This window comes from Serinicoccus marinus DSM 15273 (genome assembly GCF_008386315.1).
In the GTDB taxonomy this organism is placed as follows: Bacteria; Actinomycetota; Actinomycetes; order Actinomycetales; family Dermatophilaceae; genus Ornithinicoccus; species Ornithinicoccus marinus.
Genome location: NZ_CP043808.1, coordinates 962,378 through 1,019,391 on the forward strand (window position 1 = coordinate 962,378; position 57,014 = coordinate 1,019,391).

A 57,014-nucleotide genomic window follows, 5' to 3' on the forward strand; every position below is an offset into this window, starting at 1 on the left:
CCAACCCCGTGGACGTCATCACCTACGTCGCGCAGAAGGTCACCGACCTGCCCCCGGCCCGGCTGTTCGGCTCCGGCACCGTCCTCGACTCCGCCCGGCTGCGCGGGCTGGTGGCTCAGGCCTGCGACGTGGCGGTGCAGAGCGTGCATGCCTACATCGTCGGCGAGCACGGGGACTCCGAGGTCCCGCTGTGGAGCAGCGCGACGGTCGGCGCCGTGCCGATCACCGAGCTCACCACCGCCGAGCAGCGCGAGCAGATGGCCCACGACGTGGTGCACGCCGCGTACGAGATCATCGCCGGCAAGGGGGCGACCAACTACGCCATCGGCGCCTCGGCCAGCCGGATCATCGGGTCCGTGCTGCGGGACGAGCGGCAGGTGCTGCCGGTCTCCACCCTGCTCTCCGGGACGCTGGGGCTGGAGGACGTCTGCCTGTCGATCCCGACCGTCGTGGGCGCCGGGGGCGCCGAGCGCCCGCTGGCGCCCACCCTCTCCCGGGAGGAGCAGGCCGGGCTGGAGGCCGGAGCCGAGTCACTCCGTCGTGCGGCCCGGAGCCTCGGGTTCTGAGCCCACGCGGACGCGGGGGACCGGCCCGGTGGAGTCCCACTCCTCCTCCGGCCAGCTGTGCGGGACCACGCCGGTGGGCCGGCCCGGCATACCCTTGCTGCGGTCGGTCGGGATGCTGGCGGTGGACACCGCCTCCGAGGTGGGGGCGCCGTCACGTCGCAACCCGTGGCCGTCCAGGGGGACGGTGACCTCCTCGTCGGCCACCTGCACCTGCTCGCCGCGGACCTCGAGTATGACGGGGTCGCCCACCTCGACGATGAGCCGGACCTGCTCCTGCTCGACGGTGACGCGCAGGCGGGAGCCGTGCCACCGCATACGCCACGTGAGCCCGGGCCACGAGGCCGGGAGCCGCGGGTCGAGCGACAGGACGCCACCGTGGTCGCGCATGCCCCCGAAGCCGGCGGCCAGCGCGCTCCACACGCCGCCCGTCGAGGCGACGTGGACCCCGTCGCTCGCGTTGCCGTGGCGGTCGTCCAGGTCGACGAAGAGGGCGGCGTAGAAGTAGCGCAGCGCGAGGTCGTGGTAGCCCACCTCGGCCGCGACGATCGACTGCACGACCGCGGAGAGGGTGGAGTCGCCCGTGGTGATGGGGTCGTAGTAGGCGAAGTCGGTGAGCTTCTCCTCCGCGGTGAACGCGTCGCCGGCGAGGTAGAGGGCGAGGACGACGTCCGCCTGCTTGAGCACCTGGTAGCGGTAGATGACCAGCGGGTGGTAGTTGAGGAGCAGCGGCCGCTTGTCCGCGGGGGTCGCGTCGAGGTCCCAGACCTCGCGCTCGAGGAAGTGGCTGTCCTGCGGGTGGACGCCGGTCTCCTCGTCGAACGGGATGTGCATGCCATCGGCCGCCCGTTGCCACGACTCGACCTCGTAGTCGCCCAGGTCGAGGCGCGCCACGGCGCGGGCGAACTGGCACGGGTCGGCGACCTGGAGCCGGCGCACCGCCTCCACCGCGGCCCGCAGGTTGAGCTGGGCCATGACGTTGGTGAAGAGGTTGTCGTTGACGATCGTCGTGTACTCGTCCGGACCGGTCACGGCGTGGATGTGGAACTGCCGGCTGCCGTTGGTCTGCCAGAAGCCGAGATCGGCCCACAGCCGCGCCGTCTCGACGAGGATGTCGACACCCTGGTCGAGGAGGAACTGGTCGTCGCCGGTGGCGCGGGCATACTTCATCAGCGCGTAGGCCACGTCGGCGTTGATGTGGTACTGCGCCGTGCCCGCGGCGAAGTAGGCCGAGGCCTCCTCGCCGTTGATGGTGCGCCAGGGGAACAGGGCGCCGTACTGCGCCATCTCGGCGGCCCTGCGGCGCGCCGCCTCGAGCATCCCGTGCCGGAACCGCAGCGCGTTGCGGGCGGCCTGCGGGTGGGTGTAGACGAGGAAGGGCAGGACGTAGCACTCGGTGTCCCAGAAGTAGTGGCCGCCGTAGCCGGAGCCGGTGAGCCCCTTGGCCGCGATGCCGTGCGAGCCGGCCCGGAGCGAGGCCTGCCCGAGCTGGTAGAGGTTCCACCGGACGGCCTGCTGCAGCTCGGGCTGCTCCGGCAGCTCGACGTCCGACTCCTCCCAGAAGCGTGCCCAGACCCCGGCCTGCTCCTGCTGCAGCGCCGGCACCCCACGCTGGGTGGCGCGGTCCAGCGTGCGCGAGCACCGGTCGGCGAGCTCGCGGGGCGGGACGCCGCGGGAGGTATGCACCGCGACGAGCTTCTCCAGCCGCACCGGGCGGCCCTCGGCAGCCTCGACCCGGATGACGTGCTTGGCCAGGTCGCCGGTGACCGAGGTCTGCTCGGTCCAGGTGTTGTCGGTCTCGACGAAGTGGTGCGCCATCGTCGCCAGGGTCATGCCGGAGTTGTGGCAGCGGTAGCCCAGCAGCAGCCGGGCCCCGCTGGTGTCGGCGAGCACCGGGTCGAGCACCCGGTGCTCGAAGGACTCGGCCGTGCGCGGGTCGACGCCCTCGCCCATGGCGGCGCTGGTGACGTGGTACTCGTCCGAGCCGTCCTGGCGGTTGAGGATCTGGCTGGAGATGTCGAGGGCGGCGTGACCGTCGAGCATCTCGACCTCGAAGGTCATGACGGCCAGGTGCCGCTCGACCACGCTGGCCATCCGGGAGGAGGTGATCTTGACCCGTTTGCCGGCGCTGGTGCGCCACACGACCGAGCGGCGCAGCAGCCCGGCCCGGAAGTCGAGGGTCCGCTCGTAGTGCTCCAGGTCCGCGGTCGAGACGAGCAGCGGCTCGTCGTCGACGTAGAGCTTGATGGTCTTCGGGTCCGGGACGTTGACGATGGTCTGCCCGACGCGGGCGAGCCCGAAGGCCTCCTCGGCGTGCCGGATCGGCCAGGTCTCGTGGAAGCCGTTGACGAAGGTGCCGTGGGCGTAGGTGTCGCGACCCTCCTCGACGTTGCCGCGGAGCCCGAGGTAGCCGTTGGAGACGGCGAAGAGCGTCTCGGTCACGCCGATGTCAGCGCCCTCGTAGGCGGTCTCCGCCAGCTCCCACGGTCGGGCGGGGAAGCGGGTCCGGTCGAGCGGGTCGACCGGGGCCGGGGGGCGGTGGTGGGACATGGCAGCCATCGGCAGGGGGTCCTCTCGGCGGGGGAGCGAGCGGTCAGATCAGGTCGGCGAGGTCGGGCACGACCTCGTCGGCGCCGGCCTCCAGCAGCGTGGCGTGGCCGGCGCCGCGATCAACCCCCACGACGCGGTGAAACCCGCCGGCCGCGCCCGCCCGCACGCCGGAGACGGCGTCCTCGACCACGACGCACCCGGCCGGCTCGTGACCGAGCTGGCGGGCGGCATACCAGAACGTGTCAGGCGCGGGCTTGCCCGGCAGCTGCTCGCGCGCGGCCACCGACCCGTCGACGACGACCGGGAAGCGGTCGGCGATGCCCGCGGTGGCGAGGACGGACGGGGCGTTCTTGGAGGAGGAGACGACGGCCATCGCGATCTCCCGGCGAGCCAGCTCGTCGAGGAGCTGCAGCGAGCCGGGGTAGGGAGCGATCCCCTCCTCGGCCAGCACCTCGTTGAAGATCTCGTTCTTGCGGTTGCCGAGCCCGCACACGGTCATGAGCTCCGGCGGGTCGCTCGGCTCACCCTGGGGCAGGTCGATGCCCCGGGCGTCGAGGAAGTCCTGGACCCCCTCGTAGCGCGGCTTGCCGTCGATGTAGGCGAAGTAGTCCTGGTCGGTGTAGGGCTCCTGCGGGACGGGCTGGCGCTCCAGGAGCCGGGTGAACATCACCTCCCACGCGCGCATGTGCACGTCGGCCGTCGGCGTCAGTACGCCGTCCAGGTCGAAGAGGACTGCGGTCACGGGGTCCCAGTTCACGGCAGACACCCTAGTGCGGTGGTGTGTCGCAGGTGAGGATTACGGTCGAGGTATGCCGGAGACGACGGAGCAGACGATGACGCTGGAGCAGGCCGCGGGGGCGGCGCTGCGGCGGCTGGTGGGGCGGGAGGACGCGGACTTCCGCGACGGGCAGCTGGAGGCCGTGCGCGCGCTGGTGCAGGAACGGGCGCGGGTGCTGGTGGTGCAGCGGACCGGGTGGGGCAAGTCGGCGGTCTACTTCGTCGCCACCGCGCTGCGGCGGCAGCAGGGTGCCGGGCCGACGGTCATCGTGTCGCCGCTGCTGGCGCTCATGCGCGACCAGATCGCGGCCGCCGCGCGGGCAGGGGTGCGGGCCGTGACGATGAACTCGGCCAACGCCACCGAGTGGGACGACGTGCGGGCCGCGCTCGCCGCGGACGAGGTCGACGTGCTGCTCGTGAGCCCGGAGCGGCTCAACAACCCGCGCTTCCGGGACGAGCAGCTGCCCGACCTGGCGGCGCGGTGCGGGCTGCTGGTCGTGGACGAGGCGCACTGCATCAGCGACTGGGGGCACGACTTCCGCCCGGACTACCGGCGGATCCGGACCCTGCTCGACGCGCTGCCGGAGGGGACGCCGGTGCTGGCGACGACGGCGACGGCCAACGAGCGGGTGGTCGAGGACGTCGTCGAGCAGCTGGGGGCCGGAGGAGCCACGGTGCAGACGATCCGGGGGCCGCTCGCCCGGGCCTCGCTGCGGCTCGGCGTGCTGCCCCGGCTGACCCCGGATCAGCGGCTCGGCTGGCTGCTCGCGCACCTCGGCACGCTGCCGGGCAGCGGGATCATCTACTGCCTGACGGTGTCGGCCGCCGAGGACGTCGCGGAGGCGCTGCGCGCTGCGGGGCAGGAGGTCGCGGCCTACACCGGGCGGACCGACACCGAGGACCGTGAGCGGCTGGAGGCGGCCCTGCGGGACAACCAGGTGAAGGCGCTGGTGGCGACGAGCGCGCTCGGGATGGGCTTCGACAAGCCCGACCTGGGCTTCGTCGTGCACCTCGGGGCGCCGAGCTCGCCGGTGGCCTACTACCAGCAGGTGGGGCGCGCCGGCCGCGCGACGGAGCGGGCCGACGTGCTGCTGCTCCCGGGGTCGGAGGACCGCGACATCTGGAACTACTTCGCCACGGTCTCCATGCCGCGGCAGGACCAGGCGGACGCGGTACTGGCGGCGCTCGTGGACAGCGACCGGCCGCTGTCCACGCCATCGCTCGAGACGATCGTCGACGTGCGGCGCACCCGGCTGGAGCTGCTGCTCAAGGTGCTCGACGTCGACGGCGCGGTCGAGAAGGTGCGCGGCGGGTGGACCGCGACGGGCCGGCCGTGGGTCTACGACAAGGAGCGCTACACGCGGGTCGCCGACGCGCGGGTGCGGGAGGCCGAGCTCATGGTGGCCTACCAGCAGACCGAGGGCTGCCGGATGGCCTTCCTGCAGGAGTGTCTGGACGATGCGACGGCGGAACCGTGCGGGCGGTGCGACCGCTGCGCGGGGGCGTGGTTCCCCAGCGAGATCCCGCAGGAGGCGGTCGGGTCGGCGCGCGAGCGGCTCGGCGCGGTCGGTGTGCCGGTCGAGCCGCGGGCGCAGTGGCCGACCGGTATGCCCCGACTCGGGGTCGAGGTGAAGGGCAAGATCCCGCCGGAGGAGCAGGCCGCGGAGGGCCGGGCTCTCGCCCGGCTGTCCGACCTGGGCTGGGGGCAGCGGCTCCGTGAGGTCCTGGAGTCCGGCGACCCGGTGCCCGAGCAGGTCACCCGGGCGGTGGTGCAGGTGCTCGCCGGGTGGGGCTGGTCGGAGCGCCCGGTGGGGGTGGTCGCGATGCCCTCGCGGAGTCGGCCCGCGGTGGTCGGCTCGCTCGCGGAGCAGATCAGCCAGATCGGACGGCTGCCGCTGCTGGGGACCCTCGAGCTGGCGCACGGCGGGCCCGTGGGGGAGGCGGGTGGCAACAGCGCCTTCCGGCTGGCCAACGTCTGGGGCCGTGTGGTCGTGGGAGCGGAGCTGGCCGAGGCGGTCCGGCAGGCGCGCGGGCCGGTGCTGCTCGTCGACGACGTCGTCGACTCCCGGTGGACGATGACCGTCGCGGCACGGGCGCTGCGGCAGGCGGGCGCCGAGGCGGTCCTGCCGCTCGCGTTGGCGATCGACGGCTAATAGAGGAAGAACGGGAAGATGCTGCGGTCGTGCGCGTGCACGATGGCGAGAAAGACCACCGCGTCGAAGAGCAGGTGGATCAGGACCACGTAGGTGAGCGACTTGGTGCGGGTGAAGATGTAGCCCTGCAGCAGCGCGAACGGGATGGTGAGGAGCGGTCCCCAGGAGCGGTAGCCGAGCTCCCACAGGAAGGACACGAAGATCGTGGCCTGCAGGACGTTGGCGGTCCACAGCGGGAAGTGACGCCGGAGCAGGGCGAAGCAGATGCAGATGAAGAACAGCTCGTCCCACAGGCCCACGGCGTTGACGCCGACGAAGAACCGGCCGAACTCGCTGGCGGTCTGGATGGGCGGCCAGTTCTGGTAGCTGCCGGAATGGATGAAGTAGGCCGGCAGGATGAGGTAGCCGAGCACGGGGACGGCCACGACGTAGCCCCACTGCAGCCGGGTCCAGCGGCGACCGGTGATCCACGGGAAGGTGATGGCGCTGCGGCGGTAGACGAAGCGGTCGACGAGCACCGGGGCGAGGACCGCCGCGGTGAGGACAGCGCCGAGCAGGAAGAACATGTCCCAGCTGATGTCGGCCTCGACCGACGTGGTGGACACGATGCCGATGCCTAGCGCGATGAGGAGCAGGTCGCGGAAGAGCTCGCGGTGCAGAAGGAAGGCGGCGACCAGGCTGGCGACGAGGAGGGCATACCCGGGTAGCGGCAGGTGCACGCCGAAGAGGAGGAAGGCCGACACCGAGACCCCCGCGGCGGGCAGCAGCGTGCGCAGGGTCGTCGTGGGCTCGGCTGCGGGGAGGGTGTCGGCGGAGGGCACGGCACCATTGTGCGGGGTGGCTCAGCCCCACTCCTCCTCGCGGCCGACCGTCACCGCCAGGTCGATCTCGTTGCCCTCCGGGTGGGCGAGCGTCCACCAGAACGGCGCGGCGTCGCGGACCACGGTGCCGCCGGCGGCGACCGCCGCCTCGACCCGCGCCGCCGCCACGTCGTGCGGCAGGAAGACGTCGATGTGGTGCCGGTTGCGCTGCGCGCGCCGCTGCTCGTCCAGCTCGTCGATCGGCTGGAAGAACAGGACGGGGCCCAGGCCCCGCGGGTCGACGATGTCGGTGATGTCGGGCCTGGGGTCGGGGTCGTAGCCGAGGGCCGCCTGCCAGAAGGCTCGGACGCCCGGTATGTCCGCGGCGTCCAGACCGACCTGGACGAACCGGGCGAGGTCGGGGTCAGCGGTGAGCCCGAGGGAGCGGGCCAGGCGCTGCATCTGGGCGGCGAGGGCGGGATAGCCGTCGTCCATCTCCCAGCGGTCCTTGGCGGTGTGCACCGTCACCACTGCGCGGCCATCAGCGACATCGCCCCGGTCGTCCTGGCCGTGCTGGATGTCAGCCCGTCGGGCGGGCAGCGGGCGGACGTCGATGCCCAGCGGGAGCCCTGCTGCATCGGCGAGGTCGGCCACCCCGGTCGCGAGCTCCAGCAGCTGGCCGTGGGACGTGACCGGGTAGGCCGCGACGGCGGCGAAGACGAGCCGCCAGTCCTCGGTGCCGGTCTCCGACCAGAGGTCCTCGCCCTCGGGGAGCGGGAGGACATCCACCTCGTTGCCCTCCGGGTCGGAGACGGTGGCGTAGTAGCCGTGGCGCTCGACCCGGGCCCCGTCGGACTCAAGCCGGTCCACGGTGGCGACCGCGACGGCCCGCGCGGCGACCGAGTCGAGGTGGAAGCGGCTGCGCAGCGGACGCGGCGCATCCATGTCCTGGAACCAGATGGGAAGGTGGCGCCGCGCCGGGTCGACCACGTCCTCGTCACCCTGACGGACGTGGCCCAGCGCCGTCTCCCAGAACGTGATCGCCGCGACCGGGGTCTGGGTGTCCAGCGCGAGCTGGACCTCCTGCACGGCATCCGGCTGGGCCGTCAGGCCGAGATCGCGCGCCGCTGCGGAGATGGCCCGCGCCGCCTCGACCGTCTCCGGTGTGAACCCCTCACCGGTGGCGGCCAGACGCACCCGGAGGCCGGTCGAGCGCAGGTCGAGGTCAGGGAGGACGGTGCCGCGCTCGACGCAGGCGGCAACGACCGTACGCAGCATCGCTGCGCCCTCGGCGTGCGACCGGGCTGCGAACCAGGCGTGCGCGCCGCGGCCCAGCCCGCGCCAGTCCTCCGTCCCCGACGCCGACTGGAACTGCCGGATGGTCAGTCGCTCTGCTCCACGGGCCATGACAGGCATCCTGGCATGGTGCCGGACGGCGCGACCCATCTCACCGGCGTCGTCGTGCGTATCGAGGTCAGCCGCTGACCGCGACCCGCTCGGGCGGGCGGGCTGTCGCCCCCCAGGCCTCCGCCAGCATGCGATAACTGCGCCGCCGCAGCTCTGGGTCGAAGGTGTAGGTAGTGACGATCAGCTCGTCGAGCTCGTGCGCGGCGGCGAACGTCTCGAGCTTCTCCACGACCGTCTCGGGGGTGCCGACCATCTTGACGGACTGGTGGGCGTTGGCCAGCGGCAGCAGCTCGGTCGGCACGACGGCGGCGAGGCTCTCGACCGGTGGGTCGAGCGGCGCCGGTTGGCCGGAGCGGATGCGGATCGCCATGAGCTGGGCGGTGGTGAAGAGGTGGTCGGCTTCCTCCTGGGTGGGCGCCACGAGCACGTTGACGCCGGCCATGGTGGTGGGGCGGTCGACCTGTGCGGTGGCCGCATCGGCGCGGAACCGGTCGCGGTAGAGGCTGAGCGCCTCCTGCAGCTGGTCCGGCGCGAAGTGCGAGGCGAAGGAGAAGGGCAGCCCGAGCGCCGCGGCGACCTGCGCACCACCGGTGGACGAGCCGAGCATCCACAGCGGCACCCCGGTGCCCTCGCCCGGCAGCGCACGAACCCGACGACCGGACTGTGGCTCGCCGAGGTAGCCCTGCAGGTCCGCCACCTCGGAGGCGAAGTCGGGCAGATGCCCGCTGGAGCGCGACAGGGCCGCGGCCGTCATGGGGTCTGTGCCCGGTGCCCGGCCGAGACCGAGGTCGAAGCGGTCGCCGTGGATGGTGGCCAGGGTGCCGTAGTACTCCGCCACCATGAGGGGAGAGTGGTTGGGGAGCATCACGCCGCCGGAGCCCAGCCGGATGCGGTCGGTCGCGTGCGCCACGTGACCGAGGAGCAGCGCGGTCGCCGAGGACATGAAGGCCTCGGAGCCGTGGTGCTCCGCCATCCAGAAGCGGTGGTAGCCGAGCTGGTCGACCTCCCGCGCGAGGGCCACGGACTCCTCGATGGCGGTGGCGGGCGTCATGCCCTGGGAGCGGGGGACCAGGTCGAGGACGGAGAGCGGGACGCGCGTGGATGTCATGTCTGGGCCAACGCGTGTCCCCTGCCGTGTATGCCGGAAGAGGCCCTGACGTCTGTCTCCGGGCGACCGGCCGCGCCGGTCGTGGCCCAGCCGTGAGAGGCCCAGCAACTCGACGCGGCGACCGCACAAGCCGAGCATCGGCCCGCGGTACCCTGCCACGCCGCGCCCCCGCCGAGCAAGGCCATGCGGTCGACGTCGGTGCGCCCACCCGGGCCCAGTGGTCCAGATGATGGCTGTCGCACCACTGAGGAAGCGCGGAGCACCCCGGGAACGAGCAGCCGCCGTCCCGCACGGCCAGGGCCGTCCACTGCGCGGGACTGGCGAAGCGTGCGGTCAGACCCAGGGCGAGCGGTGCCCCGTCTGCGGAGAGCCAGACCGGGGTCATGTCCGCGCTGCACGACAGCTCGGCGGCCTGCTTGGGCGGCACGTAGTCACCTTCCATGGTGCTCGCCGGCCCGGACGGGATGCCCCGGTCGGGGTCGAAGGGGATCGTCAGCAGCACGGTGGCGCGGGCGGTCGACGGCGGCGCACCCGGGTTGCCGGTGCCGCGACGGATCACCGTCATCAGCGCGTCGTAGCGGCGCTGGCCGGGCAGCCGGGTGTCCGGCTCGACTGCTCCAGCGCCAGAGCTGGACGTCCCCGCGGCGTCCACGGACAGCCCCAGGGTGTCCTGGTCCCCGGCAGCTCCGCGCTGCTGACCCTCACCACCGGGCGCCGGCGCGGCCAGCGCCGAGGTGAGCACGCCGGAGATGACCGCTGCATCACCGTCCGGCGCGTCGATGGTGAAGCGGGTCAGCCCGGGGCCGACGCGGCGCCGGGCGACCGTCCGCAGCTCGATCGCCTTCCGCTCTCGCTCACCGGGCTTGGCCTCCTGCAGCAGGTCTTCGACCAGCCGGTGGCAGACCTTGGCGAGGTCATGGTCCGACAGGTCCGGCCGAGCCGCCGCGGCGGAGGCGATCCGGGCATACGACTCGCGCTGGTCGGGTCGAGCGAGGACTCCAGCCGCGTCATCGTCCGCGCGACCAGGGCGGCGCGGTGCACCGGCACGCTGCCGTCGGCGACGGCGTCCCCGATGACCGTGGTCACGGGCGACTGCGAGGCCCTCACGATCGCACTGATCTGCGCGGCGTCCTGCGTGCTGAGCCAGGGGCATCGGACCCGCAGCCAGTCCACCAGCGACATCGCCACGTCCTGATGGAGCCCGCGCACCGCCGCTTCCCGCGCGAGCGTGAAGCCGACCGCCCCCAGCTGCGTCTGCAGCGCGCCCACCGCCTCGATCGCATCGGTGAGGTCGCCGTCGAGCACGGTGGCGGAGTGCTGCGCCAGCGCGCCCACGAAGCTCAACCCGCGACTCGCGGTGTCCAGGCCCTCGGCCATGCGCTCGCGCACAGGTCGCGCCGCCTGCTCCTCCGCCCGCATCTCGTCCAGCGCTGCGTCGACGTCGGCCATGAAGGCGTTGTACTCAGCCGAGCTCATCGCGTTGATCTCGGCGAGTGGGTCATAGGGGTCGAGTGGCGGCTGGGCATGCGTCCGGTGCGTGGGCGGCTCGTCTGCCTCCCACTCCTGCACCCCCGGGTTCAACGCCATACCTCACTCAAGCACCCGCCACCGACAGACCCGGTGACCTGCGACGATCCGGTGACAGACGTCACTGCCCGAGAGCTCTGGGGGCTGGCAGAGTGGGCGCCATGAGTCGGACGGACAGGCCCACGGACGCGTGGTCGCGCTGGGGCTGGCTCTTCGGCGGGATCTGGCTGGTGTTCTTCGCCTTCCCGCTCGGGCACATCTGGACGACCGCGGGGAACCTCTTGTGGCGCCTGCTCGCGACGGGGGTCGTGGCCGCGTTCATGGTCACCTACGTCCTGACCGTGCGCCGCGCGGTGCGGCGCATCGGGATGGGCGAGTATGCCGCGGCCGCGCGCGGCGGGATGATCGGTCTCGGCGTGATGATCGCCGTCGCCGTCGCGCTCGGCTGGCTGATCGGCCCGAACGCCCTCACCGCGATGCCGTTCATCATCGGCGTCCCGGTGTTCTTCCTGCCGTGGCGCGGGGTGTGGACCGTGTCGCTGGGCCTCTTCGGCGTCGGGATGGTCACGAGCGCGCTGCTCTGGGGCGTGTGGCCGACGGTGATGTACTGGGGGATCTCGGCGCTCGTGCTCACCATCAGCGTGCTCAGCCGCTACCTGGAGGAGCACCAGGAGTCGGCGCAGGAGACCCAGCAGCAGCTCGCCCTCACCGAGGAGCGCGAGCGCGTGGCGCGCGACGTCCACGACGTGCTCGGGCACTCGCTCACGGTGGTCACGGTCAAGACCGAGCTGGCGCGGCGTCTCGTCGACGCTGACCCGGAGCGGGCGAAGCAGGAGATGGGGGAGGTGCAGGACCTCGCGCGGCAGGCGCTGGCGGAGATCCGCGCCACGGTCGGCGGTCTGCGGGTCGCACGGTTGGCTGACGAGGTCGAGGCGGCGGACGTGGCGTTGCGGGGCGCCGGGATCGGCGCCGAGCTGCCTGACGACGTGCTCCTCGTCGACCCGCGGCACCGCATCACGCTGGCGTGGGTGCTGCGGGAGGCGGTGACCAACGTGGTCCGGCACAGCGGGGCGACGAGGTGCGAGGTCGAGCTCGGCGAGCACTGGTTGCGGGTGACCGACGACGGCAGGGGAGTGCGGGACAGCCAGGAGGGGAACGGCATACGAGGCCTGCGTGAGCGCGTGGAGCAGGCCGGCGGCGCGCTGTCGCTGCGCCCGGGGCCGGGCGGATCCGGCACGACCTTGGAGGTGAAGCTGTGATCAAGGTGCTGCTCGCCGACGACCAGGCGCTGGTGCGCGGCGCGCTGGCGGCGCTGCTCGACCTGGAGCGGGACATCGAGGTGGTGGCGCAGGTCGGGCGCGGTGACGCAGTCCTCGACGCGGTGAGGAAGGCGCAGCCGCAGGTATGCCTGCTCGACATCGAGATGCCCGGTCTGGACGGGATCGAGGTGCTCAAGCAGCTGCGTGAGGCAGGGGTGGGTGCGCGCTGCCTCATGGTGACGACCTTCGGCCGGCCGGGCTATCTGCGGCGCGCGATGGACGCGGGGGCGAGCGGGTTCGTCGTCAAGGACACGCCGGCACCGGAGCTGGCCGAGGCGGTCCGACGGGTGGATGCCGGGCTGCGCGTGGTCGACCCGGCGCTCGCGACCGAGTCGCTTATCGGTGGGCCGAACCCCCTGACCGACCGGGAGCGCGAGGTGCTGCGACAGGCGCTCGACGGGTCGCCGGTGCAGTCGATCGCCGGGCAGCTCTTACTGTCACCCGGGACGGTGCGCAACTATCTCTCGTCCGCCATCGGCAAGACGGGGACCGCCACCAGGGTGGAGGCGGCGAGGTATGCCGAGGAGCGTGGCTGGCTCTGATCGCTGGAGCGACCGCTGACCATCGATGATCATTGAGTGATCGGCCCTTCGAGCGAGAAGTCGAGTTCCCCACGATCAGGGGCATCCGCGACATCTGGCCAGTCGGCTTTGAGCACGAGAGCGTGCACATCGACCGCGAGGGAGAGTTCATCGAAGTCCGCTGCCACCGGGTGGACAAGCGACCACTCCGTCGTCGATCGAGACTTCTCCGTTGATATCTCTTCAACTTCGTTATCTCCGATAGTGACCCGGGTCACCTCGACCTCTTGGACGTCGTAGTAGGCCGTCTCGCCTTCTGCAATCGTGTTCCTCACCGACGAGACGTCAACCTGGCCCTCCGCGAGGAGCCAGACCTGCCCGTCAGGAGCCCAGCCGGTCTCGCGTGCGTAAGGTGACAATCTGGCTTCGGGTGCACCCCACCCTGATCGTGCCTCCGCGACAAATCCGCTACTCGAGTCGTCGCCGACGGAGTCACTCAGGCTCGCCACGGTGACAGACGGCAACTCTTCATACAGGGCATCGGCCGCTGTGCCAGACTGGCGGTTGCCCTGCGCGTCGATCATCTGAGTCAGACCGGCAAATTCCATGGCGAATGAGTAGGATTCGGGCTCCTCGGACACTGCGACGGCATAGGTGCCGGTCTGGCTGCCGAGGTCAAAGGTCTCCTGTTGGCCGATCACCTGAAACGACACCTCGTCCGGGTCCTCGGACCAGGACGATTGCTCCCCAGTAATGGAGGCGATGACAAAGGCACCGCCATCTGGCGCGTCCAGTGGCGACCCTTCCTGAGTGATGCGCCCAACGTTGCCAAGGGCCACGTCGAAGCGGCTGTTGGGAGATCGCAAGTCGTCGACACTCTCAAGTTGAAGGTCAACCGCATCGGTGGTTGCGATCTCAATCACGTCACCTGCGGTCGCCTTCGGGGCGTCCGGCTCCTTGACGTCGGCTGCAAGGTCCGCTTCCTCCCCGTCGGGCCGGAACGGGATCAAGTTGGGACTCGGCTGGCTGGACCTGAAGGGACTCTCGAGGTCGGTGGGTGCCAGATGCACAGTCCACTGCTCGGAGTTGCCATCGAAGTACGAGGTCAGTTCAGCCGAATCCCACGACGTTTCTGCCGAACCCAGGGCCCGGTAAGGGCCACACAGGACTTCTGGCGAGAGCTGAGAGTCGCGATCGTCAGGGTCTCGGGCCTGGAAGTAGCAGGCCGCTTCTTCCGGCACGTTGACTTCGGTGTCGGATTGGCCGATCGACGCCTGCCACGCAGAATCGATGTCAGCGAGGGAGCCTTCGAGCTCGGACACCTCCCGTCCGCCGAGGGTGTAGCTGGGGCCTGCCGCGCAGGCGCTGACCAGGAGCCCGCCCATCAGCAGGAGTGACAACCTGCCACCTGTTCTCTGCACTGCTTCCCCCTGGCTAGTTCGAGTAGAGCCGGTTCTCTGACGTGAGGACCTCGAGCGGGGTGGCGGGCCCGTCGATCACGGCGCTGCTCGGGATCTCTGTCCACTCACCACCGTCGACGCTGTACTCGCCGCCGTACTCCACGGAGATGTAGGGCGCGACCTCCGCGGCTTCCGTGTACTCGTGCGTGATGTCACCGTCGGGGTAGGGGCCTCCGAGGCTCTCGGTCGGACCGATGCTGGCGCCGTCACCGGTGACATACGTGACGCCGATGAGGGTGGGGCGGATGCGCAGTTCGCGACCCACCAAGGTCGTGGTGTCGACTTCCTGCGGCTCGAATCCTTGGCTGGGCCACTCCAGTTGGAAGTACACAGGTAAGTTTACGAGGGTACGACCTTCTGGGGGTTGTATAACGCTGCTCGGCAGCGCAAAGTCAGTGGAGTGAAACTGGTCAACGATCATCGCTTCTGTCAAGATCTCCGCTGGTTCTCCGGATCTTGCAGGCAGATGGTCTGTGAAACACGTGAAGCCAATAAGTTCCCAATCTCCCGCCCGCCGGCCTCGGATACCTCACGCCGATATATTCGCGAACGAGGTCCACTTGATTCAGGAACGGTTCGCTCGCAGTATTCATCCGAGAATATGCAGTGAGCTGTCTCTGGATCCTGCGGGGTGTTGGGATAGCAGTCTCGGACAGCTAAATACTCGTACCAAGGATCTGGCTTCTCTGGCGATGATCCCGGTGGCCAGACTTGTGCCTGTTGATAGGTGCGCTCGGCGGATATGCCTGTGTAGTCTCCTCCGCCGATTCCGACACATTTTATCAGGTCCCCGATGTGGCAGGGGCCTGTTGGGTTAGGCCCGGGCATGGATTCGTCTGCTCCGATGGCACTTGAAGAGCCGACGAGCACTATTGTCAAAGCAAAGACGCTTACGGCAAGAAGATTTCTTCGATGCTCCACCGGTTATCCCCCCAAATAAGCGTGATGACGAGGTCAACCACTTGACCATCCTCGAGTTGCTCGACGGACGCTCTCACCTCTGCACTCTCCCCCGTTGCCAGACCTTCTGTGTTAATGAGGCGGAAATATTGCTGTTCCCCATCCCGTGTCTGATACGTCGCGCAGCACCTCACATGTGCTGCAGTCTTCGGTCGTCAGCGAGTCGAGGTCTGCTGGCTCGGCCTCCTTCAAGTGAACTGCCGTGAGCATGTCGAAGTACTCGGCCACCGCGGCTTCCGCGCCGTCGCTGGTCATGTCCCCCGCTTCCGCCTCAGGTTCTTCGCTCGTCGCCTCCTCCGACGTCTCGGCCGGCTCGGAGGTCACCTCGGTGTCCTCCGACGGCTCCTCCGTCGGCGTCGTGAGCGCATCCTCCGACGTCGGGGGAGCGGCGGGCTCGGTCGAGCTGTCGCAGCCGGCGAGCATGACCAGGCCGGCCACGGCTGCGACGACGGTGGTGCGGGTCACGGCATACCCCTCCTCGATCCTGCGGCCGCAGGTCCCCCGCGGCCGTTCCGTCCAGCCCAGTGTGCCCCACGACAGGGCCGCTGCACGCTCGTCCACAGTAAAGACTCCGCCGGGATCTGAACACCCCGAGACGCGGACAGCCACCGAACGACACCCCGTCACCACCCCCGATCCCCGCCGTTCCGGGCCTCGCGAGCACCCGACACGCAGCCCGACGCGCACCCCTTGCATCTAGTAGCGGGGTCGCCTACGATCACCATATCTAGTAGTTACAGGGGTGTGGTTCGTCCACATCTTGTTCACAACCGGACCGGCTGTTCCCACATCCCGTCCACAGACCGTCCCCAGATCCACCCACAGAGCGCCTGCTCCGGCAGGTGCTCGCGCCGCGCTGCCGCGACCGAGAAGGAGAGTGACATGCACTGCCCGTTCTGCCGTCACACCGACTCCAAGGTCGTCGACAGCCGCGTCCAGGAGGAGGGGACGGTCATCCGTCGCCGCCGCCAGTGCCCCGAGTGTGGGCGCCGCTTCGGCACGGTGGAGTCCGCCACGCTCTCGGTCATCAAGCGCTCCGGCGCGACCGAGCCGTTCAGCCGCGACAAGGTGATCTCGGGGGCCCGCAAGGCCTGCCAGGGTCGCCCGGTCACGGACGCCCAGCTCCAGCTGCTCGCGCAGCAGGTCGAGGAGTCGATCCGCTCGCTCGGGCAGGCGGAGGTCGACGCGCACGAGGTCGGCCTGGCCATCCTCGAGCCGCTCAAGGCGCTGGACGAGGTCGCCTACCTCCGCTTCGCCTCGGTCTACCAGGCCTTCGACAACCTCGACGACTTCGAGTCGGCGATCGTGCTGCTGCGCACCGAGCGCGACGCCGCCTCCGACACCGAACCCACCCCGACCACCTGAGCACGACAGGTATGTCGGTGCCCTCTGGTGCACTGGCATACACGGACGACACGCACGCACATCCCCACAAGGAGAGCTAGTCATGACCGAGACCACCGGGTCGAAGACGCGCACGCGCCGCAACGGCAAGGGCCTGACGATCGAGCGCATCTTCACAACACCTGGCGTGCACCCCTACGACCAGGTCACCTGGGAGAGCCGGGACGTCGTCCAGACCAACTGGAAGACCGGCGACACGATCTTCGAGCAGCGCGGCGTGGAGTTCCCGGACTTCTGGTCGGCCAACGCCTCCACCATCGTCACGACGAAGTACTTCCGCGGCGCCGTCGGCACCGACGCCCGCGAGACCGGTCTCAAGCAGCTCGTCGACCGCGTCGTGCTCACCTACACCAAGGCGGGCAAGGAGCACGGCTACTTCGCAACCGACGAGGACGCCGAGATCTTCGAGCACGAGTTGACGTATGCCCTCGTGCACCAGATCTTCTCCTTCAACTCTCCCGTGTGGTTCAACGTCGGCACCCAGAGCCCGCAGCAGGTCAGCGCCTGCTTCATCCTCTCGGTGGACGACTCGATGGACTCGATCCTCAACTGGTACAAGGAGGAGGGCTTCATCTTCAAGGGCGGCTCGGGCGCCGGCCTCAACCTCTCCCGCATCCGCTCCTCCAAGGAGCTGCTGTCCTCCGGCGGCACCGCCTCCGGCCCGGTCTCTTTCATGCGCGGCGCCGACGCCTCCGCGGGCACCATCAAGTCCGGTGGCGCCACCCGCCGCGCGGCCAAGATGGTCGTCCTCGACGTCGACCACCCCGACATCGAGGAGTTCATCGACACCAAGGCGCGCGAGGAGGACAAGATCCGGGCGCTGCGCGACGCCGGCTTCGACATGGACCTCGGCGGCGACGACATCGTGTCGGTGCAGTACCAGAACGCCAACAACTCGGTGCGCGTCTCCGACGAGTTCATGCGTGCCGTGGAGGAGAAGACCGACTTCGGCCTCACCTCCCGCAAGGACGGCTCGGTCGTCACCACCGTCGACGCCAAGCACCTCTTCACCAAGATGGCTCAGGCCGCGTGGGAGTGCGCCGACCCGGGCATCCAGTACGACGGCACCATCAACGACTGGCACACCAACCCCGAAACCGGCCGCATCACCGCGTCCAACCCCTGCTCGGAATACATGTCGCTGGACAACTCCAGCTGCAACCTCGCCTCGCTCAACCTCATGAAGTTCCTGCGCGAGGACGACACCTTCGACGTGGAGACCTACCAGAAGGTCGCCGAGCTGGTCATCACCGCGATGGACATCTCGATCTGCTTCGCGGACTTCCCGACCGACCCGATCGGCGAGACCACCCGCAACTACCGCCAGCTCGGCATCGGCTACGCCAACCTCGGCGCGCTGCTCATGGCGACCGGTCACGGCTACGACTCCGAGGGCGGCCGCGCGCTCGCCGCGTCGCTCACCTCGCTGCTCACCGGCGCCGCCTACAAGCGCTCGGCGGAGCTCGCCGGCGTGGTCGGCCCCTACAACGGGTATGCCCGCAACGCCGACGCGCACAAGCGCGTCATGCGCAAGCACCAGGCGGCGAACGACGAGATCCGCACGCTCCACACCATGGACTCCTCGGTCCACAAGGCCGCGACCAAGGCCTGGGACGCCGTCGTCAAGACGGGGGAGAAGAACGGCTACCGCAACGCGCAGGCGTCCGTGCTCGCTCCGACCGGCACCATCGGCTTCATGATGGACTGCGACACCACCGGCATCGAGCCCGACTTCTCGCTGGTGAAGTTCAAGAAGCTCGTCGGTGGCGGATCGATGCAGATCGTCAACCAGACCATCCCGCGGGCGCTCAACCGCCTCGGGTATGCCGACGAGACCATCGAGGCGATCGTCGAGTTCATCGCCGAGAACGGCCACGTCATCGACGCTCCGGGTCTGAAGCCTGAGCACTACGAGGTCTTCGACTGCGCGATGGGCGCCCGGGCGATCCGCCCCATGGGCCACGTGCGGATGATGGCCGCGGTGCAGCCGTTCCTGTCCGGTGCCATCTCCAAGACGGTCAACCTGCCGGAGTCGGCGACCGTCGAGGACATCGCCGAGGTCTACCTCCAGGGTTGGAAGATGGGCCTCAAGGCGCTCGCCGTCTACCGCGACAACTGCAAGGTCGGCCAGCCGCTGTCCGACGGCAAGGCTGACAAGGAGAAGAAGGCCGACGAGGTCGAGGCTCCCGTCGAGAAGGTCGTCGAGTACCGCCCGGTCCGCAAGCGGCTCCCCAAGCGCCGGTCCAGCCAGACCACGAGCTTCGCCGTGGGCGGCGCGGAGGGCTACCTCACCGCCGGCACCTATGAGAGCGGTGACCTGGGCGAGCTGTTCCTGAAGTTCGGCAAGCAGGGTTCGACCCTGGCCGGTGTCATGGACGCCTTCTCCATCGCCGTGTCGATCGGGCTGCAGTACGGCGTGCCGCTGGAGACCTTCGTCGAGAAGTTCACCAACCTGCGCTTCGAGCCGGCCGGTATGACGGACGACCCGGACGTGCGCATGGCGCAGTCGATCATGGACTACGTCTTCCGCCGCCTGGCGCTGGACTACCTGGACTTCGAGAGCCGGTCGTTCATGGGCATCCACACCGCGGAGGAGCGGGCCCGCCAGCTCGAGACCGGGTCGTATGCCCCGCTCGAGCCGTCGAACGACGACGACGACTACGAGGACGAGCTGGAGAACTACAGCCAGACCGCCGCCACCACGCCAGCCAAGAAGGCCGACAAGGTGGAGAAGGTCGCAGACCAGTCCGGTGCCGGCGCCGCCGACGCCCGCAAGGTCGACGCGGAGATCCACTCCTCGGCCGAGCTGCTCGAGCAGTTCCAGGGCAAGGTCGCTGACGCGCCGATCTGCATGACCTGCGGGACGAAGATGCGTCCGGCTGGGTCGTGTTATGTCTGCGAAGGCTGCGGCAGCACCAGCGGCTGCAGCTGAGAACTCAAGAGAGTCGGGCCCGGCGTTGCACCGCCGGGCCCGACGAGCAGTGGGTGTCCACTGGCTCCCTGTCGAACAGGAGCCTCCATCATGGCGCACCCCTGCTCGATCGCCAAGTGATCGAGCGGCCAAGGAGGTGATGATCATGGCCAAGAACACTGGACGCGGTTACCGTCGCGGTCCCGTGCGCTCCCGAAGCGAGTTCCGCCACCCCAACGGAACTTGGGTGAAGAGAGACAGCAACACGGGGCGGATCCTCAACGTGAGCGATAAGCCTCACAAGGGAGTGCGCGACGAGTAATGGTTGGCGCTGTCTCGCGCTCTCAGGCGAGACAGCGCCGCCAGCGGCACGGGAGGTCGGAGGCGGTTGTTGCATGGGCTCACTCCGAAAATCGCAGGTAGACGACTCGCGCCTCAGGGCGATCTGGGCGCCGTGCATTCTGTCGACACACTCGACGTTTTCATGGGCTCGCCCCGCAGCGCGGTCTGACAAGCTAAAGCCATGCACGAGGGGATCTATGAGCGTCTGGTGACGCGTCTCCTTGCAGACGAGCTTCATGACGAGGCTTTGGTTGCGGCCCGGATGCAGCCAGTTGAGGACGCGGAGCAGCCGGACGTTCTTGCTCGCCACGTGGCCGACGTCATACGCGATGTGCTGCGTGGTGTACGTGAGGACGCGCGGGTCGATCTGGTCAATCGTGTTGTCGATCAGCTAGCGAGCGAGCGGACGGTGCATCCACCGGTTCGCAACCTCGTGAGCGTGCGGGCTACTAGCTACGGGCCGGAGCTTCCCCGCCCCGCAACACCTCTCAGCAACGCCGCCCTCCTGACCAATGTCAAGGGGGAGCCAAGCCTCGGTGCCGAAATCCGGGCCGAGCTTGCATCTGCCGACCAGGTGGATCTGTTGTGCGCCTTCGTGAAGTGGCACGGACTCCGGGTGATTGAGGACGACCTACGAGCGCTCAGAGATCGCGGCGCTCAGCTGCGAGTCATCACCACGACATACATGGGCGCGACCGAACGCCGTGCCGTGGACCGCCTCGTCCAGGACTTCGGTGCGGAAGTCCGCACCCACTTCGACGAAGCCAAGACACGGCTGCACGCGAAGGCCTGGATGTTCCACCGGAAGACCGGCTTCGACACGGCATACGTCGGCTCGTCGAACCTCTCGCGTAGTGCTCTCCTGGATGGGCTGGAGTGGAACGTGCGACTGTCCCGGGTCGCGACACCTCACCTCCTCGAAAAGTTCTCGGGCACGTTCGAGACCTACTGGAACGACCCGAGCTTCGTGCCCTACGACCCGAACGACGTCGCAGACCGAGACCGCCTCGATGATGCGCTGGCAGTTGCCAGTGGCAAGGTCCGCCCCGACACAGGGTGGACGCTGTCCGGCCTCGACGTACGGCCCTACGCATATCAACAGCACATCCTTGATGCGCTCGAGGCGGAGCGACAGCTGCACGGGAGACACCGCAACCTCGTTGTTGCGGCGACGGGGACAGGGAAAACGATCATCGCGGCGCTGGACTACCGCCGACTCGCCGACCCGTCCACAAAGCGCTACCCGACCCTTCTCTTCGTGGCTCACCGCAAGGAGATCCTGGAGCAGTCACGACGCGCCTACCAAGAGGTGCTGGCGGATGCTTCCTTCGGTGAGCTCTATGTCGACGGCGCGCGTCCTGAGCGATGGCAGCACGTCTTCGCGAGCGTTCAGTCGCTGAACTCCTACGGCGTGGGAAACCTCGATCCGCGCCACTTCGACGTCGTCGTCATCGATGAGTTCCACCACGCCGCAGCGAAGAGCTACCAGGACATCCTCAGCCATCTGCAGCCACGTGAGCTCCTGGCGCTGACCGCCACTCCCGAGCGGACCGACGGCTTCGACGTCCGTGCCTACTTCGACGGCCGCACTGCCGCCGAGCTGCGCCTCTGGGAGGCGCTTCAGGCCGGCATCCTCTGCCCGTTCCACTACTTCATGGCGTCGGATGGCACCGACCTCAGTGACGTCAGCTGGGTGAGGGGCCGCTACGACGAAGAACAGCTCAATCAGCTCTACACCGGTAACGAAGCGCGGGCCCGCATCATCCTGCGAGAGCTGGGCGACAAGGTTCTCGACGTGCACGGTATGCGGGCGCTCGGCTTCTGCGTGGGTGTCCAGCACGCCGCCTACATGGCCAAGGTCTTTACCGAGGCAGGAATCCCCGCTCGGTCAGTGAGTGGCACGACGCCAGGAGCAGAGCGTGAGGCCGCCCTGAGTGATCTGCGAGCTGGCCGACTCAGCATCCTCTTCGCCGCCGACCTCTTCAACGAGGGCGTCGATCTGCCTGATGTCGACACCCTGCTGTTCCTGCGCCCCACCGAGAGCGCCACGGTCTTCCTCCAGCAGCTGGGCCGCGGGCTTCGGCAGCGTCCGGACAAGCCCGTCCTCACGGTCCTGGACTTTGTCGGCAACCAACGCAAGGAGTTCCGGTTCGACGCCAAACTCGCGGCGCTGACCGGGCGGCCCCGACGGCGCCTGACCCAGGACCTGGAAGACGGCTTCCCTTATCTGCCCAGTGGGTGCCAGATCGTCCTCGATCGCCGCGCGCAAGAGACCGTACTCGCCAGTCTGAAGGCTCAGCTCAGCGCTCGGTGGGCACATCTGGTCAACCAACTCCGGGCTAGCGGGCAGGACACCTCGCTGCAGACTTTTATCGATGACTCTGGCTACTCGCTCTCCGACATCCTGCGGCGTGGACAGAAATCGTGGACCGAGCTGCGGCGAGACGCCGGGCACCTGCGGGGCTCGCCCAGTCAGGTGGAGGTCGCGCTCGCGAAGCGAGTTCGAGCGCTCGCCCATGTGGACGACCCCGTGCGTCGCCGCGGGTATGAAGCTCTGCTCGCCAACCCGGATCGAACGGGTCTGACGCCGACGGAGGAGAGTCTTGCAGAGATGCTCTTCTTCACCTTGTGGCCGGACGGGGGAGGACACAGTTCCGTGCGCGCGGGACTCAGTGAGCTGGCCCAGGTCCCGGACCTCGTCGAAGAGATGCAGGCCGTCATCGCGGTCGCCTTCGACGAAGCGGAGCGGCCGGTGGCACCCACTCCTGGCCCGCTGGCGCAGATGCCCCTCCGGGTGCACGCCCGATATCAGCGAGAGGAAGTGCTTGCGGCTCTCGGCTACGCCTCGTTGAATCGCAGGCCCAACTCGTTTCGTGAAGGTGTGCTCTTCGTCCCGGAGCTCAATGTCGACGCGTTCTTCATCACCTTGCGCAAGACGGAGAAGCGCTTTTCGCCGACCACGATGTACCGCGACTACCCGATCAGCCAGCAGCTCTTTCATTGGGAGAGCCAGTCGACTACGACCGAGCGGTCCAAGACCGGACAGCGCTACCTCAACGGCACGAGTACCGTCCTGCTTTTCGTCCGGGAGGAGCAGAAGGACGACTTCGGAACGAGCCCCTACCTGTACCTCGGGCCTTCGACCTACGTCTCCCATCGGGGTGAGCGCCCCATCGCTGTGACGTGGAAGCTTGCGCAACCGATGCCGGCTGACCTCTTCGCGGCCGCGACCGTGGCAGCGGGGTAGGGGGGGGTCGAGCCTTGCTCAGCTCAGTGACGCGACCAGTGCTGATAGACCTGCTCACGCTCGTCCACGGCTCCGGTCCGTACATGTCACCCACTTCGCGCGTCTGTGCGTTGACAACCAGCGCAGCGAGGTCGGGCTCACCGCGGCGCTCGCACTCCACCTTGGTGAGGTCGAGGAGACGGCCCATTCCCGTCGGCATGTGCGGTAGAGCGGCTTCATTCTTGAGCGCGCCGTAGGTGATGGTGGTGCGGCCCGTGGCGACGCGGATCAGCGCTGGGCGCATGGACACGACGCTGTCGATGTCGAGTTGGGAGACACGAAGCGTCTTGCCCTTGCTCTCTATGCGTTCACCGAGTTCGAGGTGGGCTGTCCCTGATCGGTGTTCAGAGGACATAGTGCGCAATCAGCGAGTCGAGACGGCGGACGTCGATGCCCTTGCGCAGGCTCACCTTGACGTGACCAGCGCGAGTCCACAGCTCCATCTCGGCGTTGTTGTCGATCATGCCGGCATTCTCAGAAGACCACATGTGGATGGAGGAGTAGGGGAGCGAGTACACCTCGACCTTCTTGCCGGTGATGCCTTGAGCGTCGCGGACCATCAGTCTCTTGGTTGTGAAGATGGCTGAGTCTCGGAACGTCTTGTAGGCCGCCAGCCACCGCCCCTCTTCGCCAGGGGTCAGCAACTTTTGAACGTCGCTGGGGATGGGGCACTCCGAGATCAGCGTCCACGTGAGGATGGGTGCAGTTTCCATCATGTCCTTTCTGGGTGGTCGAGCAAAGCACTCATCTTCTCAAAGGGGAGCAGGCGTGCACGTCACGCCGTGCACTGCCAGCGCTGACGGCGTCAATCTCTATGCCAGGCCTCCGACGCCTAGTCCGTCAGCATGGACACAAAGCTGTCGACGATAGGGGCCTGCACGGCCATCAAGGTCTCGAGGTTCGTGGCCAGAAGCACAAGGAAGATGAGGTAGAGGAGTAGGACAAAAGGCGATCTGGTGTGCTTCCTGGTTCGGCGCCGTGAAGCAGTCGTCGACTGCTCCCGCCAAGCCGGCCGCGGCGCCCCGCCGTGGTGGAGAGCCTGCGTTACCGCCGCATCCTTCGTGCGTCGATGAGGCCTGCGGTTGGGCGGTAGGTGGGGGGACTCACGCTCAACACCCTGTGGCGCGGTGAGCAGGGCTGGCACGCGTGCCATGGTCTGAACCAACTCAGGATTGAGACTGGGCACCGGCCCGAGCGCAGGAATGAGGTGATCTAGCCCGACGACGAGGCCCTGTGCGTCAGGATGAGGTGAGACACCACCGAGGACTCACGATTATGACCAACCAAGCAGAGTCACATCTTTCGGCCGCCGTAGACAGCGATCGCGTGAGGCAGGAGGCAGGGTGGCGCGTTTTCCGTGTCTGGAGCACGTCGGGTCGATGGAAACCGCGGATACCGTCGAGAAAGCGATGGAGCATCAGCGCAGGCGTGACGGTGCCCGACTCCCCCGCTGCCGCCACGACCCCGAGATGATCCCCGCACCGCTGCCGGTGGCGACCTTGACGAGGATGAGGTCGTCCACGTCGGGCAGGTAGGCGCCCCGTCCACCGAGGGCCATGATGTCGACGCCGTTGTCGACGATGGCGAGGTCCGGCTCATTGGTGAGCGTCGATCACCCAGGGCAGACCCGGTCCGAGGAGCGTGCCATCTGACGTGAGCAGGCTCAGCTGCTCCACGTGTGCCTGCGCCAGGAGCATCCGATCGAACGGGTCGTGGCGGGCCAGCTCGGCAAACTCGGTCAGGGCACCGGCATGCCGGGATGTCAGGGGGATCTCGCTGAGACCGCTGGCGGTGAGTGCTGTCGGCAGATCACCGGGGAGCGAGAGCTTGCCGAGCATCGTCTTGATGGTGATCTCGAGGACAGAGACCGCCGAGAACCTCACGACGCCTGCCCCGGTGATGCTCTTACGTGCTTCCGGTCCCAGACGTGAGTCACCCGTCAGGGTCCAGAGCAACGCATTGGTATGAGAAGGAGGCCGCTCACTCGTCCGCACCGGCGAACAGGGCGTCGATCTGCGGATCAGGCGCGTCCAGCGCATCAGTGTCGACGTCAGCGCCGGCCCAGCCTGGGACGCCGATGACGACCGGCGGAGAGGAGTGGACGACCAGGTCGACGACGGGCCGACCGGAGCGCGCGATGGTCACCTTTTCACCGGCGAGCGTGGCCTCGATGAGGCGGGACAGCTGCGACTTTGCCTCATGCACGTTGACCTGGATCATGTAGTCGACGATATCTCCGCTTGGCTAAGTCTGGCTAGGTTGACGACGGTGGTGACGGTGACGCTCTGGTGACATGCCCCGCCAAGCCACCTACGCGTCCTCTGGCCAGAGCACTATTCGCGCGAGTCCAGCCGCCCGACGGCGGCTCTGCTCGCTGGGCGGGTCGCGGAACAGTCAGGACCCGGACGCGTCCGACAGCGCGCGCCAGGCCGGCGACACCAGGCCAAGGCATGACGCGGGTCGAACCCGCCCGGCGTGGTCCGCAGGCCGCAGCGGGTCATACGGTCCGCGACCCGGATCTGGTGGTCGTAGTCCGCCTCACGGGACTCTGCGCTTCTCAGCACAGCGAAGAGCTTTGTGCGGGAAATCGCGACAAAGTACCCTCCCAATGTAAGAATCTCGTGAACGCCACGTAACGTCGAGGAAGGTCTAGCTGGTCAGAGGTTGGACGGTCAGCTCGTACTCCAGGTACCCCCCCAGCGTGGCGGCGTGATACCAACCGAACTTGTGACCTACGCGAAGACTCGCGATATTCGCATTGTTGACATGAATGGGTTCGATTGCAAGACATAAGTTTGAGACATGGGAGAGGCATGACCTTCAGGTATGGAAGCAAGTGGAACAACCGGCTCCAGTGCCCCATCGACGAGATTGGCGAGGCCGCTGCTCGCGAGCGCGGCTTCGCGGGCTGGACATCTGTGACACGAATGTCCGACACGGGCAGAAACCCAACGTATACGATGCTCGTTGGTCCCGATGCCAGCCATGTTCGGGTTCATCGCTACGACGACGCTGGATCGGTCATCGGCTCCTACGACTGGGCGAGGTTCCAGGGCGACCAGAATTGTTTCTTGACAATCACAAGGTCTGGGTTTACGGAGACGATTTCTCGGAACCGCAGAGCTTCGAGGACTCGGTGGCGCACAAGGCCTGGGTTTTCTTTCAGGACGGCACAGCGACCTGCCGCGAGACGATCAAGGGCATGCCCGAGGTGAAGATCACGCGGTATCGCGATCTGGATATGTCGGGCCACTGGCGTGACCGACCCGCATGGGGCGACTGGGACCGTTTCGGCGAACACCCCGAGCCTGCTGACGACGTGAGCTACCGCTACGGCCGCGATTGGAACATACGGCTGCTGCAGCCCATCGCGGAGATCGATCAGCAGGAGGCAGAGCGTTGTTTCGAGACGTCGCCTCAGCTCTCCGTCAGCCGCCTTCGCGCTGACCGTGCGGTCCCGGACTACACGCTGGTCATGGGTGCTGGCGGTGACCATGTACGCGTCCGTGTCTACGACGACAACGGTTCCATCGTGGAGTCCTTCGACTGGGGCCAAGTCAGCGAGAGTGACAAGCTGTTCTTGATGAACTACAAGGTGTGGGTCTACGCGGAGGATTCCTCGGGGCCTCGGACCTTCTCCCAGAGTGCCGCCCACAAGGCATGGGTGTTCCGGCAGGACGGCACAGCGACTTGCCGCGAGACGATCAAAGGCATGCCGGAGGTGAAGATCACCCATTATCGCGACCTCGACACGTCGGGTCATTGGCGGGAGCGGCCCGTATGGGGGGACTGGGACCGCTTCGGCGAGCACCCTGAGCCTGACCCGCCGACAGGGCTGCCGGGTCCGGGCTGAGGCCTGCCCGGAGGTCTGGCTACGCGAGCTCACTCCTCGCTGACCACGCCCGTGAAGGCGCTCACCCATGGCCCGGTCCCGCCCGTCCACTCTCGCCGCGCGCGCTGCAGCACGAGCATGGCCTCGTCCCATCCGATGAGCGGTTTGATCAGGGTGTAGGCGCGCTCGGTCGTGACAGGGGAGCGGACCCAGTCCTGGGGCAACGGGTCGACCTCGATCTGCACCGGGCGGCCCCTGTGCGTCAGGATGGGGTGAGACACCACCGCTGATCTGCTACTGACCTCGCACGGGGCGAGAAACGGACATTTTGAGATGACGATGACGGTTGCTGACGTCGGCGCCGATGATGGGGCCATGGCTCCTCGTGCTGACCGTCCCAAGCGGCGCTCGTTCACCGCCGAGTTCAAGGCGGCGATCCTGGCCGAGTACGACGCCGCGGACCGGGAGGAGCGAGGCGCGATCCTGCGCCGGGAGGGTCTGTACCCTCCCACATCGCCGAGTGGCGCAAGGCCGCTGCGGAGGGTGCACAGGCCGGGCTGGGCAGCAGACCGCGGGACCGGCGCGAGCGGGAGATGCAGGCGCTACGGGTCCGGGCGGAGAAGGCCGAGGCCGAGCTGGCCAGGACCAAGGCGGCGCTGGACCTGATGGGAAAAGCACACGCGCTCTTGGAGACGCTCTCCGAGAGCGCGGACAGACCGCCGCGGTCGCCGCGGTGATCAACCCAGCCGTGGACGAGGTGGCCGAGCACGTCGGCACCGCCAGGGCGTGCGCGCTGCTGGGCCGCTCCCGCGCCGGCCACTACCGGGCCAAGAACCCGCCACCGCCACGTGCACGGGCACCGCGGCCTGTGCCAGCGAACAAGCTGACACCGGCCGAGCGGGCCCACGTGCTGTCGGTGCTGACCAGCGAACGGTTCGCGGACAAGTCGGTCGCGCAGGTCTGGGCCACGCTGCTGGACGAGGGCACCTACCTGTGCTCGCAGTCCACCATGCATCGCATCCTGCGGGAGAACGCGATGGCCGGCGAACGACGCCGCCAGGCCACCCACCCGGCCCGCACCAGACCGGAGCTGGTGGCCACCGGCCCGGGGCAGGTGTGGTCCTGGGACATCACGAAGCTGCGCGGCCCGGAGCGGGGTGTGTACTACGACCTGTACGTCGTGCTCGACATCTTCTCCCGGTTCGTCGTGGCCTGGACGATCGCCGCCCGCGAGGACGCCGACATCGCCAAGAACCTGCTCGAGCAGGCGATGGGCATCCACGGGGTCCCGGACGCACTCCACGCCGACCGGGGCACCTCGATGACCTCCAAACCGGTCGCCCAGCTGCTGGTGGACCTGGGCGTGGCCCGGTCCCACTCCCGACCGCACGTCTCGAACGACAACCCCTACAGCGAGGCGGCGTTCAAGACCCTCAAGTACGCCCCGATCTTCCCCGAGCATTTCGGGTCGCTGGCCGACGCCGGCGCGTTCGCGGAGCAGTTCTTCGCCTACTACAACCACGAGCACCGCCACTCCGGGATCGGGCTGCACACCCCCGCCAGCGTCCACTACGGCACCGCCACCCAGGTCCGCGCCCAACGCCAGGCCACCCTGGACGCGGCCTACGCCGCCCACCCCGAACGCTTCGGCCACCGCCGACCCCAAGCGCCGAACCTGCCCACCGCGGCGTGGATCAACCAACCCTCACAGGAGGCCCTCATACAGACCGCCTGACGGAAACTGTCTCACCCGCCTTGACACCTTCCGGGCGCCGACCGAGGAAACCGCTTCGGGGCAGGTGCCTCACCCGCAGGTGGATCATCGTCACGCGGCCACGCTAGCGCCGCACCTCCAGTCGCCGGTCACGCAGGGAATGCCCTGGCCCGACGACGTGCGCATCGACATCCGCTGGGCCGGCATCTGCCACAGCGACATCCACATGAAGCGTGGCGAGTGGGGCGAGGCGCTCTTCCCGTTGACCCCCGGCCACGAGATCCTCGGCACCGTCCTCGAGGTCGGCTCCGACGTCAGCGACCACCAGGTCGGCGATGTCGTCGGTGTCGGCTGCCTGGTCGACTCGTGCGGCGAGTGCGCCGCCTGCCAGGACGGCGAGGAGCAGTACTGCGCCAAGGGCGCCGTCCCGACCTACGGCGCGGAGGACTACCACGGCGAGATCACCAAGGGTGGCTACAGCGGTGAGGTCGTCGTCCGCGACGACTTCGTCGTGAGGATCCCCGAGACGTATGCCGAGTCCGACCACGCGGGTGTGACGCCGCTGCTGTGCGCCGGCATCACGACATACCACCCGCTCAAGGAGGCCGGTGTCGGGCCGGGCACCCGCGTCGGCGTCATCGGGCTCGGCGGCCTCGGGCACGTGGGCGTCAAGATCGCCAGCGCCATGGGCGCCGACGTCACCGTCTTCAGCCGCACCGACGCCAAGAAGGAGGACGGCCTCGCCTTCGGCGCGAAGGACTACCGCGCGACCGAGGACGGCAGCGTCTTCGAGGAGCTGGCCGGGTCCTTCGACCTCATCCTCAACACCGTCGGCTCCGGCATCCCGCTCGACTCCTATCTCGGGCTGCTCGACCGCGGCGGCGTGCTCGCCAACGTCGGTGCGCCCGAGGACTCTCTCAAGGTCAGCGCCTTCTCGCTCATCGGCAATCGGCGGGCCATCCGCGGCAGCATGATCGGCGGCCTGCCCGAGACCCAGGAGATGCTCGACTTCTGCGGCGAGCACGGCATCACCGCCACGGTCGAGGTCATCGACGCCGGTCAGGTCGACGACTACTACGACAAGGTCGTCGACGGCCAGGTGCGCTATCGCGCCGTCATCGACACCGAGACGCTGGCGGGCTGAGCCCGGCGGAGTCTTCCTGACCATCCCTGCCTGCCAGGACCGACGTCGGGGTAGCCAGACCTCCATCGGCGTACTTCCCGATGAGGCTTGTGCTATCCCGACATCGGTCCCGCGCAGGCGACGAGGGATCGAGTGAGCAGCCGCCTCAGAAGCTCGAGGAGCTCCCGGCCCCGCTGAAGCTCCCGCCGGAGTAGCCGGAGGTGCCGCCGCCCCCGGAGCTCGCCGCGATCTGCTGCGTGCCCTCCGACACCCCGGTGCTCATCGCCGCGACCGGGAAGAAGGCCCACGCCGGGTAGGCGGTCCCGATGATCGATGGACCGGGGCGGGCCTCGTCGCGCTGCCGGGCCAGCGTGGTGCGCAGCGTCTCGCGCTGGGTCTCGTCCTGGCCCACCACCTGCACCACGCTCTCGGAGAGCTCGTCGAGATGCCCGCTGAGTCGGTCGCGGGTGTCGCGCACGGCGTCCAACGCGTCGTCCGGCGACACCTCACCGCGCTCGAGACCGTGCTGGACCTCGTCCAACCGGGTCAGTGCAGCTGTCGCGAAACCCCTCAGCGTCTCTCCCTCGGGGAGGTCGCGCGCCTCCTCCGGCAGCTCCTCCTCCAGCAGCGGCGTGACCCGCTTCAGGTCTTCCCGGACGGGGTCGACCTGCCGCGCCCAGGCATCTCGCCAGTCGGCGTCCTGGGTGAGGAAGATCGCCGTGTCGGCGATGGCGTCGTCGAGGTGGTCGAGCTCGACCGCCTTCTCCTGGTATGCCGTCAGCTCGGACGCGACCGGCTTGCGGTTGAAGGTCGACGGCGCCAGCTGGGCGGCCCGTTGCTCCAACTCGGTCAGCTCGCGGACGCCACGCCGGTAGTCGTCGAAGCGACGCAGCACCTCGAAGCCGTAGCGCGAGTCATCGGGGATCCTCTTGGCGTGACGCTCGGTGTCGGCGGCGTCGCGCTTGACGTCCGCGACGCGCCGGTCGGCGTCCTCCTTCATCCGTCGGCTCCCGGCGGACCGCGCGACGCCGACGCCGACCCAGGTCGCGCCGGCGATGAGGGCCACGACAGAGCCCAAGATGCCCAGGACCACGCCGCCGGCGCTGCGCATGAATGGCGCGTTGATCCGGTCCGCTCCCTCCTCCAGGCCGGCCACCGCGCCGTCGGTCCACCGCGCTGATCGGAAGTCGTCCTTCGTGGCCTCCTGGATGTCCAGCTGCTCCTCGTCGCCGACGGCGCGGTCGTCGCCGAAGTAGGTGCCCACCAGGCGGGCCTCGGGGTCGACCGCCAGCACGAACAGCCCGTCGGCCCAACGCTGCCCGTCCTCGCTCAGCCACTCCGGGCGGCTCCCGCGTGCGTGGTCGAGCACCGCGCGGTTGAGCGACTGGTCATCGGCGTCGCTGCCACCGCGATAGGTGAAGACGGCAAGCTCGGTGGGGTCGTGGAACTCCAGCTCCTCGACCGCCGCGTCCAGCCGGTCCACCTCCATGATCTGTGCCGTGTCGTCCACGGTCAGGCCGGTGGCTGCGTCATCTGGTGCCTGGGCGAGGAACAGCCCCAGGCTGGTCCCGGCGACTGCGAGCACGCCGACCGTGGCCAGACCGGCCCGACCGGCGTTCGGCAACCCTCGGTGCCGGGCGGGCTCGGTGGGATGCGTGATCGTCATGGTCCCACTCTGCCCCGTCGGCGTGCGCTACACATCGGCCACCCGGCGGACACCCCTCCGCCGCAGGGGCGATCTCCCCGAGATGAGCCCTGCTGTCGACAACCGACCACGGGATAGCTGGACCTCCATCGGCGAACTTCCCAATGGAGGTCCTGCTGTCCCGACGCTGGTCTCAGGGAGGAGTCGAGGAGGAGGGGCTCACCGGCCGGAGTCCGCGGAACTGCCGGGGCGCCAGCCGAAGGCGAGGGCGATGCCGGTGGCGGCATAGAGCCAGTTGTCCAGCGCCAGTGCGAGAGCCACGCCGCAGGTCAGCCCGAGGACGAGCAGCTGCGAGCCGCGGGTGTCGGTCGAGGTGCTCGTGGTCGTCTTCGTGGTGTTCATGGCTCCACCCTGTGCGACCACGGCCGCGTCCGTCGTCGCACCGCGGGCTGAACCTGCGTCATACCCGGGTATGCGCTGCCTCCCGCGACCGGCAGGCGGTGGACCGCGGCGTGTCCGACCTGCTCAGAACCGCGAGGAGCTGCGTGCGCCGCTGAAGCTGCCGCCACTGCTGCTGCTGTCGCCCGACGTGGGCCCGCCGCTGGAGCCTGCTCGGCTCTGCTGGAGCGCGCTCGCGCCCGCGGTCAGGCCGCTGCGGGGGTGAGCCGGTGCCCGCCGAGCTCAGCCGCGCCGAGCTCGTGGTGGGGCATGCCCGGGGCGGGGCCCTGTCGTTCGTGCTCGTCGTCGACGTGGACGAGTTCGCGACCTGCCGCGCGAGCACGCTGCGCTACGAGGCGACCGCCACGCGGTCGGGGTGACCTGCGCGGTGTCGGTGGCGGGTCGTAGGTTGGTGACCGGCATACCCCCGACGACAGGAACCTGCATGGTCACCGACAACGGCCCCCGGCCCAACGCCTTCGACATCGAGACCGAGACGCGCGCCAACGACACCTATCGCACGGTCGCCCTGGACCGGGAAGTACCTCCAGGTCACCCTGATGTCGATCCCGCCGGGGGAGTCCATCGGGCTGGAGGCGCACCCGGAGACCGACCAGTTCCTGCGCCTCGACTCCGGTCAGGGACGCTGCGTCATGGGTCCCGCGGAGGACGACCTCAGCTTCACCCAGGACGTCAGCGACGGGTGGGCGATCCAGGTGCCCGCCGGCACCTGGCACGACGTCATCAACACCGGCGAGGAGCCGATGCGGCTCTATGCCGTGTATGCCCCGACCCACCACGCCCAGGGCATCGTCCAGGACACGGCCGAGCAGGCCGAGGCCGACGAGGACTCCGGCAAGGACTCCCCGCCGGAGTGGAGCGTGCAGCCGGGAGAGGGCGAGGACGACCTCAAGGGGTGAGCGAGACCGGTCCGCGCCCGCGCGCCGGTCGTGCCGCCCCGTCGTGCGGACCGCCGGCCACGGGGGCAGGATCTCCCTATGCCCAGCACCAGCGATCAGCTGACCTTCGACGACCCGACCACCCGTCATCCCCGGATCTCGCCGCCCGAGCAGGACCAGCCCATGCCTGGGCTGGACGCCGAGCTCGATCCGCCGGCTGACCGGGGCGAGACGTCCTACCGTGGCACCGGCAGGCTGACCGGCCGTCGTGCCCTCGTCACCGGTGGTGACTCCGGCATCGGCGGCGCCGTCGCCATCGCCTACGCCCGTGAGGGCGCCGACGTGGCGATCAACTACCTGCCGGACGAGCAGGAGGACGCCGACCGCATCCGCGAGCTCGTCGAGGCGGAGGGTCGGGTCTGCGAGCAGCTGCCCGGTGACGTCACCAACCGCGAGACGGCCCAGCGCATCGTCGACCAGGCCGCCGACAAGCTCGGTGGACTCGACGTGCTCGTCGTCAACGCGGGCAAGCAGGTCAGCACCCCGTCGATCGAGGAGATCAGCGACGAGCAGTTCGACCTCACGGTCAAGACCAACATCTACGCGATGTTCTGGATGTGTCGGGCGGCGGTGGGGCACCTGGGGCCGGGGTCGACGATCATCCTGTCCAGCTCGATCCAGGCCTACAGCCCCAGCGAGCACCTGCTCGACTACGCCATGACCAAGGGTGCGATGAACACCTTCGGCAAGGGCCTGGCCAAGCAGCTGGCGCCGAAGGGGGTCCGCGTCAACATCGTCGCTCCCGGCCCCATCTGGACGCCGCTGCAGGTAGTGCAGGGTCAGCCCAAGGACGCCATCCCGGAGTTCGGCCTGGGGCAACCTCTCGGCCGTGCCGGCCAGCCGGTCGAGCTCGCCCCCGCCTACGTCTTCCTGGCGTCACCGGAGAGCAGCTACGTGGTCGGCGAGACGCTCAACGTCAACGGCGGCGCCGACAGTCCGTGACACGCGGTGTGAGCCGGACGGGCCGCAATTCCGCGATGGCGTCGCAGGATCGCGAGGACGTCCGGCGGTGGTGACCGACGCTCAGTCGCGCCGGTAGGGGTCGCGCGGGGCGCCACCCTCGTTTGGTGCGGCGCCCGGGGCCGGGGGAGGCGGGGGAACGCCCTGCCCCTGTGACTGTCCGTAGCCCTGTGACGGTCCGTAGCCCTGCGACTGGCCGTAGCCCTGGGTAGGCGGCTGCCCGGCTCCGCTGCCCGGCTGCTGGCCGTACCCCTGGTGCCCGTAGCCCTGTTGCGGGTAGGGCTGCTGCCCGGGGCCGTAGCCGTAGCCGCCCTGCGGGTTCTGCGCGGCCCGCTTGTCCCGGCCGCGGCCGACGAGCCACATGATGAGCCCGACGACAGTGAGCAGCAGCAGCGGGATGAGGGCCACCGCAGCCAGGGCGCCGAACGCGATGGCGACGAAGGTGCTGGCCGCGAGGTTCGGGGACAGGGCGGTCTGTCCGCCCTCGCAGGTGAAGGTGTGCTCACCGGTGCTGGTGGCCGTGTAGGTCCCCACGGTCGTCGCCTGCACCTGCGGCTCCTGCCCGGTGCTCAGGTCGTCGGCCGCCTGCAGCGTCTCCTCGCTGCCGTCCGGCAGGGTGACGGTGCACGCGACGTCACCACCGGAGCCCTCGCTGAAGACGTAGCGCAGGTCCCCCTCCTCCATGGACACCGTGGCCTGACCGCCCTCCATCGTCAGGTCGTCCTCCATGTCGCCGAAGGCGCGGACGCCGGCCACGGCTCCCCAGGCGACGATCGCGCCGGCGATGATGGACAGGACCAGGCCGATGATGAACATCCACTTGCCGGCTGTGGTCAGGCCGCTGCGCCGGGCGGGCGGGGTCGCATACGTCATGCCAGCACCATAGCGAGATCGGCCGCGGTGGGACTCTAGGCTGGTCGGCGTGGGAGAGGTGCTCGGTGGTCGCTACGAGCTCGTCGACCCCCTGGGCGAAGGGGGCGCGGGCGTCGTGTGGCGCGCCTGGGACCAGCGCGAGGAGCGCTACGTCGCGGCCAAGGTGCTCCGGCAGAGCGACGCCCCGACGCTGCTCCGGTTCGTCCGCGAGCAGGCGGTCCGGGTCGAGCACCCGCACGTCCTGACCCCGCTCGGCTGGGCCGGGGACGACGACCGCGTGCTCATCGCCATGCCGCTGGTCCGCGGCGGGTCGGTCGCGACCCTCGTGGGCGACCACGGCCCGCTCCCCACGGTCTGGGTCGCGACGCTGCTCGACCAGCTCCTGGACGCGCTCGCGAGGATCCACGGCGAGGGTCTGGTGCACCGCGACGTCAAGCCGGCCAACCTGCTCCTGGACGCGACCGGCTCGGGCCTCCCGCGGCTGCGGCTCGCCGACTTCGGCATCGTCACCGGTGTGGACGACCCCCGCCTCACCCACGTCCACCACGCGGTCGGGACGGTCGGGTATGCCGCGCCCGAGACGTTGCGGGTCGGCTGGGACCCCGACCCCCGGGCCGACCTCTACGCCGCGGGTCTGAGCGCCGCCGAGCTGCTGCTGGCGCAGCGGCCGGACGCCGACACGGTCGGCCCGCTCGCTGACCTGCTGGTGCGCCAGGGTGTCGACAGCGGCCTCGTCGCGGTCGTGCTCGACCTCGCCGCGGCCGAGCCGGAGGAGCGGTATGCCGACGCCTCCGCCGCGCGGGAGGCGCTGCGCGCGACCGGCTTGGTCGCCTCGCCGGAGACCTGGGACGCCGGTGAGGTCGAGGTCTTCGACCAGGTCCCCGAGCTGCCCGCCGGATGGGGCGCGGCCGGGCCGGAGGAGGGGCAGACCGGGCCGACCTCGCGTTCTGGACCTACGGATCTGGGGCCCGTTGCCCAGGAAGCGACGTCCAGTACAGAAGGTGGCGGCGCGGGGGCGGGCTCACGGCTCGGGATGGCGCTGCTCGGGCTCGGGCTGCTGCTGGTCTTGACCGCGGGCCTGCTCGCGCTGCTGAGCTGAACCGGCGCCGCCGACCACACCGGCGGTGGCCCGGGGCCCGATGCCCTCCTTGGGCCGGGTCAGGTGCTGAAGCGCCGGCCGCGCACGAGCAGGTAGCCGCCCACGAGGGCCACCACCAGCCCGAGGCCGGCCAGCACCCAGATGAGGGTCAGCAGCCTGGCGTCGCCACCCTCCGCCGGGGCCGCTGCGCTCGCGTCCTCGGTCGGATCGGCTTCGGCGCTGCTTTCGTCGTCGCTCTGGTCGGCGCCCGCCTCCGACGAGGACCGTGCCTCCTGCGTGGCGGCCGCGGGCTGCTCCCCGGCCTCCAGGTAGGTGGGCTCACCGTCGACCTCGCCCAGCACGTCGACCGTGAGCGTGAAGGGGATCGGCGGGGTGGCGCCCGGCTCGTCGCCGGAGGTCAGGCTGACGACCACGTAGTGGTCGCCCGCCCGGTCGGCGGCGTTCGGGTTGCCCCAGGCCCGGTTGTTCCACTCCACGTCGTAGGACAGGGCGGCGAAGGTGGTCCGCTCGTCCGGCTGGACCTTCGCGCGCCGGTCATAGCCGTCGGGCTGCCCGAGGTTGTGCAAGGCGTCGCCGCGGTCCGGGCCCACGAGCCCGATCTCGGCGATCCGCGTCCGGCGCAGGTAGTCGTACAGCTCTTCCGGGGGGTCGGGGAAGTCGACGAGCGCCTCGACGTGCTGCCCCCAGTCCACCGGGACGGAGAAGACGAGCACCTCACCCTCGACGATCTCTCCCTCGTACGTCCGCCCCGGCTCGATCGGCTCGGCGTCGTTGAAGGAGGTGCCGCCGACGACCTCGCCGTCCGGGTCACCGACGCGGGTTCCCTGCCACTCGTCGTGGTCCAGGTCGTAGGGGAGTAGGTCGGTGCGGGTCGCGGCGGGCTCCTCGCTCACCCAGAGCTCGACGGGGAAGCCGTCGAGGGTGGACGTCTGCTGCTCGTTGATCGACAGCAGGAGCTGGTCGTCGAAGCCGCACGGGTCGTCCGGGTCGTGGTGGTCGGCGAAGCCGGTGACGTCGACCGTGCCGAAGTTGTTGCCTCCCGCATTGCCCCAGGTCATGGCGGTGTTGAAGTCGCACCTCTTACCGTCGAGAGTCTCCAGCGACAGGTAGAAGGCCGAGAGACCGACGTTCTCGGTGGGGCGCATCGTGGCGCCGACGTGCAGGCTGGTGCCCGGGCTGCTGCGCTCGACGAGGTAGTAGGTCTTCCGCCGGTCGGCCACGGTGTCGAGATACTGCCCGGTACCGATCACCGGTGCGTCGTTCGGGTTCTCGGTCCCCTGCACCGGCTCGCCGCTGAGCTGGAACGGGCGGAAGGCCCGGGTCGAGATGCGAGTGAGCGCCGTCGTCAGGCTGTCGGTGTCGTCGGCGTCGTAGTAGGTGCCGCCCGCGACGTCGGCGACGCACTCCAGCTGGTCCCTCGTCTCCTGGTCCACGCCCAGGCCCACGGTGTGCACGACGAGGTCGAAACCGTCGGCGGTGAGCTCCTCGGCGACCTCGCACGGGTCGGGGTCGCACGTGGCGATTCCGTCCGAGACGAGCAGGATCGTTCGGTTGCCCTCCTCGCCGAGGTCGTCCGCGGCCTGCTGCAGCGCATACGCGATCGGGGTCTCGCCCAGGGGCTGGTATGCCTCCACGGCGTCGCGCATCGCGTCGGTGTTGCCGCTGCCGAGGGGGACCACGAGCTCACTGTCGGTGCACTTGTCCTCGCGCGGCTCGTCCAGCGGGACGCTGCCGCCGAAGAGCCGGACGCCGACCTGCTGGTCGGGGTTGAGCCCGTCGACGAGGGTGCCCACTGCGGCCTTGGCCGCGTCGATCTTGGGCTCGCCCTCGGCGTCCGGGTCCTCCATCGAGCCCGAGGAGTCCAGCAGCAGGAGCAGCTGGGCGTCGTCGGGGGAGTCGGTGGTCGACGCGGTGGCGACGCCGGGGGCGAGCAGCACCGCCGTCGCGGCGGCGGTCACGCTGTGGCGGATCCTGGTCACGATGGTCCCCTCGGAAGATGCGAACGTGTGCATTAGCGAAAGTAAACGTTCACAGTTGCAAAGTCAACCGGCGGCCCGGATACGGGCGCGGCGGCGCCGTCCCAGCCTAAGGTGGTCAGGCGCAGGGACCCGGCACGAGGCCGGGGCCCACGGCACAGCGGCGGACAGGAGGACGAGGTGAGCGAGGTCGAGCGCACGGTGGCGGCTCAGGTGGAGCTCTACGGCGAGCCGCTCGCCGACGTCTTCGCGCGGCTGACGGGCGGGCTCGGTCTGTCGCAGGCCCAGCTGGCCCGGACGCTGGGGATGTCCGCCCCGATGCTCAGTCAGCTCGGGTCGGGCAAGCGGGCCAAGATCGGCAACCCGGCGGTGCAACGGCGGCTGGCCGAGGTGCTCGAGCTGCTCGAGGAGGTGCGCGCGGGGGAGGTGCCGGCCGACGGCATACCAGAGCGGCTGGAGCAGGTGCGCGAGTCGACCGGCTCCTGGTCGACGAGCATGACGACGGGCACGACGCGTCACGACCTGCCCGGACCTGCGGACGACGACGCGGTCCGCGCGGTGCTGCGCGCCGCGGCGACCCCCGAGGACCTCGAGGCCGCGGCGCACCTGCTCGACCGGGACCATCCGGCGCTCGCGGCGGTGCTGCGGACCTACGGCCTGGAGGACCCCGACTCGTCGACCCCGCCGACAGCCCCCTCGTCGTCGTCGACGAAGACGAGCTGACCAGAGGCGACCAGCTCGGCGATCTCCTCCTCGGACAGCGCCGCGAGCTCCTCGTCGGTCAGGTCGACGTAGTCCTCTCCGGGGGCACCGGCGTCGTCCCTGACCTCCCCGCTCGGCACCGCTGCGTCGCCGTCGGCGGGCCGAGCCTCGCCGGCCTCGTCCTCCCACCACTCGTCCGCGCCCTGCTCGGGCGGGGCGTCCTCGACGACCTCCTCGGCGCCGTCCTCGGGCGGACGGACCAGGAGCAGCAGCACCCCGCCGATGAGCAGCATCGAGAGCCCGACGAAGGTGCCCAGGCTGCCCAGGGCGAGGCCGCCCAGCCGCAGCAGCGCGCTGGCCGGGCTCACCTCGGGGGCGACGACGACACCGCGTCCCTCGCAGTCGATGAGGTGCTCGCCCCCCTGCTCGGCCCGGAAGTGGCCGACGACCTGGAAGCGCGCCAGCGCGGTGTCGATGCCGACCCGCGAGCCCTCCTCGTCGAGGGTGGTGAAGGGCAGCTCGCCGCCGGGCCCGGTGATGGTGCAGGTGATCTGCTCGACCGGGGTGGGCACGATCTCGCCAGGGGCGATGAGGCCACCGGTGACGTAGAGCGTGCGCTCGGTGCCCTCGACCAGCGAGACCGTCGCGGTGCCGTCGAGCAGCTCGGCCGAGTTGGACTGCAGATGGTCCAGCAGCGAGCGCGTGGCCCAACCGCCGATCAGCGTGACGACCAGGGCCACCACGGCCAGCAGCCCGCCGAAGCGGACCAGGTGGCGACCGGAGCGGCGCAGCCGTGCCCGGCTCGAGCGGGTCACCGGGGCGGCGTCGTCTGCGGGCATGGGTGAACTCTAGGCCGCGGGCCGGACCTGACGTGGGGTACGGCACGCCGTCACGGCCGGTTCATCCTGTCCCCTGCCGCTCGGACTCGGTCGCCTGGCGCAGCACGAGGCGGGTCCAGGCCCCGACGTAGATCCGGTCGTCGCGGTCGATCTCCACCCGCTGCCCGGGCGTCAGCGGCGTCGTCGGCAACGGCTCGCCGACCGTGCCGACGTAGGTCCCGTTGCTGCTGCCGAGGTCCTCGATCCACCACCGGCGCCCGTCGCTGGTCAGCTGGGCGTGCCGGCGGGAGACCGCGCTGTCGGCGCCGGCGTCGACCTCCGGCCGCGACCCGAGGCTGCCCGACGGCCGCCCGATGAGCACCACCGACCGCTGCACGGCGACCACGTCCGGGACACCCGCGCTCGGGCACGCCTCCGCGGTCTGCTGCACGGCATACCAGTCCGGGTCGACCCACACCTCGACCACCCACGTGTCGGCGAGGTCGCGCGAGGGTGGGGTATGCCGGGGGCGGGCGTGCGCGGCCACCTCGACGCTGACCTCGGGCTCGGGCTCGGGCTCGGGCTCGGGGTCCGGCTCGGCGCCGGCCACGTCTTCACCGGGCGTCGGCTCTGGTTGCTCGGGCTCCTCGTCGTCGTCTTCACCGGGCGTCGGCTCTGGTTGCTCGGGCTCCTCGTCGTCGTCTTCACCGGGCGTCGGCTCTGGTTGCTCGGGCTCGTCGTCGTCCGCACCGGGCGTCTGCTCTGGTTGCCCGGGCGCCTCGTCCTCGTCCTGTGCATCGGGCGACGTCCCCGCCGCCTCAGCCTCGTCCGGAGCCTGCTCCTCCGGGGAGGGCTCCTCTCCCAACGGAGCGGCGCCGGTGGTGAAGTCGTAGCCGCAGGACTCGCAGAAGAGGGCGTCGGCGACGTTCGGGGCCCCGCAGTGCGGGCAGGTCTGGCTGGGCGCCGCCTCCGGCGGTCCCAGGTCGAGCGCCGAGCCGGGCTGACCGGGAGAGGCGGCCTCCACCTCACCGGATCCCTCGGTCGCACCCGGCACGACCGAACCCACGGCCGGCTGCGCCGCCCGCAGCGGCACCGCGGTGATCGGTGAGCCGCAGGTGTCGCAGTAGTCGGTGGCCTCGCTCTCGTGACCCTCGGGGCAGAGCACCATCAGCCGGGCCGCACCCGGGTGGTCTTGGTCGACGCGGTGTCCAGCTCCATCTCGTCGAGCCGGTCCACGTCGCGGCGCAACCGCACCCGCCCGGTGGCGGCGTCGTCGATGTCGACCACCCGGGACAGCCGGGAGGTCGCGCCGTCGTCGCCGGTCGCCTGCGCGAGCTGGACCGCCCGGCCCAGCCGTGAGGTGGCGGTCACGTCGTCGCCCATCGCCTTGGCCCGCAGACCCTCCTGGATGGCCGAGGCCAGCTCGGTCTGCCCGGTGTAGTGCGCCACCTCGGGGCTGATCTGCGCGGTGAGGACGTCGTCGGCGGACCAGGCGGCCTTGACCAGTCCCTGGGTCTGCACCTCCTCGCCCACGACGAGCTGCACCCGCGAGGCCAGCTGCTCCTGGCCGATGCCCTTGGGAGCCAGCCGGACGGCGACGTGGTAGTCCCGTGTCTCGTCGCCCCAGGCGCCGGTGTCGTAGCCGCCGGTGAGCGGGTTCACCTCGACCCGTCTCCCGGAGAGGTCCTCCAGCGTGGGGCTGACCTGCTTGACGAAGAGCACCTCGGCGCCCTGCGGGGCCCAGACACGCAGCTGGGCCTCGCTGACCCCCTTGCTCATCGACGTGCTCATGAGCGCGGCGAAGTCCTCGCTCAGCCCGTCCCAGGTCCGGATGAGGTCGACACCCCCCAGCAGTGCCTCGGCGATCCGTCGCACCTCGGCGACCTGCCACGCCGCGCCCAACCCGCGGCAGTCCGCCTGGAAGCGGCCACGCACCTGCTCCAGCGCCCAGGTGAGCTCCTGCGGGGTCTCGTGCTGGTTGGCGCCGTCGGTGAGCAGGATCGCGTGCCGCTTGGACAGCGAGGGCACCGTGCCGAAGAGCTGCCCGGCGGCGAGCAGCCACCGGCCCATCGCCGTCCCGCCGCCCGGCACCAGCCGCTGCAGCGAGCGCTTCGCCTCGAGCCGGGTCTGGGCCGACATGCGCGCCATCGCGGCGGTGTTGCCGGTCGGGTAGCACAGCGCGGCCTCGTGGTTGCCGGCCACGATGGCGAACCACACGCCGTCGACGATCTGGTCCAGGGCCGCCGACGCGGCATACGCGGCCGCCTGCACCCCCTGCACGTCCATCGACCCGGAGACGTCGACGATGATGACCTCGCCCGCCTCCCCGCCGGAGCCGCCCGTCGTCGTCGGCACCACCGCCCCCGCGTCGGTGCAGGTCACCGACACGATCGCGTGGACGTCGGTCCCGCCGTCGGGAAGGAACTCGTTCTGGTGCACGGTCGAGGAGAACTCAGCCATGTGCACCATCCTGCCTCGTGCCCGCGCAGCGGGCGAGGGCGACCGTGATGTTGTCGGCGCCACCCTGCTCGTTGGCCCACGCGACCAGCGCCTCGGCGAGCACCAGCGGCTCCGCCCCGGCCTCGCCGGCGCGGGAGCTCACCACCGCGGCGAGGTCGGCGGGCTCGGACGCGTAGTTCCACAGACCGTCGCTGCACACCAGGACCCAGCCGGGGGAGCTCACGTCCTGCTCGGTCACCGCCGGCTCCACGTCCGGGGCGTCCGGGCCGAGCCACCGGGTGATGGTATGCCCGAGCGGGCCCGCCTCGGCCTCGGCGCGGCTGATGCCGGCCCGGATCTGCTCCTCGGCCATGGAGTCGTCGGTGCTCAGCCGGCGCGGCTCGCCCTCGTCGGGCAACCAGTAGGCCCGGCTGTCGCCGATCGAACCGACGGAGGCACGACCTCCCTCGATCACGGCCGCGACGTAGGTGCAGGACGGGGCGGTCGACTCCGTCGCGAACTGCGTGGCGACCTCCTCGACGGCGGCAGCCGCGGCGCGAGCCGCCTCGCCGTGCCGCTCGTGCGGGGTGGTCCCGCCGGTCAGCACCGCGAGGGCCGCCTCGGCAGCCGCCTCGCTCGCCTCGGCGGAGCGTGGCGCGCTCGACACGCCGTCGCAGACCACGAGCACCGCGCGGCCGGGGAGGGCGTCGTCGGCCCAGAGCGCCATCGCGTCCTCGTTGTCGCGGTGGCGTCGTCCCTTGTCGCAGACCGCGGCGACGGCGGCGGACGGGCTGGCGCTGGTGTGGTGCCGGGGGTCGGGGCGGCGCTCGCCGCACTGGGTGCACCACCCGTCCTCGTCGTAGGGGCCACCGCACGAGGCGCACGTCCCGTGATCCACCGTAGGGGTCGGCTCGGCCGCTCGCGCCGGGGCGAGGTCGCCACCGAGCACGAGCATCGGCTCGGGGAGCGGGGGAGGCCCCTCGCTGAATGGCTCCGGCTCCTGCTCGGCCTCGTCCTCGGTGGGGGCGTCCGCCGGCTCGCGCTCCGGCTCACCCTCCCGCTCCTCGGTCGGGGCGTCCGCCCGGTCCCGCCCCGGGTCCTCCTCGCTCCGCCCGGCCCGCCCTGCGTCGGGGCGCTCCCCGTCGGCGTGCGCCGCAACACCGGTGCGCGCGCCCGGGGCTGGGATCGGAGCCGTCGGGTCGTCCGGCAGGGCGCCGGGGTCGCGCTCGCCTGGGGCGCGCTCGCCGGGCTCCGCGGAGTCCACCGGGTCGGGGGTCTGCTGCGTCATGTCCAGCTCCAGGGACGGACCGCGTTGGCACGGTCGATGAGCCCGGCCCGCTCCTGCGGGTCGGGGGTGTAGTCGGCGAGCACGCGGTACTCCTTCTCCAGCGCCCGCTGCAGGGCGTCGCGGGTCAGCGTGACCTCGCCGACCTGCCAGTCGGGCTTCGGGCCGTGCTGGGTGACCTGCTCCAGCGCCTGCTCGAAGAGCACGGCGTTGAACTGTGCCCGCTGCCGCGGGTCCAGCGTCAGCCGGCGCACCGAGTGCATCGACTCGCGCAGGTCCGCCAGGCTGCCGCGGCGCCGGAGCAGCTCGGCCCGCAGCCACCGGGCCCGCGGGTGGGCCCGGCTGCTCGCCGGGACCGAGTCCAGGGCGGTGATCGCCCCCTCCACGTCGTCCCGCTGCAGCCGCACGCGGTGCAGCCCGAAGGCCGCCGGCGCGACGTATGCGGCGTCCGTGCGCCAGGCACGCAGGTAGTCCTGCTCGGCCGCCGAGCCGTAGCCGGCGAGCTCGGTGGCCAGCGCCAACGCCATACGGGGCGCGATCTCGCCGGGCAGGGCGTCGCGCACCGCGGCGAAGTGCCCGGCGGCCTCCTGGGCCCGGGCGGCGGTGACGGTCTCATCGCCGTCGGCCTGCGACAGCGACCACAGGCCCCGGGTCCACGAGCCGCGCCAGTCCCACGGGTCCTCGTCCAGCAGCCCGCGGACGGCGTCGTCCACCCAGCGTTCCTGCCCCACCCGTATGCCAGCCCGCGCCCGCGCGAGGAAGACCTCGGCGCTCTCCTCGGGTGCCGACAGCAGCGCCTCGTAGGTGGCGGCCGGGTCGTTTCCGGTGTGGCTGGCGATCCAGTCGAGCATGGGGTCCTGCTCGTCCCGCTTGAGCTCGGGCAGCTCCCACCACGACAGCTTCTCTCCGGTCGTGACCGGCGGCTCGAAGGCCGGGCTGTGCGACGACAGCGTGGCCGGGCGCTCGGGCCCGCTCGCGGCCACGACCTGCCGCAGCACCCCGACGAGCTGGCTGCGCAGCTCCTCCACGGAGGTGAAGCGGTCGTTGGGGTCCGGGGCGCAGCAGCGGGCAACGATGCGGTAGAAGGCGTCGTGCTCGGTGAACGCCGGGACCCGGGACAGCGGCGGGAGGGTGTGCACGTAGTCGCTCTGGTAGCCGCGGAACTCGAAGGTGAGCACGCACAGCGTGCGGCCGATCGTGTAGATGTCCGAGGCGACCGACGGCCCCACCTCGGCCACCTCGGGCGCCTGGTAGCCCACGGTGCCGTAGATCGGTGACTCCAGGTCGTCCTGCCGACGCACCCCGCCGAGGTCGATGAGCTTGATGCCGTCGCGCTCGTGGATGAGGTTGTCCGGCTTGAAGTCGCAGTAGAGCAGGCCCAGGTCGTGCAGGTGCGTGAAGGCGGGCAGCACCTCGATGACGTAGGCGAGGGCCTGGTCGACCGGGAAGGGCGTGTAGCGGCCCGCCTCGCGCATCCGGTCCTGCAGCAGCTGCTTGAGGCTGCGCCCGCCGACGTGCTCCATCACCGTGTAGGCGTCGCCGTCGTGCTGGACGGTGTTGTAGATCTCGACGATCAGCGGGTGCTTGACCTGGGCCAGGAACTGCTGCTCGGCCACCGCGGCGTCGAGGGCGTCGTCGTCGCCGGTGTTGAGCAGTCCCTTGAGCACGACGAAGCGGTCCGAGACGTTCTTGTCGCGACCCAGGTAGATCCAGCCCATCCCGCCGTGGGCGAGCGCGCCGACGTTCTCGTACTGCCCCGCCACGAGCTCGCCCGGCTCCAGCTTGGGGGTGAAGGAGTAGGGCGCCCGGCACTGCGGGCAGAACCCCTGCTGGCGCCCCTCGCCCTCGCCCGCGGCGCGGCCCACGTCGGCGCCGCACGCGGGGCATACCCGCCGGTCCTCGGGCACCTGGGGGTCGGTCATGAGCTTCTCGACCGGGTCGCCCTCCGGCACGTCCGGGACGGTGGTCAGGCCCAGGCCGAGCCGCGAGCGGCGGCTGTCCGCCCCGGCACGGCGGCGGCGCACCCGGGCCGCGTGGACGGCCTGACGGCTCTGCCCGGGGGCGGGGGTCGCGACCATGTGGCCGGACGCCGCGGCGGGGTCGGCGCCCGAACCGGGTGCGCCGTCCGGCTCCGGGTCGGCGCTCGCGGGCACCGGACGGGCGGGGGTCGCCTCGATCGGGGCCTGCCGGGGCTCGGGGGAGCCGCAGACGTTGCACCACCCGTCCTCGTAGGACCCGGTGCACCCGGGCTCCCGGCACGGTGACCCGCTCACGGGCGCACCCCCATCGTCTTCGCGTAGCTCTCCTGCGCCTGCACCAACGCCTCCAGTCGCGTCAGGTCGGTGGGTCGGTCCTCCAGCACGGCCGCCGTCTGGTCCGCGACGGTGCTCATGGCGTCCTCCGAACCGGCCGCCGCGAGCGCTGCGCGGACCCGGTGCGCCCGCTCGGTGAGGTCCTCGAGACGATCCAGCGCGGCGGCATACTCCGCGTGCGCCATGCTCAGCGCCCGCTCGACCCGCCCCAGTCGCTCCCGGTATGCGCTCAGCTCGGCGGGCTCGGTCGGCACGTCGCCCAGCGCGGTGACGTCGGGGACTCCCAGCCGGGGCGACGGCGTCACCGAGGCGACGGCGCGGTGCGCGAGCGAGCGCACCGCCTGCCCCCGCGCGGTGAGCTCGGCCACCTCGCGGGTCGCCTGGGCGTGGTCGGCCTTGGCGTGCGCCCGGGCCGAGGCGGCGACGATCAGGTCGCGCTCGATCGTCGCCGCACGCGACTCCAGCGGGGCGAGGAGTCCGCCGACGTCGGCCCCCCGGGCGGCGCGGTCGGTGACGTCGGTGAGGCGTCGGTCCAGCTCGGCGTGTGCGCTCGCGGCCGAGGAGCGCCGGGAGCCGGGGATGAGGGCCACCTGGTCCGCGATCCGCTCGACCTGCTGACGCAGCGAGCGCAGCCGTCCGGCGAGGTCCGGGTCGGCGCCGTCCAGCCGCAGCCGGGAGCGCAGCGAGGAGGCGAGGGAGTCCGAGAGCCGGCAGGCCTCCGGCAGGGACACGGCGAGGGACTGGGCGCCGCGCGTGCCGGGCTGCTCCAGCGAGCCCCACACCAGGGTGGTGATGCGGCGACGCTCCTGCTCACCGACCCGGCCGCTGTCCCAGGTGGCCAGGATGAGGGCGAGCCGGTCGGCGACCGCCTGCCACAGGGTCATCGACAGGGTCACGTCCGGGGTCAGGGCGGCACGCTCGCCCGGGTCGGTCATCTCGAGGGCGGCCTCGTCCAGCGCCGCGAGCTCGGTGCGACGGCGGTTCTTCCACCGCAGCATGGCGTCGAGGTAGGCGAGCAGCTCGGTGTCCGGGACGTCCGCCCCGAGCGACCCGGGCGCCGCGGGGGCGTGCGCGTGTCCGCCGGTCACCGGTCCTCGCCCTCCTGGCGTCGGCGCCAGGCCTCGACCCCGAGGCCGGCGAGGGGGAGCAGGATGACGAGGGCCAGCCCGGGCAGCACCAGGCCGGGCGCCCATCCCTGCTCGGCGGTGTCGACGACGGACTGCCGCAGCGTCTCGACCTCGGCCTCGACGTCGACCGACGCCTCACCGGCGGCGTCGACGACGCCCAGCGCGGCGGAGCGCAGCTCCTCGCTGGTGCTGTCCTGCGCCAGGGCGTCGCCCAGCTCGGCCCGCGCCTGCGCCCACTCGTCGTGCGCCACCCCGAGCTCCTCCAGGCCGTAGGTCTGCTCCCAGAAGCCGTCGTCCCCCTGCTCGTACGGTGCGAGCGTGCGCAGCCCCAGCATCACCTCGAGATCGCGCCGGACCTCGTCGCGCACGTCGTCGGCGCGGTCGACCGCCTCCTCGTGCGCCTCGGCACGGGCGGCCACGCCGTCGAAGAAGGGGTCCTGTGCCAGGGCCAGTCCGCTGGCGAGCAGGCCGGCGAGAGCGAGTCCTGCGGCGAGGCGGGCCCCGGAGCGCCAGAGCACCACCGTGACGCCCAGGAGCACCAGCGCGCCACCCCACATGAGCGTCGTGGCCCAGGGCGAGCCGGGCGTGATGTTCTCGCGCGCGTCGTCCACCTCGGTGCTGGACACGGCATACCGGAAGGTGTTCCGTGTCTCCTCCCACGTGGTGGCAGCCCGCACCGGGGCGGTGTCCGTCGAGGACAGCGCGGCGTTGAGGGGCTCGAGGTCGTCGCGGTAGTAGGAGGGGACGTCGCCGCGGTCGAAGACGATCCGGGCCAGGCCGGCGCTGCCGAGGTCACCGTCCGCGTCGGGTGCCGCCGGCTCCCCGGTGGCCTGCCGGACGATCTCGCTGTCGAGCGCGTCGGTGGCCTCGCGCAGGAGGGCACGACTCTCGTCCAGGTCCTGGAACGTGGCGACGTCCCGCTCGTCCGCCCGGGAGGCGGACAGGGCAGCACCCACGACCAGCGCGAGCATCGAGGCGACCAGCAGGGTGATGACCGTCTGCAGGTGGGGTATACGCCGACTGCTCACCTCCCGCGCGCCCGCGAGGAGACGGTTGGAGCTGCGCGTGGTCCTGGTGGTCGACACGCGGGGGACCCGGTCCTCCTGGCCCATCCGCGCCGCCTGCCGACGCAGCCGACGCTCGGTACGGACCAGGCGGCGCTCGGCGTCGTCGATCTCGCGCTGGCGCCGGGCCAGCTCGCGCTCGGCCTCCCGGCGCTGCGAGGCCAGGCGTTGCCGGGCGTGGTCCCGCTCCTGCTCCGCCTGCTCGGCCAGCTCACGACGCTGCCGCTCCAGCGCGGCCTCCTGGACGCGGAGCTCCTCGATGGTGGTGTCCTCGACGTCCGGCAGGTCCTCGCCGAGCACGAGCATCGGCCGGTCGGGCTCGGCGGCCCCGTCACGTCCGTCGCTGTCGTCCCGCGGTGTGCCGCTCATGAGTCCTTCCTCCGACCCGGCAGGGCGAAGGCGATCCCTGCGAGCGCCGCCGCTGCCAGACCGGTGGCCGCGACGGGTGCCGAGGCCCCTGTCGTGTTCTCGAGCGAGGCCAGCATACGGGCGCGCTGGTCGGCCACCCGTGCCGTCGCCTCGTCGAAGGTCGCCCGGCCCTCGTCCGCAGCCACCGCGACGTCCAGCCACGCGACCCGGGCCTCGTCGGTGGTGCCGATGGCCTGCACGGTGTCCGGGTCGGGGTCCGGGCCGCTCACCAGGACCCCGAGGACGAGCAGGACGAGGCCGAGCGCCCAGCCCCACGCGCCGCCCGTCGAGCCACGGATCCCCGCGTGCTGGGACTGCTCCGCCAGGTCGAGCTCGCGCTGGACCGAGGAGCGCCCGTGCCGCTGGGTCAACCGCCGCTCGGCACGGTCCAGCCGCGCCTGACGGCTGCGGAGCTGGCTCTCGACGGACGCCCGGTATGCCGCGAGCTCGGCCTCGGTCTCGTCGCGCTGCCGCCGCAGCTCCTCGACGGTCGTGTCCTCGACCTCGGGGCGGTCCTCACCGACGATGAGCATCGCAGGCTCCGGCTCGCCGGCGTTGGCGTTCTCGGAGCGCGCACCCCCGCGCGCAGCACTCACCGGTAGTCCTGCAGGCGTCGCGTGATCCCGGTCCACGCGAGGGCTGCGGCGACCACGCCGAGCAGGAGCGCTGCCCCGGCGGTGATGAGCGCCGGCGCACCGACCTGGGTGTCGACGGCCGCGAGCTGGTCGTCGAGCCGCTGCTCGAGAGTCGCGGCCAGTCCCTCGAAGTCCTCCTGGGAGGCCGAGATCGACGCGCCGTCGGCGTCCCCCTCGGCGATCTCCTCCCAGTCGGTGACCAGGTCGCTGCCCTCGTCCGTCGCCGCCAGAGCCTCCCCGGCGGCGGCCGCGGCACCCTGCCACGCGTCGTCGGCGCCGACGGACTCGGCGAGCTGGGCGGCGCGAGCCTCGTGGACCGAGGCCAGCGCGGTGGCGGTGGTGGCCGGCGAGGCCAGCTGGGCCTCGTAGTCGACCGGCAGGCTCCCCGGGTTGACGGAGAGGTAGGTCAGTCCCGCGGTGATCGCGGTCGCCGCCAGCACCGGGACGTTGACGATCCGTCGGGTGCGCAGGGCCAGGACCACGAGCACACCGAGCAGCGCGAGGGTGGCGAGCGTGCCCAGGACGCCGGTCAGCTCCGAGCGGGGCCCGGAGAGCGCGTCCACCCGCTGGTCCGCGACCCGTTGCAGCGCCTGGCCCGCGTCGGCCGCTCCCTGCCGGGCCGTGCCGTAGCGGTCCTGGCCCTCGCCGGCGCTGTAGCCGACGGAGGTGCCGGCCCGCTCGGCCGCGACGAGATAGGTGGCCCAGGCCTCGGGCGCCCCGCCGTCATCACCGACGGTCCCGAGCTCGCGGCTGACCTCGGTGGTGATCCGCTCGAAGGCGGCGCGGCTCTCGTCGGTGTCGCCGTCCACGACACGCTGCGCGAGCGCCTGGTCCGCCTCGGCGACGAGCACCGAGGCCCGCTGCGTCGCCGTCCACTCCTGCGCCAGTGCGGTGGGGGTGGCCGCGACACCGTCGGTGGACAGGGTGCCCGAGGCGGCCACCCCGGTGAGGAGGGCGACAGCGGCCGCGACGCCGCGCAGGACGCGCAGCAGCCGAGGGGTGGTGCTCGGTCGTGCGGCCGTCGGGGCGGTCCGCGTCGCCGAGGCCGGGGCTGCGCTCGGCGCCGTGCCCGGGGAGGTGGGGGTGGCCGGCGCGGCGGAGGACCCCGTGGCCTGCGACGGTGCGGCTGCCGAGGCCGAGGGGGTGGCCTGTCCCGGTGTGCTCACGGGCGCGGCTCCTCGGGCGCGTCACCCTCCACCGGCTCGTGCCCCACCCCGTCGCCGGGCTCGCCGGCAACCCCGTCGGCCGCCGGGTCCTCCGGCGCCCCGTCAGCACCGAGCGGCGCGTCCGGCGAGAGGTCGACCGCGTCACGGTCCTCGAAGTCCTCGCGCTGCAGGGTGCGCAGCGCGGTGACGTCGACGTCGGTGATGTCCCGCAACCGCCAGGCGTGCCGACCGATGGCCGCCTCGAGCAGGTTGCGGGCGAACCGGCCGTTGCCGAAGCTGGGCCCACGCGGTGTCGCCGCCAGGATCTCCGCGAAGCGCTCCACCGCCTCGGGGGACAGGTCGTAGTCCATCTGCCCGGCGAGGTGCTGCTGGATCGCGCCGAGCTCGTCGTCGGTGTAGTCCTCGAACTCGATGATGGTGCGGAACCGGCTCTCCAGGCCCGGGTTGGTGGCGATGAACTCCGCCATCGGGTCCGGGTAGCCGGCGACGATGACGACGAGGTCCTCCCGGTGGTCCTCCATCTCCTTGACCAGGGTGTCGATGGCCTCCTTGCCGTACTGGTCGCCACCCAGGCTGTAGGCCTCGTCGATGAAGATGACCCCGCCGTGAGCGCTGCCGACCACCTCGGCGGTCTTGGCGGCCGTCTGCCCCAGGTATCCCGCCACCAGCTCGCTGCGGTCCACCTCGACCAGCTGCCCCTTGCTCAGCAGACCCAGCGCGCGGTAGATCCCGCCGACGAGCCGGGCCACGGTCGTCTTGCCGGTGCCGGGGTTGCCGACGAAGACGAGGTGCCGGGTCAGGGTGGCCACCTTGAGGCCGGCCTCCTGCCGACGGGCGTCCATCTTGAGCACGGCGACCTGGCGGTGGATCTCGGCCTTGACCCGCTCGAGACCGATGAGCTCGTCCAGCTCGGCGAGGAGCTCCTCCACCGAGCGCTCCGGCTCGGGCTCCTCCTGCGGCTCCGCCGTCGCCGCCGGGTCCTCGGCGGTCGCGGCGACCTCGGGCGCCGGACCCGCGCCGGTGGTCTGGTCCGGTGCGGCCTGACCGGGACCCGTCCCGGCCGGCGCACCCGTCGGGTACCCCTCCGGCCCGGGCGGCTGTGTCGGTGCCGGCTGGTAGGTCTGGCTGCCTGCGGAGAGGGAGGTGAGCATGTCGCGGACCCGGGCCCCCTGCTCCTGCGCCCGGCGGAGCAGGTCGGCGGAGAGTGCGGACGCCTCGCTCGGGGCACCCGGCAGACCAGCGGGTGCCCCCGTGGACGGCGACGGACCGGCCTGCGGCGGGGTGAGCCCGGCGGTGGGGGAGCCCGGCCCGTGCGCGGGAGCCACCCCTGCGGCGGCCAGCTGCGCGCGGGCCACGGACGTCGCCTTGCCGACGCTGAGCTGCCCCGCGCCGGGCAGGGTGCAGGCAGCGGTCGCGACGTCGGCCAGCGCCTGGGCGTATCCCGACGCCCGGGGGCTGCTCTCGGCGACGAGCGTCGACAGCAGCGGGGTGGGGATCGAGGCATACCGGCGACCCTTGGGCACCGCGCCGAAGAAGTCGCTGGTGGGGCGGTCGAAGGCCCGGGCCCAGAGGGTGTGCGCCTCGCCCGGTCCGGGATGCTCCAGGACGGCGGCGGCGAGGTGCTGGCCCTCGACCCGCACCGCCTGCTCGTCCAGGCCGGCCTCGCGGCCCACCCGCGCGAGCAGGTCCACGGCGTCGGCCAGCCGGCTCACCGGTCCACCCCTTCCGGCGGCGACAGCGGCTCCCCGTCGGTCGGCGGCGCTGCTGGCACGGGCGCGTGGTCCGCCTCCTCGACGCGCAGCGACCCGCCGGCACCGGCGGACCCGAACTTCTCGGCGATGAACCGGCCCTGGGCGACGAGCTCGCGCGCGTCCTGGCGGTAGACCGCGTCGAAGACCTTGTCCATCGTCAGGCCCAGCAGGTCGAGCTGGTCCACGAGCACCATGAGTGAGGTCTTCGCACCGTCGACCGGCCGGGTGTCGGCATACCGCCGGGGCAGCCGCTGGTAGGCCCCGACCGCCTCGGGCAGGTAGTCCGTCGCCGTCGCGATGACGGTGTAGCCGAGGTCGCTGCCGCTGAGCTTCTCCAGCCGCGGCACGGTGTCCCGCACCGTGTCGATGACCCTGCTGCCGCGGGCGACGACGACGGAAGGGAGCGCCGCGGAGGCGAGCAGCTCCTCGGTCGAGGCCAGTGCCTGCTGCACGTCCTGCGCCGTCGGCGGCGCGGGCAGGCTCATCCGGTCGTCGGCCGGGGCGGACCGGCCGAGCATCCGGTCCAGCAGGTCGGAGAACCCCACGTCAGCCCCGGCGCGAGGGGCCCGAACCCTCGATGTCCAGCTGGCCCGCCGCGAGGCGCACGTCGGTGCGCTGGGCGCGGTCGAGGTAGTCGCGCGACTTCTCGACCTCGCCCTCGAGCACCCCGATCGTCTGCGACATGCCGTCCAGGGCCTGGACCCGGAACTCGTCGATCGCGTCCATCGTGGCGTAGATGTTGGTGAAGGCGGCCTGCAGCTGGTCCAGCCCCAGGGTGGAGGACGCGGCCTGCTCCTGGATGGCGACGGAGTTGTCGCGCAGCAGCTCACTGGTGCTCTGGATCATCTGGGAGGTGGTCTGGTTGAGCGCGGTGATCTGGTCGAGCACGAGCTTCTGGTTGTTGAGCGCCTGCGCGACGAGCACAGCGGTCCGCAGCGCCGAGACCGTCGTGGTGGAGGCTCGGTCGACGCCCTTGATGAGCTCGATGTTGTTCTTCATGACGATGTCGATCGCGAGGTAGTTCTGGATCGACACGGCGAGCTGGGTGAGCAGGTCCTGGTGCTTCTGCCGGACGTAGAACAGGACGTCCTCGCGCAGCGCCTTGGCGCGCTCGGGGTCGCTGCTGTCCAGCTCGGCGATGGTCGCGGCGACCCTGGCGTCGAGCTGCTCGGCGATGTAGACGTACTGGTTCAGCCGTCCCATCGACTCCCACAGCTGCTGCTTCTCCATGTTGAGCGCGGCGTTGTCCTTGGCGAGCTCGTCCTGGCCGCTCTTGAGCGCGTGCAGGATGGCGTCCAGGTGCTTCTCCGCGGACTCGTACTTCTGGAAGTACTTCGTCAGCCGGTCCGAGAACGGCAGCCGCTCGAACCACTTCTTCACCCCGGTGGCCTGGGCCGGGTCGAGGTCCTCCACCGTGTGCCGCAGCTCGGTGAGGGTCTGCGCGACCTTGGACTCCTTGGACACCCCGCCGGACTGGATCGCGCGGACCGGTGACTTCAGCAACCGGTTGGAGGTCTCGGCCGCCGCCCGGATGTCGGCGTCGCCCATGGTGCGGACGTCAGCCGCGCGCTGGGCGAACTCGGGCGACTTCGTCTCGGTCCCGGTCAGCCCGGCGAGATAGGTCTCGACCTTGGCGTCCAGGGCGGGCATCGCCTCGGGGTCGACCTGCGGCGCCATCTTCGGCGCGGCCGTCTGGGCGACGGGCTCGGTCGGGCGGGGCGCGGTCAGCACCAACGACTCACCCTCGGGCTCGGGCGCGGCGAGCGGCTGCGGCTGGTCGGTCATCGTCTCTCCTCGGGTGGCCGTGTCGTCGTGCTCCCGCCCCCCGTCAGGATGCGAGGCACACGCTGTGACGCGCCCATTGTGTCGTGCGTTCCACCTTGGCACACGGGGGATACCTCCCGGCGTGCCATCTGTCACCCACCGGGCGCCGCGAGTGGTTGCCCTGCACCCCATCGGCGAAGAGGTCGATTCCGAGACATCCCCGGTGCAGTCGCGCGCTTTCGGGACCGAGGGGGCGCGGCCCGACGCGTGGTCAAGGCGTCATCCACGCCGATGCTGGTGGGAGCCTCAGCGACCCTCGCCCGGCGGGCGGAAGGTGAGCCCCCGTACGCGCGGACGCTCCGTGCCGGGGGCAGGCGAAGTGACCTGCCCACCGCTCCCGGTCGGGCCTCCGGCGGACGACGGCGCGCCGGTGCGGGCGCCGTCGCGTCGACCGATCACGAGGCCGGCCCCGACGAGCACGACCCCGACCGCCCCGCCGCCGCCGAACCAGCGGGCAGCCACGCGATGAGCGGCCGTCGGCTCGGCATACCCTGGGGTGAGCCGCAGGTCTGCGTCGTCGGGGGCGCAGTCCACCGTGGTGGAGGCCACCCACGCGGGGATGTCGTAGCGCGCGACCCGGCGCAGCTGCTCCTCGCCAGAGCCCAGGAGCGGGCCCGGACCGACCTCGCCCGAGAGGCCGCCGCCGGCGTCGTCCGTCACGGTGCAGGTCACGTCGGGAGCGGTGTCGGCGTCGTCGCCGACGACCTGCCAGACGATCAGCTCGGCGTCGGACGAACGGCCGACTGTCGTGCCGTCGGCCTCGACGGCGACCGCCGAGTCCATCGCGCGAGACGGGCTCTGGGCCAGGGAGGCCGCGCCCAGCGAGACCGGCAGGCAGGTGGCAGCCAGCGCCGCCCCGAGCCGCACCCACCTCATCCGCTGACCATACTCGGACTAGGCTGGACCGGCCGGTCGGTCACGTCCGACCGCTCGTCGTCCGCACCGGCATACCTGCAGGAGGGACCCGTGGAAGGCACCGTCGACCAGCAGCGCGCCGTGATCCGACAGGACGACGCGTCGCGCCGTGCCGGGCTGCGGCAGATGCGCACCGTTGCGACCGGGTTGCTCGTGGTCATGGCGGTCATCTACGTGCTGACCCACGGGCGCGACGGGATCTGGGGATACGTCAACGCGGGCGCCGAGGCGGGGATGATCGGGGCGATCGCCGACTGGTTCGCCGTTGTCGCGCTCTTCCGGCACCCGCTCGGTCTGCCGATCCCGCACACCGCTCTGGTCCGTCGGCGCAAGGACGACCTCGGGGCGAGCCTCGAGCAGTTCGTCACCGACAACTTCCTCACCCCGCAGGTGCTCAGGGACAAGCTCCTCGACGCCCAGGTCGTGCACCGGGTCGGCGAGTGGCTGCGCGAGCCCGAGCACGTCGAGCGCGTGGTCTCCGAGGCGGCGCCCTTCCTGCGCCGTGCCGTCGAGCGCCTGGACGAGGACGAGATCCGCACCTTCGTCGACGACGTCGTCCTCCCGCGGGTGCGCGAGGAGCCGCTGTCCCCGGTCGCCGGTCACCTCCTGGAGCGTGTCGTCGAGGACGGCTCGCACCACGGGCTCGTCGACCTCTTCGCCCGGGAGCTGCACGCCTGGCTCGCCCTGCACCAGGACCAGGTAGAGACGATCGTCCGCTCGCGCGCCCCGGCCTGGGCCCCGACCTGGGTCAACGACCAGGTGACCCGACGGGTCTACACCGAGGTGCTGCGCTGGGCCCGCGACGTCAAGGACGACCCGGAGCACACCGTGCGGCACGCCCTCGACGCCTACCTGGCCGAGCTGGGCCGCGACCTGCAGGAGGACGAGCGGACCCGCGAGCGCTTCGAGTCGCTCAAGGAGCGGGTCCTGGACCACCCGCAGGTGAGCGCGACGGGCGTCGCCCTCGGGGAGACGCTGCGCACCTCCGTCCTCGACGCTCTGGACGACCCGCAGGGGGCGCTGCGCACCCGGATGAGCACCGGGCTGGCGGCGCTGGGTCGACAGCTCGTCGACGACGAGCGGCTGCAGGCGCGGTTGGACGCGTGGGTCGCCGACACCGTGGTGTCCCTGGTCCAGCGCTACGGGCCTGAGCTCACCTCGGTCATCTCAGGGACCATCGCGCGATGGGACGCTCGCGAGGCGTCGGACAAGATCGAGCTGCACGTCGGTCGCGACCTGCAGTTCATCCGGCTCAACGGCACCGTCGTGGGCGCGCTGGTCGGACTGGTGATCCACGCGGTCTCCCAGCTGCTCTGAGGGGCACCACCGGGCATACCGCCCCTCCGGACCGACGTCGGCCTAGCAGGAGCTTCATCGGCATACATCCCGATGGAGGTCGTGCTACCCCGACGTCGGTCCCAGGTATGCGGGGGCTGATGCTCCTATGACCTGTCAAGCGGCTGGATCGAGGGTTGATGGTGCTTGCGGTGGGGCTGTGTCGTGGGCGAGTTCGGCGCGGATGGTGGGCAGGAGCTCGCGGACGAGGTAGCGCTTGAGGCAGCGGATGATCTCGGGTTTGCTCAGGTTCTGCTCGCTGCGTCGGGCCCGGTAGGCCTTGGTCCTGTCGTCGTGGCCGAGACGGACCATGATGATCCGCCAGAGGGCTTCGTTGGCGTGCCTGTCACCGCCGCGGTTGAGCCTGTGGCGGTCGGTGCGTCCGGAGGATGCGGGCAGTGGGCTGACCCCGCACAGTGCGGCGAAGGAGGCCTCGGACCGGATGCGGTCGGGGTTGTCACCAGCGGTGATGAGCAGCTGAGAGGCGGTATCGGGGCCGACACCGAAGTGGTCCAGCAGTCCGGGGGCGGTGTGCTTGACCAGGGCGTCGAGGTCGGCGTCGGCCTCGGCGATCTCCTCGGCCAGGACCAGGCAGCGGCGAGCGGTCCGGCGCAGCGCGAGCTTGACCGCCTGCTCAGGCTCATGCAGGCGGTCGCGGTCCGGGCGCAGCCGCGCACACGCCTCGACGCGGGTGGTGCCGCTGAGTCCGTGCAGCTGCTCGCGGACCGAGTGCGGCGCGGTGATGACCAGCTGCACCAGGGCGGAGCGGGCAGCGACCATCGCCTTCATCGCGGCCCTCTTGGTCGCCTTCAGCGCGCGCAGCGACTCCACCGGCCCGGTGCGCGTCTTGGGTGTCGTCGTGGCCGTCCTGGCCAGCACGGCCCGGGCTGCGGCCTCGGCGTCCAGCGGGTCGCTCTTGCCCCGCTGACGACGCTGCTTGCGATCCGCGCGGTCGACCTCGACCACGTCCACGTCCTGGGCTGTGAGGTAGCGGGCGAGCTGGGCACCGTAGGACCCGGTGCCCTCGACCCCGACGCGGTCGACCTGCCCGTGCGAGCTCAGCCATCCCAGGGCTCGCCTGTTACCCGCCGCGGTCGCCGGGACACTCCTGGTGCCCAGCAGCCGGCCCTGGGCGTCGAGCGCGGCCAGGGTGTGCGTGTCGGCGTGGGTGTCGACCCCGCCGATGACGGTAGATGTCACCATGATTGGCGTCCTTCCGACTCTGATCCAGTTGGTTGGACACGCACCACCGGTCGGGCGGACAGCACAGTGACGAGGCCTACGCCAGGCTCCTATCAGGTCACGATCCGTCTGGCTGGTGCGTGCGCCCCGTCCGGCGACAGATCAGGCCAAAGGCACCAAGCCGGTGGACAACAGGGTCAGCCGGGCGGGACTTCCATCGAGCGTAACGACGGCACCAACAGCATCACTGTGGACAACTTCTGCGCGACGATCGCGCGCCGGGGCAGGCTGGCGGGTATGAGTTTCGAGAACCTTCCTGATGACTGGCCCGCCCGTCCGCTCGA

Annotated in this window: 51 protein-coding genes (2 of these 51 running past the window's edge); 19 read left to right on the forward strand and 32 right to left on the reverse strand. The window is 70.8% G+C overall.

Annotation, left to right across the window (positions count from 1 at the left end):
- Positions 1-566, forward strand: partial view of an L-lactate dehydrogenase gene (locus FU792_RS04645; RefSeq protein WP_022926197.1) — the 3' portion only. Its footprint begins 370 nt before the window's first position; 566 of the gene's 936 nt are visible here — the last part of the coding sequence; its start codon lies beyond the left edge, outside the window; the stop codon is at positions 564-566.
- Here the strand turns inward: FU792_RS04645 and FU792_RS04650 are convergent.
- Together FU792_RS04650 and FU792_RS04655 are read right to left on the reverse strand one after the other, a co-directional pair.
- Positions 531-3,122 (reverse strand): glycoside hydrolase family 65 protein, encoded by a 2,592-nt coding sequence (locus FU792_RS04650; RefSeq protein WP_022926196.1) that lies wholly within the window; start codon positions 3,120-3,122, stop codon positions 531-533. The genes FU792_RS04645 and FU792_RS04650 overlap by 36 nt on opposite strands.
- A gap of 34 nt (positions 3,123-3,156) precedes the next feature.
- Positions 3,157-3,870, reverse strand: coding sequence for an HAD family hydrolase (locus FU792_RS04655; RefSeq protein WP_022926195.1), 714 nt, complete (start codon positions 3,868-3,870; stop codon positions 3,157-3,159).
- 52 nt (positions 3,871-3,922) lie between these two features.
- Here FU792_RS04655 and FU792_RS04660 point away from each other — a divergent pair, with 52 nt between their 5' ends.
- Positions 3,923-6,043, forward strand: a complete 2,121-nt coding sequence (locus FU792_RS04660) for a RecQ family ATP-dependent DNA helicase (protein ID WP_022926194.1) — start codon at positions 3,923-3,925, stop codon at positions 6,041-6,043.
- Here FU792_RS04660 and FU792_RS04665 read toward each other — a convergent pair.
- The 3 genes from FU792_RS04665 to FU792_RS04675 form a co-directional block, all read right to left on the reverse strand.
- Positions 6,040-6,864, reverse strand: coding sequence for a CPBP family intramembrane glutamic endopeptidase (locus FU792_RS04665; protein ID WP_022926193.1), 825 nt, complete (start codon positions 6,862-6,864; stop codon positions 6,040-6,042). The two genes, FU792_RS04660 and FU792_RS04665, sit on opposite strands and share 4 nt — an antisense overlap.
- 21 nt (positions 6,865-6,885) lie before the next feature.
- Positions 6,886-8,250, reverse strand: a complete 1,365-nt coding sequence (locus FU792_RS04670) for a VOC family protein (RefSeq protein ID WP_022926192.1) — start codon at positions 8,248-8,250, stop codon at positions 6,886-6,888.
- Between the two features lie 67 nt (positions 8,251-8,317).
- Positions 8,318-9,358, reverse strand: coding sequence for an LLM class flavin-dependent oxidoreductase (locus FU792_RS04675; protein ID WP_022926191.1), 1,041 nt, complete (start codon positions 9,356-9,358; stop codon positions 8,318-8,320).
- Between the two features lie 440 nt (positions 9,359-9,798).
- Here FU792_RS04675 and FU792_RS17710 point away from each other — a divergent pair, with 440 nt between their 5' ends.
- Positions 9,799-9,936, forward strand: coding sequence for a hypothetical protein (locus tag FU792_RS17710; RefSeq protein ID WP_238706045.1), 138 nt, complete (start codon positions 9,799-9,801; stop codon positions 9,934-9,936).
- Positions 9,937-10,150: 214 nt separating this feature from the next.
- On the opposite strand, the gene FU792_RS17715 is transcribed toward FU792_RS17710, so the two are convergent.
- Complete coding sequence (locus FU792_RS17715) at positions 10,151-10,945, reverse strand: hypothetical protein (protein WP_238706046.1); 795 nt, start codon at positions 10,943-10,945, stop codon at positions 10,151-10,153.
- A gap of 101 nt (positions 10,946-11,046) precedes the next feature.
- Here FU792_RS17715 and FU792_RS04685 point away from each other — a divergent pair, with 101 nt between their 5' ends.
- Complete coding sequence (locus tag FU792_RS04685) at positions 11,047-12,144, forward strand: sensor histidine kinase (RefSeq protein ID WP_028131237.1); 1,098 nt, start codon at positions 11,047-11,049, stop codon at positions 12,142-12,144.
- Positions 12,141-12,746 (forward strand): response regulator transcription factor, encoded by a 606-nt coding sequence (locus FU792_RS04690; protein ID WP_022926188.1) that lies wholly within the window; start codon positions 12,141-12,143, stop codon positions 12,744-12,746. Before FU792_RS04685 ends, FU792_RS04690 begins: the two co-directional genes overlap by 4 nt.
- 29 nt (positions 12,747-12,775) lie before the next feature.
- On the opposite strand, the gene FU792_RS04695 is transcribed toward FU792_RS04690, so the two are convergent.
- The 3 genes from FU792_RS04695 to FU792_RS04705 all read right to left on the reverse strand — a co-directional run bounded on the left by FU792_RS04695 (position 12,776) and on the right by FU792_RS04705 (position 15,706).
- Complete coding sequence (locus FU792_RS04695; RefSeq protein WP_022926187.1) at positions 12,776-14,110, reverse strand: hypothetical protein; 1,335 nt, start codon at positions 14,108-14,110, stop codon at positions 12,776-12,778.
- Between the two features lie 49 nt (positions 14,111-14,159).
- Positions 14,160-14,516: a hypothetical protein gene (locus tag FU792_RS04700; RefSeq protein WP_149814575.1), complete on the reverse strand. Its 357-nt coding sequence runs from the start codon at positions 14,514-14,516 to the stop codon at positions 14,160-14,162.
- Between the two features lie 701 nt (positions 14,517-15,217).
- Positions 15,218-15,706: a hypothetical protein gene (locus FU792_RS04705; RefSeq protein ID WP_149814576.1), complete on the reverse strand. Its 489-nt coding sequence runs from the start codon at positions 15,704-15,706 to the stop codon at positions 15,218-15,220.
- Between the two features lie 321 nt (positions 15,707-16,027).
- Between FU792_RS04705 and nrdR the strand changes: the two genes are divergently transcribed.
- The 3 genes from nrdR to FU792_RS04725 all read left to right on the forward strand — a co-directional run bounded on the left by nrdR (position 16,028) and on the right by FU792_RS04725 (position 23,049).
- Positions 16,028-16,510: a transcriptional regulator NrdR gene (nrdR, locus tag FU792_RS04710; protein ID WP_022926184.1), complete on the forward strand. Its 483-nt coding sequence runs from the start codon at positions 16,028-16,030 to the stop codon at positions 16,508-16,510.
- Between the two features lie 82 nt (positions 16,511-16,592).
- Positions 16,593-19,481, forward strand: coding sequence for a vitamin B12-dependent ribonucleotide reductase (locus tag FU792_RS04715; RefSeq protein ID WP_022926183.1), 2,889 nt, complete (start codon positions 16,593-16,595; stop codon positions 19,479-19,481).
- A gap of 502 nt (positions 19,482-19,983) precedes the next feature.
- Positions 19,984-23,049 carry a DEAD/DEAH box helicase gene (locus tag FU792_RS04725; protein WP_022926182.1) on the forward strand — a complete coding sequence of 1,022 codons (3,066 nt, stop codon included), beginning with the start codon at positions 19,984-19,986 and terminating at the stop codon, positions 23,047-23,049.
- Between the two features lie 383 nt (positions 23,050-23,432).
- Here FU792_RS04725 and FU792_RS04730 read toward each other — a convergent pair whose 3' ends face one another.
- From FU792_RS04730 to FU792_RS04745, 4 genes are all read right to left on the reverse strand, one after another.
- Complete coding sequence (locus FU792_RS04730; RefSeq protein WP_193559854.1) at positions 23,433-23,801, reverse strand: PH domain-containing protein; 369 nt, start codon at positions 23,799-23,801, stop codon at positions 23,433-23,435.
- A gap of 704 nt (positions 23,802-24,505) precedes the next feature.
- Positions 24,506-24,646: a hypothetical protein gene (locus tag FU792_RS04735; protein ID WP_022926179.1), complete on the reverse strand. Its 141-nt coding sequence runs from the start codon at positions 24,644-24,646 to the stop codon at positions 24,506-24,508.
- 37 nt (positions 24,647-24,683) lie between these two features.
- Complete coding sequence (locus tag FU792_RS04740; RefSeq protein ID WP_161600197.1) at positions 24,684-25,043, reverse strand: type II toxin-antitoxin system VapC family toxin; 360 nt, start codon at positions 25,041-25,043, stop codon at positions 24,684-24,686.
- Between the two features lie 25 nt (positions 25,044-25,068).
- Positions 25,069-25,308: a type II toxin-antitoxin system Phd/YefM family antitoxin gene (locus FU792_RS04745; RefSeq protein ID WP_022926177.1), complete on the reverse strand. Its 240-nt coding sequence runs from the start codon at positions 25,306-25,308 to the stop codon at positions 25,069-25,071.
- A 916-nt stretch (positions 25,309-26,224) separates the two neighbouring features.
- Between FU792_RS04745 and FU792_RS04750 the strand changes: the two genes are divergently transcribed.
- The gene (locus tag FU792_RS04750) at positions 26,225-26,941 is read left to right on the forward strand and encodes a pepsin/retropepsin-like aspartic protease family protein (protein WP_149814579.1); all 717 of its coding nucleotides are present in this window, start codon (positions 26,225-26,227) and stop codon (positions 26,939-26,941) included.
- 29 nt (positions 26,942-26,970) lie between these two features.
- Here FU792_RS04750 and FU792_RS04755 read toward each other — a convergent pair whose 3' ends face one another.
- A complete protein-coding gene (locus FU792_RS04755) occupies positions 26,971-27,165 on the reverse strand; it encodes a hypothetical protein (protein WP_022926174.1) in 195 nt (64 codons plus the stop codon).
- A 348-nt stretch (positions 27,166-27,513) separates the two neighbouring features.
- Between FU792_RS04755 and FU792_RS18755 the strand changes: the two genes are divergently transcribed.
- The 3 genes from FU792_RS18755 (at position 27,514) to FU792_RS04770 (ending at position 29,778) form a co-directional block, all read left to right on the forward strand.
- Positions 27,514-27,657 (forward strand): hypothetical protein, encoded by a 144-nt coding sequence (locus FU792_RS18755; RefSeq protein ID WP_161600198.1) that lies wholly within the window; start codon positions 27,514-27,516, stop codon positions 27,655-27,657.
- Positions 27,654-28,655, forward strand: a complete 1,002-nt coding sequence (locus FU792_RS04765) for an IS3 family transposase (protein WP_149814581.1) — start codon at positions 27,654-27,656, stop codon at positions 28,653-28,655. Before FU792_RS18755 ends, FU792_RS04765 begins: the two co-directional genes overlap by 4 nt.
- Positions 28,656-28,794: 139 nt before the next feature.
- On the forward strand, positions 28,795-29,778 hold the full coding sequence (locus FU792_RS04770; protein ID WP_022926275.1) for an NAD(P)-dependent alcohol dehydrogenase: 984 nt from the start codon (positions 28,795-28,797) through the stop codon (positions 29,776-29,778).
- Positions 29,779-29,923: 145 nt separating this feature from the next.
- Here the strand turns inward: FU792_RS04770 and FU792_RS04775 are convergent, their stop codons facing one another.
- Positions 29,924-31,423: a DUF5129 domain-containing protein gene (locus FU792_RS04775; protein ID WP_022926274.1), complete on the reverse strand. Its 1,500-nt coding sequence runs from the start codon at positions 31,421-31,423 to the stop codon at positions 29,924-29,926.
- Positions 31,424-31,621: 198 nt separating this feature from the next.
- Complete coding sequence (locus FU792_RS04780; RefSeq protein ID WP_022926273.1) at positions 31,622-31,804, reverse strand: hypothetical protein; 183 nt, start codon at positions 31,802-31,804, stop codon at positions 31,622-31,624.
- 266 nt (positions 31,805-32,070) lie between these two features.
- Between FU792_RS04780 and FU792_RS16650 the strand changes: the two genes are divergently transcribed.
- The 3 genes from FU792_RS16650 (at position 32,071) to FU792_RS04790 (ending at position 33,741) form a co-directional block, all read left to right on the forward strand.
- Positions 32,071-32,220 carry a hypothetical protein gene (locus tag FU792_RS16650; RefSeq protein ID WP_022926272.1) on the forward strand — a complete coding sequence of 50 codons (150 nt, stop codon included), beginning with the start codon at positions 32,071-32,073 and terminating at the stop codon, positions 32,218-32,220.
- 180 nt (positions 32,221-32,400) lie between these two features.
- Entirely contained in the window at positions 32,401-32,760 is a 360-nt protein-coding gene (locus FU792_RS04785; RefSeq protein ID WP_238706047.1) for a cupin domain-containing protein, read from the forward strand.
- A 78-nt stretch (positions 32,761-32,838) separates the two neighbouring features.
- Positions 32,839-33,741, forward strand: coding sequence for an SDR family oxidoreductase (locus FU792_RS04790; protein WP_022926270.1), 903 nt, complete (start codon positions 32,839-32,841; stop codon positions 33,739-33,741).
- Between the two features lie 81 nt (positions 33,742-33,822).
- Here FU792_RS04790 and FU792_RS04795 read toward each other — a convergent pair whose 3' ends face one another.
- The gene (locus FU792_RS04795; RefSeq protein WP_022926269.1) at positions 33,823-34,632 is read right to left on the reverse strand and encodes a hypothetical protein; all 810 of its coding nucleotides are present in this window, start codon (positions 34,630-34,632) and stop codon (positions 33,823-33,825) included.
- Between the two features lie 49 nt (positions 34,633-34,681).
- Between FU792_RS04795 and FU792_RS04800 the strand changes: the two genes are divergently transcribed.
- Positions 34,682-35,731 (forward strand): serine/threonine-protein kinase, encoded by a 1,050-nt coding sequence (locus tag FU792_RS04800; protein ID WP_052327918.1) that lies wholly within the window; start codon positions 34,682-34,684, stop codon positions 35,729-35,731.
- A gap of 59 nt (positions 35,732-35,790) precedes the next feature.
- On the opposite strand, the gene FU792_RS04805 is transcribed toward FU792_RS04800, so the two are convergent.
- Positions 35,791-37,710: a vWA domain-containing protein gene (locus FU792_RS04805; RefSeq protein WP_161600199.1), complete on the reverse strand. Its 1,920-nt coding sequence runs from the start codon at positions 37,708-37,710 to the stop codon at positions 35,791-35,793.
- Positions 37,711-37,887: 177 nt separating this feature from the next.
- On the opposite strand from FU792_RS04805, the gene FU792_RS04810 reads away from it, so the two are divergent.
- The gene (locus FU792_RS04810) at positions 37,888-38,430 is read left to right on the forward strand and encodes a helix-turn-helix domain-containing protein (protein ID WP_022926267.1); all 543 of its coding nucleotides are present in this window, start codon (positions 37,888-37,890) and stop codon (positions 38,428-38,430) included.
- Here FU792_RS04810 and FU792_RS16655 read toward each other — a convergent pair.
- From FU792_RS16655 to FU792_RS04875, 13 genes are all read right to left on the reverse strand, one after another.
- Complete coding sequence (locus tag FU792_RS16655) at positions 38,358-39,248, reverse strand: hypothetical protein (protein WP_022926266.1); 891 nt, start codon at positions 39,246-39,248, stop codon at positions 38,358-38,360. The two genes, FU792_RS04810 and FU792_RS16655, sit on opposite strands and share 73 nt — an antisense overlap.
- A 61-nt stretch (positions 39,249-39,309) precedes the next feature.
- A complete protein-coding gene (locus FU792_RS04820) occupies positions 39,310-40,395 on the reverse strand; it encodes an FHA domain-containing protein (RefSeq protein WP_033419140.1) in 1,086 nt (361 codons plus the stop codon).
- The gene (locus tag FU792_RS04825) at positions 40,395-41,687 is read right to left on the reverse strand and encodes a VWA domain-containing protein (RefSeq protein ID WP_028131256.1); all 1,293 of its coding nucleotides are present in this window, start codon (positions 41,685-41,687) and stop codon (positions 40,395-40,397) included. The genes FU792_RS04820 and FU792_RS04825 overlap by 1 nt, the downstream gene beginning before the upstream one ends.
- Entirely contained in the window at positions 41,680-42,954 is a 1,275-nt protein-coding gene (locus FU792_RS04830; protein ID WP_022926264.1) for a PP2C family protein-serine/threonine phosphatase, read from the reverse strand. Before FU792_RS04830 ends, FU792_RS04825 begins: the two co-directional genes overlap by 8 nt.
- The gene (locus FU792_RS04835) at positions 42,951-45,224 is read right to left on the reverse strand and encodes a serine/threonine-protein kinase (RefSeq protein WP_149814582.1); all 2,274 of its coding nucleotides are present in this window, start codon (positions 45,222-45,224) and stop codon (positions 42,951-42,953) included. The genes FU792_RS04830 and FU792_RS04835 overlap by 4 nt, the downstream gene beginning before the upstream one ends.
- A complete protein-coding gene (locus FU792_RS04840; RefSeq protein ID WP_022926262.1) occupies positions 45,221-46,351 on the reverse strand; it encodes a hypothetical protein in 1,131 nt (376 codons plus the stop codon). Before FU792_RS04840 ends, FU792_RS04835 begins: the two co-directional genes overlap by 4 nt.
- Complete coding sequence (locus FU792_RS04845; RefSeq protein ID WP_022926261.1) at positions 46,348-47,823, reverse strand: coiled-coil domain-containing protein; 1,476 nt, start codon at positions 47,821-47,823, stop codon at positions 46,348-46,350. The genes FU792_RS04840 and FU792_RS04845 overlap by 4 nt, the downstream gene beginning before the upstream one ends.
- Positions 47,820-48,458 (reverse strand): hypothetical protein, encoded by a 639-nt coding sequence (locus tag FU792_RS04850; RefSeq protein ID WP_022926260.1) that lies wholly within the window; start codon positions 48,456-48,458, stop codon positions 47,820-47,822. Before FU792_RS04850 ends, FU792_RS04845 begins: the two co-directional genes overlap by 4 nt.
- Positions 48,455-49,663, reverse strand: coding sequence for a hypothetical protein (locus FU792_RS04855; protein WP_022926259.1), 1,209 nt, complete (start codon positions 49,661-49,663; stop codon positions 48,455-48,457). Before FU792_RS04855 ends, FU792_RS04850 begins: the two co-directional genes overlap by 4 nt.
- The gene (locus tag FU792_RS04860; RefSeq protein WP_022926258.1) at positions 49,660-51,375 is read right to left on the reverse strand and encodes an AAA family ATPase; all 1,716 of its coding nucleotides are present in this window, start codon (positions 51,373-51,375) and stop codon (positions 49,660-49,662) included. Before FU792_RS04860 ends, FU792_RS04855 begins: the two co-directional genes overlap by 4 nt.
- Positions 51,372-51,959, reverse strand: coding sequence for a hypothetical protein (locus FU792_RS04865; protein WP_022926257.1), 588 nt, complete (start codon positions 51,957-51,959; stop codon positions 51,372-51,374). The genes FU792_RS04860 and FU792_RS04865 overlap by 4 nt, the downstream gene beginning before the upstream one ends.
- A gap of 1 nt (position 51,960) precedes the next feature.
- Entirely contained in the window at positions 51,961-53,199 is a 1,239-nt protein-coding gene (locus FU792_RS04870; RefSeq protein ID WP_022926256.1) for a toxic anion resistance protein, read from the reverse strand.
- Positions 53,200-53,484: 285 nt separating this feature from the next.
- Positions 53,485-54,114, reverse strand: a complete 630-nt coding sequence (locus tag FU792_RS04875) for a hypothetical protein (RefSeq protein ID WP_022926255.1) — start codon at positions 54,112-54,114, stop codon at positions 53,485-53,487.
- A 90-nt stretch (positions 54,115-54,204) separates the two neighbouring features.
- On the opposite strand from FU792_RS04875, the gene FU792_RS04880 reads away from it, so the two are divergent.
- Positions 54,205-55,470, forward strand: coding sequence for a DUF445 domain-containing protein (locus FU792_RS04880; protein WP_022926254.1), 1,266 nt, complete (start codon positions 54,205-54,207; stop codon positions 55,468-55,470).
- Between the two features lie 135 nt (positions 55,471-55,605).
- On the opposite strand, the gene FU792_RS04885 is transcribed toward FU792_RS04880, so the two are convergent.
- On the reverse strand, positions 55,606-56,691 hold the full coding sequence (locus FU792_RS04885; RefSeq protein ID WP_149814571.1) for an IS110 family RNA-guided transposase: 1,086 nt from the start codon (positions 56,689-56,691) through the stop codon (positions 55,606-55,608).
- A gap of 276 nt (positions 56,692-56,967) precedes the next feature.
- On the opposite strand from FU792_RS04885, the gene FU792_RS04890 reads away from it, so the two are divergent.
- Positions 56,968-57,014: the 5' portion of a hypothetical protein gene (locus FU792_RS04890; RefSeq protein ID WP_149814583.1), read on the forward strand. The gene runs 388 nt beyond the window's last position; the window shows 47 of its 435 coding nt (coding positions 1-47); it begins with the start codon at positions 56,968-56,970; the stop codon falls past the right edge of the window.

Bases quoted from the DNA above. Each gene is read 5' to 3' on its own strand.
- FU792_RS17715 (WP_238706046.1), bottom strand. From the start codon at position 10,945: ATGGCGTTGAACCCGGGGGTGCAGGAGTGGGAGGCAGACGAGCCGCCC.
- FU792_RS04770 (WP_022926275.1), top strand. From the start codon at position 28,795: ATGCCCTGGCCCGACGACGTGCGCATCGACATCCGCTGGGCCGGCATC.
- FU792_RS04735 (WP_022926179.1), bottom strand. From the start codon at position 24,646: ATGGCCCTCGGTGGACGGGGCGCCTACCTGCCCGACGTGGACGACCTC.
- FU792_RS04790 (WP_022926270.1), top strand. From the start codon at position 32,839: ATGCCCAGCACCAGCGATCAGCTGACCTTCGACGACCCGACCACCCGT.
- FU792_RS04670 (WP_022926192.1), bottom strand. From the start codon at position 8,250: ATGGCCCGTGGAGCAGAGCGACTGACCATCCGGCAGTTCCAGTCGGCG.
- FU792_RS04885 (WP_149814571.1), bottom strand. From the start codon at position 56,691: ATGGTGACATCTACCGTCATCGGCGGGGTCGACACCCACGCCGACACG.
- nrdR (WP_022926184.1), top strand. From the start codon at position 16,028: ATGCACTGCCCGTTCTGCCGTCACACCGACTCCAAGGTCGTCGACAGC.
- FU792_RS04675 (WP_022926191.1), bottom strand. From the start codon at position 9,358: ATGACATCCACGCGCGTCCCGCTCTCCGTCCTCGACCTGGTCCCCCGC.
- FU792_RS04650 (WP_022926196.1), bottom strand. From the start codon at position 3,122: ATGGCTGCCATGTCCCACCACCGCCCCCCGGCCCCGGTCGACCCGCTC.
- FU792_RS04730 (WP_193559854.1), bottom strand. From the start codon at position 23,801: ATGGAAACTGCACCCATCCTCACGTGGACGCTGATCTCGGAGTGCCCC.
- FU792_RS18755 (WP_161600198.1), top strand. From the start codon at position 27,514: ATGCAGGCGCTACGGGTCCGGGCGGAGAAGGCCGAGGCCGAGCTGGCC.
- FU792_RS04745 (WP_022926177.1), bottom strand. From the start codon at position 25,308: ATGATCCAGGTCAACGTGCATGAGGCAAAGTCGCAGCTGTCCCGCCTC.
- FU792_RS04725 (WP_022926182.1), top strand. From the start codon at position 19,984: ATGCACGAGGGGATCTATGAGCGTCTGGTGACGCGTCTCCTTGCAGAC.
- FU792_RS04785 (WP_238706047.1), top strand. From the start codon at position 32,401: ATGTCGATCCCGCCGGGGGAGTCCATCGGGCTGGAGGCGCACCCGGAG.
- FU792_RS04820 (WP_033419140.1), bottom strand. From the start codon at position 40,395: ATGGTGCTCTGCCCCGAGGGTCACGAGAGCGAGGCCACCGACTACTGC.
- FU792_RS04870 (WP_022926256.1), bottom strand. From the start codon at position 53,199: ATGACCGACCAGCCGCAGCCGCTCGCCGCGCCCGAGCCCGAGGGTGAG.
- FU792_RS04845 (WP_022926261.1), bottom strand. From the start codon at position 47,823: ATGAGCGGCACACCGCGGGACGACAGCGACGGACGTGACGGGGCCGCC.
- FU792_RS04685 (WP_028131237.1), top strand. From the start codon at position 11,047: ATGAGTCGGACGGACAGGCCCACGGACGCGTGGTCGCGCTGGGGCTGG.
- FU792_RS04825 (WP_028131256.1), bottom strand. From the start codon at position 41,687: ATGGCTGAGTTCTCCTCGACCGTGCACCAGAACGAGTTCCTTCCCGAC.
- FU792_RS16655 (WP_022926266.1), bottom strand. From the start codon at position 39,248: ATGCCCGCAGACGACGCCGCCCCGGTGACCCGCTCGAGCCGGGCACGG.
- FU792_RS04780 (WP_022926273.1), bottom strand. From the start codon at position 31,804: ATGAACACCACGAAGACGACCACGAGCACCTCGACCGACACCCGCGGC.
- FU792_RS17710 (WP_238706045.1), top strand. From the start codon at position 9,799: ATGGTGCTCGCCGGCCCGGACGGGATGCCCCGGTCGGGGTCGAAGGGG.
- FU792_RS04660 (WP_022926194.1), top strand. From the start codon at position 3,923: ATGCCGGAGACGACGGAGCAGACGATGACGCTGGAGCAGGCCGCGGGG.
- FU792_RS04795 (WP_022926269.1), bottom strand. From the start codon at position 34,632: ATGACGTATGCGACCCCGCCCGCCCGGCGCAGCGGCCTGACCACAGCC.
- FU792_RS04715 (WP_022926183.1), top strand. From the start codon at position 16,593: ATGACCGAGACCACCGGGTCGAAGACGCGCACGCGCCGCAACGGCAAG.
- FU792_RS04830 (WP_022926264.1), bottom strand. From the start codon at position 42,954: ATGACGCAGCAGACCCCCGACCCGGTGGACTCCGCGGAGCCCGGCGAG.
- FU792_RS04775 (WP_022926274.1), bottom strand. From the start codon at position 31,423: ATGACGATCACGCATCCCACCGAGCCCGCCCGGCACCGAGGGTTGCCG.
- FU792_RS04695 (WP_022926187.1), bottom strand. From the start codon at position 14,110: ATGGGCGGGCTCCTGGTCAGCGCCTGCGCGGCAGGCCCCAGCTACACC.
- FU792_RS04875 (WP_022926255.1), bottom strand. From the start codon at position 54,114: ATGAGGTGGGTGCGGCTCGGGGCGGCGCTGGCTGCCACCTGCCTGCCG.